The organism is Bacillus sp. FSL M7-0558 (genome assembly GCF_038003245.1).
Lineage (GTDB): Bacteria > Bacillota > Bacilli > Bacillales > Bacillaceae > Bacillus > Bacillus pumilus.
Genome location: NZ_JBBOOU010000001.1, coordinates 173,015 through 230,685, shown reverse-complemented (window position 1 = coordinate 230,685; position 57,671 = coordinate 173,015). Strand labels below are relative to the sequence as shown.

General features: G+C 41.2%; 60 protein-coding genes, 5 tRNA genes, 1 pseudogene and 1 riboswitch (2 of these 67 running past the window's edge). Of the genes and pseudogenes, 17 read left to right on the top strand and 49 right to left on the bottom strand.

Features of this window, described 5'->3' with window-relative positions; all coding sequences use genetic code 11:
* Positions 1-890: the 3' portion of an iron-containing alcohol dehydrogenase family protein gene (locus tag MHB79_RS01325; protein WP_137055281.1), read on the top strand. The gene continues 184 nt to the left of window position 1, outside the view; only the last 890 of its 1,074 coding nucleotides appear in the window; its start codon lies off the left edge, out of view; it ends in the stop codon at positions 888-890.
* Between the two features lie 48 nt (positions 891-938).
* On the opposite strand, the gene MHB79_RS01320 is transcribed toward MHB79_RS01325, so the two are convergent.
* The 5 genes from MHB79_RS01320 to MHB79_RS01300 form a co-directional block, all read right to left on the bottom strand.
* The gene (locus tag MHB79_RS01320; RefSeq protein ID WP_012008778.1) at positions 939-1,766 is read right to left on the bottom strand and encodes an aldo/keto reductase; all 828 of its coding nucleotides are present in this window, start codon (positions 1,764-1,766) and stop codon (positions 939-941) included.
* Positions 1,767-1,847: 81 nt separating this feature from the next.
* Positions 1,848-2,264, bottom strand: coding sequence for a DUF5301 domain-containing protein (locus tag MHB79_RS01315; protein ID WP_050943373.1), 417 nt, complete (start codon positions 2,262-2,264; stop codon positions 1,848-1,850).
* Between the two features lie 29 nt (positions 2,265-2,293).
* Positions 2,294-2,755 (bottom strand): DUF523 domain-containing protein, encoded by a 462-nt coding sequence (locus MHB79_RS01310; protein WP_251191198.1) that lies wholly within the window; start codon positions 2,753-2,755, stop codon positions 2,294-2,296.
* The gene (locus MHB79_RS01305) at positions 2,752-2,982 is read right to left on the bottom strand and encodes a hypothetical protein (protein WP_251191199.1); all 231 of its coding nucleotides are present in this window, start codon (positions 2,980-2,982) and stop codon (positions 2,752-2,754) included. Before MHB79_RS01305 ends, MHB79_RS01310 begins: the two co-directional genes overlap by 4 nt.
* A gap of 111 nt (positions 2,983-3,093) precedes the next feature.
* Positions 3,094-3,552 (bottom strand): MarR family transcriptional regulator, encoded by a 459-nt coding sequence (locus tag MHB79_RS01300; protein ID WP_050943378.1) that lies wholly within the window; start codon positions 3,550-3,552, stop codon positions 3,094-3,096.
* A 216-nt stretch (positions 3,553-3,768) separates the two neighbouring features.
* Between MHB79_RS01300 and MHB79_RS01295 the strand changes: the two genes are divergently transcribed.
* Positions 3,769-4,536, top strand: a complete 768-nt coding sequence (locus MHB79_RS01295; protein ID WP_340988729.1) for a GNAT family N-acetyltransferase — start codon at positions 3,769-3,771, stop codon at positions 4,534-4,536.
* A 240-nt stretch (positions 4,537-4,776) separates the two neighbouring features.
* Here the strand turns inward: MHB79_RS01295 and MHB79_RS01290 are convergent, their stop codons facing one another.
* Positions 4,777-5,949 carry an MFS transporter gene (locus tag MHB79_RS01290; protein ID WP_003217034.1) on the bottom strand — a complete coding sequence of 391 codons (1,173 nt, stop codon included), beginning with the start codon at positions 5,947-5,949 and terminating at the stop codon, positions 4,777-4,779.
* 77 nt (positions 5,950-6,026) lie between these two features.
* Positions 6,027-6,126, bottom strand: a riboswitch (purine riboswitch).
* A 396-nt stretch (positions 6,127-6,522) separates the two neighbouring features.
* Here MHB79_RS01290 and proS point away from each other — a divergent pair.
* Both proS and MHB79_RS01280 read left to right on the top strand, forming a co-directional pair.
* Complete coding sequence (gene proS, locus MHB79_RS01285) at positions 6,523-7,956, top strand: proline--tRNA ligase (protein ID WP_339161061.1); 1,434 nt, start codon at positions 6,523-6,525, stop codon at positions 7,954-7,956.
* Positions 7,957-8,099: 143 nt separating this feature from the next.
* Complete coding sequence (locus tag MHB79_RS01280; protein ID WP_003216908.1) at positions 8,100-8,276, top strand: hypothetical protein; 177 nt, start codon at positions 8,100-8,102, stop codon at positions 8,274-8,276.
* A 30-nt stretch (positions 8,277-8,306) separates the two neighbouring features.
* Here MHB79_RS01280 and MHB79_RS01275 read toward each other — a convergent pair whose 3' ends face one another.
* The 7 genes from MHB79_RS01275 to MHB79_RS01245 form a co-directional block, all read right to left on the bottom strand.
* A complete protein-coding gene (locus MHB79_RS01275) occupies positions 8,307-9,083 on the bottom strand; it encodes a sulfite exporter TauE/SafE family protein (protein WP_310026976.1) in 777 nt (258 codons plus the stop codon).
* A 58-nt stretch (positions 9,084-9,141) separates the two neighbouring features.
* Entirely contained in the window at positions 9,142-9,372 is a 231-nt protein-coding gene (locus MHB79_RS01270) for a sulfurtransferase TusA family protein (protein WP_340988727.1), read from the bottom strand.
* A 33-nt stretch (positions 9,373-9,405) separates the two neighbouring features.
* A complete protein-coding gene (locus MHB79_RS01265; protein WP_340988726.1) occupies positions 9,406-10,533 on the bottom strand; it encodes an MBL fold metallo-hydrolase in 1,128 nt (375 codons plus the stop codon).
* A gap of 14 nt (positions 10,534-10,547) precedes the next feature.
* On the bottom strand, positions 10,548-11,108 hold the full coding sequence (locus tag MHB79_RS01260; protein ID WP_340988724.1) for a sulfurtransferase TusA family protein: 561 nt from the start codon (positions 11,106-11,108) through the stop codon (positions 10,548-10,550).
* A 47-nt stretch (positions 11,109-11,155) separates the two neighbouring features.
* Positions 11,156-11,509: a rhodanese-like domain-containing protein gene (locus MHB79_RS01255; protein WP_340988722.1), complete on the bottom strand. Its 354-nt coding sequence runs from the start codon at positions 11,507-11,509 to the stop codon at positions 11,156-11,158.
* Between the two features lie 14 nt (positions 11,510-11,523).
* A complete protein-coding gene (locus MHB79_RS01250; protein WP_335365081.1) occupies positions 11,524-12,006 on the bottom strand; it encodes a DsrE/DsrF/DrsH-like family protein in 483 nt (160 codons plus the stop codon).
* 123 nt (positions 12,007-12,129) lie between these two features.
* The gene (locus tag MHB79_RS01245) at positions 12,130-12,390 is read right to left on the bottom strand and encodes a metal-sensitive transcriptional regulator (RefSeq protein WP_003217059.1); all 261 of its coding nucleotides are present in this window, start codon (positions 12,388-12,390) and stop codon (positions 12,130-12,132) included.
* Positions 12,391-12,572: 182 nt separating this feature from the next.
* Between MHB79_RS01245 and MHB79_RS01240 the strand changes: the two genes are divergently transcribed.
* Positions 12,573-13,079, top strand: coding sequence for a hypothetical protein (locus MHB79_RS01240; protein ID WP_340988719.1), 507 nt, complete (start codon positions 12,573-12,575; stop codon positions 13,077-13,079).
* 141 nt (positions 13,080-13,220) lie between these two features.
* On the opposite strand, the gene MHB79_RS01235 is transcribed toward MHB79_RS01240, so the two are convergent.
* Positions 13,221-13,430, bottom strand: a complete 210-nt coding sequence (locus MHB79_RS01235) for a hypothetical protein (RefSeq protein ID WP_050943391.1) — start codon at positions 13,428-13,430, stop codon at positions 13,221-13,223.
* Between the two features lie 452 nt (positions 13,431-13,882).
* Here MHB79_RS01235 and MHB79_RS01230 point away from each other — a divergent pair.
* The 5 genes and pseudogenes from MHB79_RS01230 to MHB79_RS01210 form a co-directional block, all read left to right on the top strand.
* Positions 13,883-14,374, top strand: a pseudogene (locus MHB79_RS01230) (thioredoxin domain-containing protein); the annotation flags it as partial.
* A gap of 84 nt (positions 14,375-14,458) precedes the next feature.
* On the top strand, positions 14,459-15,946 hold the full coding sequence (locus MHB79_RS01225; protein ID WP_340990549.1) for a thioredoxin domain-containing protein: 1,488 nt from the start codon (positions 14,459-14,461) through the stop codon (positions 15,944-15,946).
* Between the two features lie 152 nt (positions 15,947-16,098).
* Positions 16,099-16,869, top strand: a complete 771-nt coding sequence (locus tag MHB79_RS01220; RefSeq protein ID WP_061406581.1) for a SurA N-terminal domain-containing protein — start codon at positions 16,099-16,101, stop codon at positions 16,867-16,869.
* A gap of 224 nt (positions 16,870-17,093) precedes the next feature.
* Positions 17,094-18,428, top strand: coding sequence for a glycerol-3-phosphate transporter (gene glpT / locus MHB79_RS01215; protein ID WP_050943401.1), 1,335 nt, complete (start codon positions 17,094-17,096; stop codon positions 18,426-18,428).
* Positions 18,429-18,520: 92 nt separating this feature from the next.
* Positions 18,521-19,402, top strand: a complete 882-nt coding sequence (locus MHB79_RS01210; protein ID WP_340988718.1) for a glycerophosphodiester phosphodiesterase — start codon at positions 18,521-18,523, stop codon at positions 19,400-19,402.
* 40 nt (positions 19,403-19,442) lie between these two features.
* Here MHB79_RS01210 and MHB79_RS01205 read toward each other — a convergent pair whose 3' ends face one another.
* The 12 genes from MHB79_RS01205 to MHB79_RS01150 all read right to left on the bottom strand — a co-directional run bounded on the left by MHB79_RS01205 (position 19,443) and on the right by MHB79_RS01150 (position 28,330).
* On the bottom strand, positions 19,443-20,831 hold the full coding sequence (locus tag MHB79_RS01205) for an amino acid permease (RefSeq protein WP_106032882.1): 1,389 nt from the start codon (positions 20,829-20,831) through the stop codon (positions 19,443-19,445).
* Between the two features lie 218 nt (positions 20,832-21,049).
* Positions 21,050-21,808 (bottom strand): DUF4097 family beta strand repeat-containing protein, encoded by a 759-nt coding sequence (locus tag MHB79_RS01200; protein WP_340988716.1) that lies wholly within the window; start codon positions 21,806-21,808, stop codon positions 21,050-21,052.
* 24 nt (positions 21,809-21,832) lie between these two features.
* Positions 21,833-22,213 (bottom strand): hypothetical protein, encoded by a 381-nt coding sequence (locus tag MHB79_RS01195; RefSeq protein ID WP_340988714.1) that lies wholly within the window; start codon positions 22,211-22,213, stop codon positions 21,833-21,835.
* Positions 22,214-22,347: 134 nt separating this feature from the next.
* Positions 22,348-22,515 carry a hypothetical protein gene (locus MHB79_RS01190; RefSeq protein ID WP_340988712.1) on the bottom strand — a complete coding sequence of 56 codons (168 nt, stop codon included), beginning with the start codon at positions 22,513-22,515 and terminating at the stop codon, positions 22,348-22,350.
* Between the two features lie 50 nt (positions 22,516-22,565).
* Positions 22,566-23,198, bottom strand: a complete 633-nt coding sequence (locus tag MHB79_RS01185; RefSeq protein WP_340990546.1) for a TetR/AcrR family transcriptional regulator — start codon at positions 23,196-23,198, stop codon at positions 22,566-22,568.
* Positions 23,199-23,501: 303 nt separating this feature from the next.
* Positions 23,502-24,446: an alpha/beta fold hydrolase gene (locus MHB79_RS01180; RefSeq protein WP_340988710.1), complete on the bottom strand. Its 945-nt coding sequence runs from the start codon at positions 24,444-24,446 to the stop codon at positions 23,502-23,504.
* Positions 24,447-24,501: 55 nt separating this feature from the next.
* Positions 24,502-24,798, bottom strand: coding sequence for a hypothetical protein (locus MHB79_RS01175; protein WP_223249605.1), 297 nt, complete (start codon positions 24,796-24,798; stop codon positions 24,502-24,504).
* Entirely contained in the window at positions 24,798-25,013 is a 216-nt protein-coding gene (locus MHB79_RS01170; RefSeq protein WP_251191218.1) for a helix-turn-helix transcriptional regulator, read from the bottom strand. Before MHB79_RS01170 ends, MHB79_RS01175 begins: the two co-directional genes overlap by 1 nt.
* A gap of 186 nt (positions 25,014-25,199) precedes the next feature.
* Positions 25,200-25,805, bottom strand: a complete 606-nt coding sequence (locus MHB79_RS01165) for an ABC-2 transporter permease (protein WP_050943417.1) — start codon at positions 25,803-25,805, stop codon at positions 25,200-25,202.
* Complete coding sequence (locus tag MHB79_RS01160; protein WP_340988708.1) at positions 25,789-26,664, bottom strand: ABC transporter ATP-binding protein; 876 nt, start codon at positions 26,662-26,664, stop codon at positions 25,789-25,791. Before MHB79_RS01160 ends, MHB79_RS01165 begins: the two co-directional genes overlap by 17 nt.
* A gap of 5 nt (positions 26,665-26,669) precedes the next feature.
* A complete protein-coding gene (locus tag MHB79_RS01155) occupies positions 26,670-27,041 on the bottom strand; it encodes a GntR family transcriptional regulator (protein WP_137055149.1) in 372 nt (123 codons plus the stop codon).
* Between the two features lie 161 nt (positions 27,042-27,202).
* Positions 27,203-28,330 (bottom strand): DUF418 domain-containing protein, encoded by a 1,128-nt coding sequence (locus MHB79_RS01150; protein ID WP_340988705.1) that lies wholly within the window; start codon positions 28,328-28,330, stop codon positions 27,203-27,205.
* Between the two features lie 367 nt (positions 28,331-28,697).
* On the opposite strand from MHB79_RS01150, the gene MHB79_RS01145 reads away from it, so the two are divergent.
* A complete protein-coding gene (locus MHB79_RS01145; protein ID WP_340988704.1) occupies positions 28,698-31,700 on the top strand; it encodes a non-ribosomal peptide synthetase family protein in 3,003 nt (1,000 codons plus the stop codon).
* 136 nt (positions 31,701-31,836) lie between these two features.
* On the opposite strand, the gene MHB79_RS01140 is transcribed toward MHB79_RS01145, so the two are convergent.
* From MHB79_RS01140 to MHB79_RS01045, 20 genes are all read right to left on the bottom strand, one after another.
* The gene (locus MHB79_RS01140) at positions 31,837-32,025 is read right to left on the bottom strand and encodes a hypothetical protein (protein WP_340988702.1); all 189 of its coding nucleotides are present in this window, start codon (positions 32,023-32,025) and stop codon (positions 31,837-31,839) included.
* Positions 32,026-32,223: 198 nt separating this feature from the next.
* Entirely contained in the window at positions 32,224-32,613 is a 390-nt protein-coding gene (locus MHB79_RS01135; protein ID WP_340988700.1) for a RidA family protein, read from the bottom strand.
* Between the two features lie 170 nt (positions 32,614-32,783).
* Complete coding sequence (locus MHB79_RS01130) at positions 32,784-33,548, bottom strand: ABC transporter permease (RefSeq protein WP_340988698.1); 765 nt, start codon at positions 33,546-33,548, stop codon at positions 32,784-32,786.
* A complete protein-coding gene (locus MHB79_RS01125; protein WP_340988696.1) occupies positions 33,545-34,462 on the bottom strand; it encodes an ABC transporter ATP-binding protein in 918 nt (305 codons plus the stop codon). The genes MHB79_RS01130 and MHB79_RS01125 overlap by 4 nt, the downstream gene beginning before the upstream one ends.
* A 14-nt stretch (positions 34,463-34,476) precedes the next feature.
* Positions 34,477-34,668: a PLD nuclease N-terminal domain-containing protein gene (locus tag MHB79_RS01120; protein ID WP_003217265.1), complete on the bottom strand. Its 192-nt coding sequence runs from the start codon at positions 34,666-34,668 to the stop codon at positions 34,477-34,479.
* A 168-nt stretch (positions 34,669-34,836) separates the two neighbouring features.
* On the bottom strand, positions 34,837-35,199 hold the full coding sequence (locus MHB79_RS01115) for a DUF2200 domain-containing protein (RefSeq protein ID WP_340988694.1): 363 nt from the start codon (positions 35,197-35,199) through the stop codon (positions 34,837-34,839).
* Between the two features lie 124 nt (positions 35,200-35,323).
* A complete protein-coding gene (locus tag MHB79_RS01110) occupies positions 35,324-35,506 on the bottom strand; it encodes a hypothetical protein (protein ID WP_340988693.1) in 183 nt (60 codons plus the stop codon).
* A gap of 340 nt (positions 35,507-35,846) precedes the next feature.
* Entirely contained in the window at positions 35,847-37,787 is a 1,941-nt protein-coding gene (locus MHB79_RS01105; protein WP_340988692.1) for a hypothetical protein, read from the bottom strand.
* 941 nt (positions 37,788-38,728) lie between these two features.
* Positions 38,729-40,531 carry a glutamine--fructose-6-phosphate transaminase (isomerizing) gene (gene glmS / locus MHB79_RS01100; protein ID WP_008360582.1) on the bottom strand — a complete coding sequence of 601 codons (1,803 nt, stop codon included), beginning with the start codon at positions 40,529-40,531 and terminating at the stop codon, positions 38,729-38,731.
* 572 nt (positions 40,532-41,103) lie between these two features.
* The gene (gene glmM / locus MHB79_RS01095) at positions 41,104-42,450 is read right to left on the bottom strand and encodes a phosphoglucosamine mutase (protein ID WP_044139154.1); all 1,347 of its coding nucleotides are present in this window, start codon (positions 42,448-42,450) and stop codon (positions 41,104-41,106) included.
* Between the two features lie 25 nt (positions 42,451-42,475).
* Positions 42,476-43,885, bottom strand: a complete 1,410-nt coding sequence (locus MHB79_RS01090; RefSeq protein WP_137055135.1) for a CdaR family protein — start codon at positions 43,883-43,885, stop codon at positions 42,476-42,478.
* Positions 43,878-44,699, bottom strand: coding sequence for a diadenylate cyclase CdaA (gene cdaA / locus MHB79_RS01085; protein ID WP_003217057.1), 822 nt, complete (start codon positions 44,697-44,699; stop codon positions 43,878-43,880). The genes MHB79_RS01090 and cdaA overlap by 8 nt, the downstream gene beginning before the upstream one ends.
* Positions 44,700-44,915: 216 nt before the next feature.
* Complete coding sequence (rsiW, locus tag MHB79_RS01080) at positions 44,916-45,542, bottom strand: anti-sigma-W factor RsiW (RefSeq protein WP_034664492.1); 627 nt, start codon at positions 45,540-45,542, stop codon at positions 44,916-44,918.
* Between the two features lie 14 nt (positions 45,543-45,556).
* Complete coding sequence (sigW, locus tag MHB79_RS01075) at positions 45,557-46,120, bottom strand: RNA polymerase sigma factor SigW (RefSeq protein ID WP_034664426.1); 564 nt, start codon at positions 46,118-46,120, stop codon at positions 45,557-45,559.
* A gap of 183 nt (positions 46,121-46,303) precedes the next feature.
* Positions 46,304-47,215, bottom strand: coding sequence for an arginase (gene rocF / locus MHB79_RS01070; RefSeq protein WP_050943445.1), 912 nt, complete (start codon positions 47,213-47,215; stop codon positions 46,304-46,306).
* A 136-nt stretch (positions 47,216-47,351) separates the two neighbouring features.
* Positions 47,352-47,423: transfer RNA gene (locus tag MHB79_RS01065), tRNA-Gln, on the bottom strand.
* A 4-nt stretch (positions 47,424-47,427) separates the two neighbouring features.
* Positions 47,428-47,512, bottom strand: a tRNA-Tyr gene (locus tag MHB79_RS01060).
* A gap of 28 nt (positions 47,513-47,540) precedes the next feature.
* A tRNA-Thr gene (locus tag MHB79_RS01055) sits at positions 47,541-47,613 on the bottom strand.
* A gap of 3 nt (positions 47,614-47,616) precedes the next feature.
* Positions 47,617-47,692 (bottom strand) — tRNA-Val (locus MHB79_RS01050).
* Positions 47,693-47,699: 7 nt separating this feature from the next.
* Positions 47,700-47,774: transfer RNA gene (locus tag MHB79_RS01045), tRNA-Glu, on the bottom strand.
* A 221-nt stretch (positions 47,775-47,995) separates the two neighbouring features.
* Between MHB79_RS01045 and murQ the strand changes: the two genes are divergently transcribed.
* The 6 genes from murQ to MHB79_RS01015 are packed head-to-tail and all read left to right on the top strand — an operon-like array spanning position 47,996 to position 55,728.
* On the top strand, positions 47,996-48,907 hold the full coding sequence (gene murQ, locus MHB79_RS01040; protein ID WP_310027036.1) for an N-acetylmuramic acid 6-phosphate etherase: 912 nt from the start codon (positions 47,996-47,998) through the stop codon (positions 48,905-48,907).
* A 14-nt stretch (positions 48,908-48,921) separates the two neighbouring features.
* Positions 48,922-49,791 carry a MurR/RpiR family transcriptional regulator gene (locus MHB79_RS01035; protein WP_050943449.1) on the top strand — a complete coding sequence of 290 codons (870 nt, stop codon included), beginning with the start codon at positions 48,922-48,924 and terminating at the stop codon, positions 49,789-49,791.
* Positions 49,788-51,161 carry a PTS transporter subunit EIIC gene (locus tag MHB79_RS01030; protein WP_050943451.1) on the top strand — a complete coding sequence of 458 codons (1,374 nt, stop codon included), beginning with the start codon at positions 49,788-49,790 and terminating at the stop codon, positions 51,159-51,161. The genes MHB79_RS01035 and MHB79_RS01030 overlap by 4 nt, the downstream gene beginning before the upstream one ends.
* A gap of 19 nt (positions 51,162-51,180) precedes the next feature.
* A complete protein-coding gene (gene pbp4b, locus MHB79_RS01025) occupies positions 51,181-52,536 on the top strand; it encodes a penicillin binding protein PBP4B (protein WP_226804579.1) in 1,356 nt (451 codons plus the stop codon).
* Positions 52,537-52,549: 13 nt separating this feature from the next.
* Positions 52,550-54,469 carry a glycoside hydrolase family 3 protein gene (locus MHB79_RS01020; RefSeq protein WP_268459835.1) on the top strand — a complete coding sequence of 640 codons (1,920 nt, stop codon included), beginning with the start codon at positions 52,550-52,552 and terminating at the stop codon, positions 54,467-54,469.
* 53 nt (positions 54,470-54,522) lie between these two features.
* Positions 54,523-55,728, top strand: a complete 1,206-nt coding sequence (locus tag MHB79_RS01015; RefSeq protein WP_445661259.1) for an exo-beta-N-acetylmuramidase NamZ family protein — start codon at positions 54,523-54,525, stop codon at positions 55,726-55,728.
* 39 nt (positions 55,729-55,767) lie between these two features.
* Here the strand turns inward: MHB79_RS01015 and MHB79_RS01010 are convergent, their stop codons facing one another.
* The 3 genes in view from MHB79_RS01010 to hag are tightly spaced (at most 60 nt apart) and all read right to left on the bottom strand, a layout consistent with a single transcriptional unit that may run on beyond the window.
* On the bottom strand, positions 55,768-56,733 hold the full coding sequence (locus tag MHB79_RS01010) for a bile acid:sodium symporter family protein (protein ID WP_340988687.1): 966 nt from the start codon (positions 56,731-56,733) through the stop codon (positions 55,768-55,770).
* Between the two features lie 60 nt (positions 56,734-56,793).
* On the bottom strand, positions 56,794-56,985 hold the full coding sequence (locus MHB79_RS01005) for a hypothetical protein (protein WP_212046754.1): 192 nt from the start codon (positions 56,983-56,985) through the stop codon (positions 56,794-56,796).
* A 37-nt stretch (positions 56,986-57,022) separates the two neighbouring features.
* A protein-coding gene (gene hag / locus MHB79_RS01000; protein ID WP_212046753.1) for a flagellin Hag crosses the window boundary here: on the bottom strand, positions 57,023-57,671 show its 3' portion. 317 nt of this gene lie beyond the right edge of the window; only the last 649 of its 966 coding nucleotides appear in the window; its start codon lies off the right edge, out of view; it ends in the stop codon at positions 57,023-57,025.

Sequence of the window (57,671 nt, the reverse complement as noted above, 5' to 3'; positions counted from 1 at the left end):
ACAAAGGATACAGTTCACCCAATGCAATCACTCGAATTGCAGAAGAACTGAAAGAGGCAGATGTGGTGATTGGGATTGGAGGCGGCACGATTTTAGACACTGCCAAGTCAGTAGCAGAGGCTCTTCAAATTGAAGTGATCATGGTTCCAACCATCCCGGGGACATGTGCTGCATCTACACCGCTTAGCGTCATTTATGATGACAAGGGGAATTTCATGAGAGTCGATTACCATAAACGGTCCAGCTACCTCACGCTCATTGATCATACATTTTTGCTCTCTTCTCCTCTTTCCTACCTTCAAAGTGGGATTGGAGATACGCTGGCCAAATGGTATGAAGCGGAAGCCATTATTCGAAATGCAAAGGATTCCTTGCCGCTCATGGTGCATGCAGCACTAAAACAGGCGGTATACGTGAGGGATATTCTTGTTTCCCATAGCGAAGAAGCTGTCCACAGCTTGCAAACGGGTCAGCTTTCGCAAGCATTTGCAGATGTAACGGATACCATTATTACATTAGCTGGCACGGTCGGCGGCTACGGAGGACGCTACGGAAGAATGGCAGGAGCCCACGCCATCCATAACGGATTGACGTTTATTGAGGAAACGCACCATATGTTACATGGTCAAAAAGTGGCATACGGCATTCTTGTTCAGCTTGCCACAGAAAATCGAATGGGTGAAGTAGAAGAATTACTTGAGCTTTATGAAACACTCGGATTACCTAGAAATATGCGTGAGCTTGGCATCACAGCTCAGCTAGAAGAAGCCGCAAAAACAGTGGCAAGCCATGCTGCACGTATAGATGAAACTTTTTGCTTGATTGGAGACTATTCCAAAGAGCAAATGGTCGACGCCATTCAAGTCATTGAAACCGTATCAGCCTCGTAAAATCGTTCAATAAAAAGCACAGGCATGCCACCTGTGCTTTTCTTTCGATTAAAAATCAAAGTTATCTGGATCTGGACCTGTGCGCTCATCTTCATTGAGCTGATCGATGACACCCATCTCATGTGCGGACAGCTCGAAATCGAAGACTTGTGTGTTTTCGATGATTCGGCTCTTCGTCACAGATTTTGGAATGGTGATAATGCCATGCTGCAAGTCCCAGCGAAGAATGACTTGAGCCACGGATTTGTCATGTTTTTTCGCAATATCCTGAAGAACAGGATGGTTCAGCAGCTTCCCGCTGCCTAATGGTGACCACGCTTCTACATGAATCCCTTTCTCCTTGCAGTAGTCTCGTAAAGGCTCCTGCGTCAGCTTTGGATGCAGCTCGATTTGATTGACCATTGGCACAACTTCTGCTTCTTCTAATAGATCATCTAGATGGTGCTGATGGAAGTTACACACACCGATGGCTCGAACGCGTCCATCCTTATACAGCTTCTCTAGTGCTTTCCAAGTTTCTTTATATTTGCCTTCAACTGGCCAATGAATTAAATAAAGGTCTAATACATCTAGCCCTAGCTTGTTCATACTTGTTTCAAAGGCTTCAAGTGTTGATTCATAGCCTTGATCACGATTCCACACCTTTGTCGTAATAAACAGATCATCGCGAGAGATGCCTGATTGCTGAATGGCTTTGCCTACCCCTTCTTCATTTTGATAGGCTGCTGCTGTATCGATGCTGCGGTAGCCCGCTTCAAGAGCGTCTGTGACTGCATTTACAGCCTCATCCCCATCTTTTACTTGCCATACACCGAAGCCTAGCTTCGGCATTTTTACTCCGTTTGCTAATGTGACTGTATCTGTTAATCCACTCATCAAACAAACCTCCGCTTCATTTTTGCTTACCAAGCACTATACCCGAATTTTCTATTGATCATGCATGAATTTTCGCTTGTGTTATTTGATATATTGTCCTATATCGACTTGATTGGCGTCAACGATTTGGTATTCGCTTGTTTGATCTTTCTTTTTAGAAAAATCATATGTCTCTAAAAAGCTTTGGTCATAAAAAGTCAGACCATAAGTTTCCTGTTCATTCTCGTACACTCTGATCCAATAAGATTCTTTTGAAGCTTTTTTGGCTTCGTTCATTTTCTTTAATTTCACATCTGAAAGTTCCTTCAACAGCTTTTGAATGTCTTCTTTTTTCTTCAAAACAGCACGTTCATTATCATGCTCAATTTGTATGGATGTCACTTTGTTTCGATCAATCGAGACCACATCATCAAAAGAGTATGTTTTGGCATGGATCATAAAATAAATACCCATTCCGATTAAAATAACGACAACTACACCAATGATCCACTTTTTCAACCTAACTCCTCCTTCTAATCACGCCACGCCTATTGAAACACCGAAGTCCAATCATCCTCCTCAGAGAACACTTGAATCCCGTGCTGTTTTAGCAAGGCGGACGTCACACCATCTCCAGCTTTTGTCTTGCCGTTAAACTCTCCCAAGTAAATCAGCTGGCTACCGCAAGAAGGACTGTACTCTTTTAGCACAACCGCTGTTGCTTTCAGAGACTGAACCTGTTCCAGTGTCGCTTTCGCACCTTTTACATACATCTCTGTTACATCAGTTCCATGAACATCGACAACAGAAGCCTGCCCTCGTAATACATCATGTCCATCTCCGCCAATGATTTCTGCCGGAGGTCTTGGCGTAGAAAAGCCGCCAAGCAGTTCAGGACAAACTGTCACAGCCTTTCCTTCCTGCACAAGCTCTTCGATTCGCTGATCTAATCGATGGCTACCATTATACCGGACCTTCAACCCAGCAAGACAAGCGCTGACCACTATCATGAATGTTCCTCACTATTTTTGCTGACTTTAAAATAAATACATAATGGCAAAAAACATATCGTGTTCACAAAAAAGGGCAGAGCACAATACAAAGCAGCAGCCCAAATCGACCCTTCAACTCCTGTGATACCAAAAAAATAAACAAATAATAGCAAGCTGACAAACAATCCCACGAACGGCATGATGAATACGTACTTTTTAAAATTTTCCATCATTTCTTTCCCCAAAGAAGCTCCCTCCCTTTTAACATGATCACGAATAACGTCAATATATGTTAATTTTACCATATAAAAAACCGAAATCATCTCATTTTCTACGATGGTTTCGGTTTTTTTAATCTATATTTTTTCTTTCCATGCCTTCAAAAAGCGCTCAATCACTTGTAATTCATCTTCATGAAACTGCTGGAGAAATTCTAAGTAGGACGCGACAGCTTTCTCATGTAATTCATCATGCAGTGCCGCCAATTGCGTGCCTTTCTCTGTCAATGAATAGTAGACAGATTTTTTATCCCCTTGCCGGTGGCAATAGCCCACCATGCCTTTATCAATTAGTTTTTTCACAGCCTTTGTAATAGCGGGCTTTGATAGTTTCAGTTGTTGAGAAAGAAATGTATTATTTGATTCGTTTGGATTGGCTTGAATCATCGATAAAATGTGAAGCTGTGTGAGTGTCCAATCTTGCTTGAGTGTATCAGTCGTGGTAATCAGTGGATCTGTTGGATCATTCCTTCTCTTTTCTCTATGAATAATCAGATCTTGAATCGCTTTTAATACAATCTGCTCTTTAGTCTCCATCTGAACCTCCACTCTTAACTGGTTAATAAAATGGTACTAATAATTAAGATAGGAGTCAAAAGAAATGTCAGTGTGATAAAAATAATAGGCCATCAGACCTGAAAATGGTATATGTACTTTTCTACTAGATGATCTATGATGTCACAGCTCCTCTTTCTTTTATTTGCTATAATCCATAGGGGATGACATCCAATTTTTGATGAAAAAGGTGAGCTAATGAAAACCGAACAACACATCGCCATTCGCCAATTAGAAGAAAAGATCCACCTGTTTTCTTCAGCTGTGAACGGAACCTTCCTCGCAACGGACGATTTCGTACTATCCAATACTCACATATCGACAGACACATTCAATTTGCTATTACCGACATCAGCGCAAATTAAAGATCCGCAAAAAGTGAAAGCAACCATCGAATACTTGCAGTCACAGAAACTATTATTTAGCACATGGGTGGATCACCGCTTGCTTCATCCTGATTGGACTGATTTACTAAAGGAATATCAGCTTGAAGAGGTTGAACGCAATACCGTCATGATGCTTGAACAGACAGAAGGCATTGACCCAGCTACATCTTCACCACTTACAATCAAAGAAGTACTTGATGACCAGACACTGCTTGATTACAAAAATATCTTTATAGAGCTATTCAAAGAGTCACCGGAGGCTATCGCCTTAGAGGACTATTTCCAGCGTTTTTCGCTTGAAGCTATACAATCACGCGCTCGCATGTTCGTCGGATATGTAGACCACAAACCGGTCACAACAGGCTTATTACTCGAAGCAACCGATAGCTACGGTATTTATGATGTCATCACAAAGGCAGATCACCGCGGAAAGGGACTTGGCAGTGACATGTTTCATTACCTTCTGACCCAGACAGACAACAAACAGAAGCGCGTCCTGTTACAAGCATCGGCGGACGGCAAAAATATTTACCAACGTGCCGGCTTTCAACCAATCGGCGAAATGGTTGTTTTTGAATAGAGTAAAATAGAACATAAAAAAAAGCTGCCTATCATAGGCAGCTACAGATTGTTGACAAAGGGCTAAAATGATTTTTATTTTAGCCCTTTGTCTTCTTTTCAGCGTGATAGAAAACCTTTGAAGTCTAGGAAGGACGAGTACTGGCGCGGAGCGAATTTGACATTCGTGAGCACCAGCACGCAGGACTGACAACGAATGCGAGGGTTTGTCTACACGCTGAAGCTGCCTATCATTAGGCAGCTATTCAGCACGATGCTGACGATCCATATAAAGTGGTGGTCTCTTCAACGAAATCACCGCACAGCTAAACGCAATCAGCACAAACACTGCACCGAACTTCGCCAGATCAACAGATGAACCGGTCATCGTAAATAGGACACCGCCAACTGCTGATCCAATTGAGATACCAATTTGCAAGGCCGATGTATTTAAGCTTTGCTGAATATCAGACGTCACAGGATCTGTTTGAATCAAATAGCTCTGCAAGGCAGGCGTTAATGCCCAGCTAAGAGCTCCCCATAGGACAACCATGATCATAAAGAGGACAAACACACCCGCTGTATAAGGAATGATAAACAACACAACCGCAAACGCAATTGTCACCAGCAAAATGGCTTTCCCTGAACCCAGCTTGTCACTAAGCCAACCGCCTAACCCATTCCCGCCAATAGATGCAAGCCCGAAGACCAAATAACAAATACTAATCCAGAACGGGGTCATATGCAGAACTTCCATTAGAAACGGAGTGAAATAAGAATAAAGCATATAATGACCTGCAAGCATAAACAAACTGATCAAGTGTGCACTAAAAATTTTCGGATGCCCTAAAGCACGAATTTGCTCTCTAAGAGGTGTCACTTTTTCAACAGGCATTTTCTCTAATAGGAAATAAATTAGCACCATCGATATCGCTGATAAAATACTGATTCCTAAAAACATCACTCTCCAGCCAAAGCTCTCTGTAATAAAAATACCGATCGGTACACCGAGAACAAGTGAAGAACTAATCCCAATAAAAATCAGACCTAATGCCTTCGCACGATGCGCTGGCTCCACCAACTTAGCAGTGATCGTCAATGACAACACCACCACTAGCGCTGTACTCATTGCGATCAATACCCTAGAGATCATGACAAGAGCAAAGGTCGAACTAAAATATGTGAATACATTCCCTATTGTAAACACCAATAACGCGATTAAATAAAGACGCTTTCGTTCAATTTTAGCTGTGGCAGTCAGCAGCACAGGTGCTGAAATGGCATACACAATGGCAAATACGGTGATAAGCTGCCCAGCTGTCGCAAGAGATACATTCAAATCCTCTGCAAGGCTTGGCAAAATGCCTCCGACCACAAGCTCAACTAATCCAACCGCAAAAGTAGAAACGGCTAATAAATATACTCTCCAGTTCATGTCTAACATCCCTTCTCTATATCATCGCTTTCACTTTTGATACAGGGTGAAGACAAACAAAAAAACCCTGATTACAAAAAAGGAAAGCACGCTTTTGTAATCAGGATTTATCGGATCCTGGTAGAAACCCTCAAACCATATTATTGAGGTTATACAAGTCTATTTTTTTCTTCAAATATAGTAGCATATGCTTACATAACTGGCAAGCTATAAAAATAGGAAATGACTGCAAATTCACGATCACACAAAGCACTCAGAACAGCATGAAAAGAAACCCCAGTACAACTTGCTTTCTCCTGCATTTACAGGTAAACTGATGAAAAATCAACGAACATTGATCAACGTAGATCTGGAATAGTAGCTTGAATTGACCTTTAACAGAGAGGGAACGGTGCTGAGAAGTTCCTACTGACATCTTCAAGTGAACCTGCCGATTTAGTTCTGTTTCATACAGCGGTTCATACCGTTATCATGATCGAGTGTAAAGCTGTGCTTTAAATTAGGGTGGTACCACCAGGAATGGTCCCTAACTTAAAGCACAGCTTTTTTGCATTTTAAAAGGAGGAATATGCAATGCCAAAGAAACAATTTGTTGAAAAAATCACAAGCATGGAAGACGATTTTGCCCAGTGGTATACAGATGTTGTCACAAAGGCACGCCTCGTCGATTATTCAAGCGTCAGAGGCAGTATGATCATTCAGCCATACGGCTTTAAAATCTGGGAGAATATTCGCGACGAACTTGACCGCCAAATCAAAGAAACAGGGCATGAGAATGTGTATATGCCGCTCTTTATCCCAGAAAGTCTGCTGCAGCAGGAAAAAGACCATATCGAAGGCTTCGCTCCTGAAGTGGCGTGGGTCACACATGGCGGTGAATCCGAATTACAGGAAAGGCTCTGCGTCAGACCAACCTCTGAAGTACTGTTCGCTGAGCATTACAAAAACATCATTCATTCCTATCGTGATTTACCGAAGCTTTATAACCAATGGGCGAATGTCGTCCGCTGGGAAAAGACCACACGTCCATTCCTTAGAACGCTTGAATTTCTATGGCAGGAAGGACACACATGTCATGAGACGGAGCAAGAAGCGATTGAGGAGACAGAAAGAATGCTTCACATTTACGCTTCTCTTTGCGAAGAGCTCCTTGCCATTCCTGTCATTAAAGGGAGAAAAACAGAGAAGGAAAAATTCGCTGGTGCCCGCTTTACCTATACGGTTGAAAGCTTAATGCATGATGGAAAAGCACTGCAAACGGCCACTTCTCACTTCTTTGGAAACGGATTTGCCAAAGCATTTGGCATTGAATTCTTAAACCGCGAAGGAAAGCTAGAGCATGTCCAGCAAACCTCTTGGGGCTTCACCACAAGAATCATCGGTGCCATGATCATGGTGCACGGCGATGACAGAGGACTCGTCCTTCCGCCAAACATTGCGCCAACCCAAGTGCGGATCGTGCCAATCGCCTCTCATAAAGAAGGTGTACTCGATCATGCCTACGAGTTGAAAGAACGACTCGCCCGCATCGCACGTGCTGACATTGATGCAAGCGATAAACAGCCAGGCTGGAAATTCAACGAATGTGAAATGCAGGGCATTCCTCTACGTGTCGAAGTGGGACCAAAGGACATCGAAAAAGGACAGGTGATGCTCGCAAGACGAGACACTGGTGAAAAGCAAGCTGTCACATTAGATGCACTTGAACAAACCATCACATCCACGCTTGAAGATATTCAACGGACGATGTACGAAAAGGCGAAAGAACGATTACATGAAAAAACATCAAGAGCTCACACCATCGAAGACATTGAGCACATTCTTTCAGAAGAAAACCGATTGATTAAAGCCATGTGGTGTGGTGACGAAGCCTGCGAGAACGACATTAAAGAAAGAACAGGGGCGACCTCACGCTGTATCCCATTTGAACAGGAATCTGTCTCTGATACATGTGTCTGCTGCGGAAAGCCTGCATCTGATATGGTTTTCTGGGCAAAAGCTTATTGAGAATAGAAACGAAAGAGAAGCATCCCTCACGATGCTTCTTTTTTGTTAAAAAGACCCAAACACCCATTGACCTCACCAGCACGATCCCCTATAATTCATATTAATATAATCGGTTTTTAAGACTTTAACTGGAGTGGTGATATATGAAGCGCTGGCCCTCACTGTTTGCCGAACGCTGCCCTAAATGTAAAACAGCATTAGAAGTCTCTAAGTCCAATGCCCTGCAAGGCAAAGTCGTGAAAACATGCCCCAACCTTCATTATCAAAAAGAGTTTCACCCAGCCCTTGAAACATATATCGAGCACGATGATGTCAAATAAAAAAGACCAACACGTTTGCTGGTCCTTTCTTTATAATAAATCCAGCCAAATTTTGATCGCTGTCGCTGTAATCATCACAGCAAGTGCCCATTGCAAGTAGACGGCATTGATTTTCTGACCGATCTTAGCACCAATCGGAGCGGCTATTAAACTTGCCAGCATCAGCACAACCGCAGGAAGAAGCATGACTTGACCCGTCAATATCTTTCCAGTTGATGCACCTATCGCAGATAGAAACGTAATCGCAAGTGAGGACGCAATCGTCATCCGGACAGGAATTTTTAAAATAGACAGCATCACCGGTACCAATATAAATGCTCCGCCCGCGCCTAGCACCCCGGAAACACTGCCAATCACAAAGGCTATACCTGCCGCAAGTCCTTTATGAAAAGTGACTTCTCCCTCTGCATCTGCACGCTGTCCCTTTTTTGGAATCAGCATGAGGACCACAGCCACAATTGCAAGCAATCCATAGACGAGATTCATCCCATTCTCTGGCATAAAGTGAGAGACATAACTGCCTAATAAGCTGCCCGCCAATATACTGCTCCCCATATATAAAATCAAAGTCCGATGTAAAAATCCGCTTTTACGATAGGCCAATACCCCGCCGAGCGTCGAAAAAAGCACTTGAATGGCGCCAATCCCTGATACCTCGTGTGCCGATAGTGCCATCACACCGACCAGTGGCGGGATATAAAGCAGCATAGGATAGTTGATCACAGATCCCCCGATCCCCACCATTCCTGATAAGAAGGAACCAATACATCCGATGATAAAAAGTGTAATCAAAAATGCAAAATCCACGCTGGTCTCCTCCTTTGCAAAAGGAAAAGGGGATCTTCAGCAGATACCCCTACATCCTTTAGGACCCTTTTCTCACCCAGAACTTCAGCACATCTCCTTCATCCGTCTGCATGATCAATTCATGTCCGCTTGACTTCGCCCATGCTGCTAAGTCAGCTTTAGCCCCTTTATCTGTTGCATGTATTTCTAATACTTGACCCTCCGTCAAGTCATTCATTTTTTTCTTCGTCCGAATAATCGGCATTGGGCATGCAAGCCCTGTGACGTCTAATATTTGATCTGATGTCATTTGATTGTTCCTCTCTTCTTATTTTATTGGACATTACCGAATCGCACAACGGTTTGGACCAATTTCCATTTCACGCTGCGCTTCATCATCTGGACTCAGCTTCCCCATATTGGTTTGACGAATGTCTTGATAGGCGTTTGGCTGTGCAGGCAGATTCTTCGTGACCATTTGTCTAAATACGTCATCATCTTCAATATTCAGTCCATGATTTTCTTCAAATAGGACGCCTAGCTCCTTCCAAACGCTTCCGTCTTCATTGACTTCATCCATGACCATGAAATGCGCTGGTAGCACAATCAATTCTTTCGAAAGTGCTCTATACCGGTCATAAAGTGTTTCTCTCAAATCACCTACCCAGTCCTCCGCCATTCCAGCAAGGTCAGGTCTTCCAATCGAATCCACGAACAAAATATCACCTGAAAGAAGATATTGCTGATCCACGATAAAAGATGTTGAACCAATCGTATGCCCCGGCGAGTAAAGGGGGTGAATATCAATGGAAGCCGCTCCAATCGTCATCCGCTTTCCTTCTTCTAGCCGTTTATATTCAAAGATCACTTCTTCTGCATCTTTTGGCGGCAGCCAGTAGTTGGCACCAGTCTGTTCAGCCAGTTTTTTCCCGCCAGAAATATGATCTGCATGAAGATGAGTATCCAACACTTGCGTTATAGAGACATGATGCTTTTTAGAAAAACGGGTATAGACATCCGTCATTCTAGCTGCATCTACAATTGCGGCTTCTCCATTCGACATGATCATATAAGACAAACATCCCTTGCCCATTCGCACAAATTGATACAGCTCTCCACCGCCGCTTAAATCACCGATCTTCACTGGCTCTAGATGCTCACTCCACGCCTTCATGCCACCTTCTAAATAATGGACCGTTCTACCCGCCTCTGACAGCATCTCCGCGATCATAATAGAGGAGCCTTCCTTGGCACAAACCACCAACACTTCACGATCATGAGGAATGTCATGCAAAATGCCCTCTACTCCTTCAAGGAGATCAAAATAAGGCACATTCATATGAACGATTGCTTCCCCTTCGATCTTCCAATCCTGAACATCCGCTTGATTTCGCACATCTAGCAAAAAGAGCGGTTCCTTGCTCACGATCTTTTTTGTTAACTGCTCTGCGTTCATCGCTGTTACCGTCATGTTTCATTCAGCTCCTATTTTTCAATCGCTCCTGTCCAGCTATTCATGCCTGGCACGATATTCATCAATTGATGAAATCCTTTTTCTTTTAACTTTTGCGCAGCTAATTCACTTCTTCTGCCTGAATGACAGATCAGGTAAATGTCCGTCTCCCGGCTCAATTCCTCCACACGTTGTTCAACCTCACCAAGAGGAATATGAACAGCTCCTGGAATATGCCCCGCCTCGTATTCATCCAGCTCTCGCACATCTAAAATAAACAAAGATGGATCTTCTTTTACTTTCTGTTGAAAAGTCTCCAAAGACATTTCCGAAATCATGGACTTCCCTTCTTTCTCTTGTTCTCCGCCTTTACGAATCAAATGATGAAGCACCTGACCTTCTACTTTTGTCCCTAAAAATTCGTGACCGGCACTTTTTGACCATGCCGCTAGATCCGCTGATGATCCTTTATCAGTAGCCTGCACTTCAAGTACGTCTCCTGGTAAAAGCTCATTCATTTGTTTTTTTGTTTTTACAATCGGCATCGGGCATGCCAGTCCTTTTGCATCTAAAATGACAGTTGGTTGCTGCATGTCATATCCTCCTTCATATAGGGGTGGGGGTATATTTTCTTGTGCATTTAATGCCAAGTATTCATGCCACCCTTGATGTTTGTAATCTGAGTAAATCCTTGCTTCTTCAATATTTTCGCCGCCTGCATACTTCTCATTCCGCTTTGACATATCACATAGACCTCTTCATTTTTCTCAAGCTGAGAAGCTCGATCCTTCAAATGAGGCAATGGAATGTTTTGAAAGCCTTTGATATGATTTGTTTGAAATTCACTAGGAGAGCGCACATCAATGAGCTGTTGACCTTTGCTTTTCAGCTTCTTTTTCATATGAGCTGCATCCATTTGCTTCACACCTCGAACCGGCAGAAAGCGGCTCACGAGTAATCCAATTACGATGATGAGTAAAATCGTCTGCACCATCCTGCTTCACCTCACTAGATAAATAAATTCACACGTCCGATTTCAGCCTCTGCTAAATAAGCCGCTACACCAGCATATTGAATGTCATCTAATAATTCTTTCTCCTGTAATCCTAAAAGATCCATCGTCATTGTACATGCCACGAGTTTAATATCCTGCTCCTTCGCCATCTCAATAAGCTGAGGCAATGTCATGGCATTGTGCTTTTTGATCACATGCTTAATCATCTTCGGACCCATTCCTGCAAAATTCATCTTTGACAGCCCCATACGATCAGCACCGCGCGGCATCATTTTGCCGAACATTTTTTCTAAAAATCCTTTTTTCATCGGTACCATCTCATCCTTACGCAAGGCATTCAGCCCCCAAAACGTATGGAAAATGGTCACCTCATGATCATAGGCTGCTGCACCATTGGCAATAATGTAAGCTGCCATCGCTTTATCATAATCTCCACTGAATAACACAATCGTCGTGCGTTTTTTCTGTTCTTCCATTCTGCTCCTCCTTCAACAATTACCTATGGGGGTATATAAAAATAAAAAATATATACATATACCGGTAAGGGTATATTACATCAAGTAAAAAAATCCGTCAACCTCCAAAGGCTGAGGAATTTCTTACCGGCTTTTCACCAATAGCTCAACTGCCTCTTTCACAAGACCTTCCGTATCTTTGCCTTGTTCAAGACTTTCACGAACACATTGCTCAAGGTTTGTACTCACAATCACACCCATTGCCCGATCAATGGCATTACGTGATGCAGACAGCTGCGTGACCACCTCGCGGCAATCCTTGCCTTGCTCCATCATCGCAAGAACCCCTTTAATCTGCCCTTCAATCCGGCGAAGACGATTCTTCATCTGCTGATTATACTCCATGAATAAGGACTCCTTTCTATTCTTTCTATGACAGATAGTATACCCTAAGAGGTATTTAGTCAAACGACTTATCCTTTTCTTTTATAGAAAACGAATGTGAAAAGAATTGCACATTCCACCATTTATTGATAAAAAGTAATTAATCAACGAATAAGAAATCATTGAAGAAAAGAGGGCAACCCATGACTTTACAGCATTATATTGGATCAGGCAAAGAACTGCCGCTTGGTACCTTTGGTCAAAAGTCTACCTATAAACCACTCTCTGAACTCAATATCGAATTGTTTGATAAAATACAAAAAAAGCACAAAACCTATCAAAAAGAAGATCCTTTGATAGAAGTATTCGAAACAGAAGAGGATTTCGAAGGCATTCACATTGATTATTTAGATCCTGTCTATGAAATGGTAAGAAACAAATTCACGCATCCTTTTGTTTATGAATTGGACATCATTCATTCTCTTCGTGCACTTTTTCAATTCATTGAAAAAGAGCTGTCAACAGGAGAAACCATCGAAATCTATTCTTGTCTAAATGAACTCGAAACGAAAGAAAAGGATGATCAATTGGATGTAGAAATTGACCTAAGCAAAAAACGGTTTGGAAAACACATCAATTTTAAAGGGATCGATGAACTGATTGATATGTTTGAATTAGAAAACCTACAATATGTACTGGTGAAGAAGTAGAGGAGAATTGACAAGTTACATCAAAATGCTGTGTTATTAGAGATTGTAGAAGCGTAACCTTGGTTAAGCAAAGATCATTTGAAGTTATTAATAGAAAAGCGAATATAATTGTAACAGGTAGTTGAAGGAACCAAAATCCCCTCAATTACCTCTTTGCAGATCATCGTAAACTTTTTCAAAAATCTCTATTGGTATTGAATACTTCGTTGTTTTATCATTACGGTAATTAACCACTATATCAATGTGATGTTGCTTTTTTTCAAATTCAATAATTGAATTCTCCCATCTATCTCGAACGGATATGACACAATTACCGTTTTTCTTTTCCTTTTTCTGATAAACATAGTCCATTTTATCTCTCCATTCTTATTATTTAGTATTAGATAGGTGAATTGACGTCACGTTTTAAATCAGTGATACCCAAGAAACATGAAGATAAAGAAGCTAAATGTGGTGAGTAAGTTTAAAAACGTATAAAGATAATTTCTACTATAAATACTTAATATAATACCAACTGGACCTAATAGATAATTCAATAACCATAATCCACTTCCATATCCAAATATCAAATTTGGGCTCCATAGTAGAACACCTATTACAAAGCATAGAAGTGATAACCGTCTCATTATTTTTTTAGACATTAGAACTCCTTCGAATTTTAAAATTGTAGGATGTTTATTCAGTTTCCAAATATAAAAATAACCTATATTTTAACAAAATGATACACTTAAATAATGACTTAGTCTCTACTCCTTAAGAAATTTAAGATGAAATTAAACTAATGATGAAAAAGCAGGTGACCCATGCCAAACAACCAAGCACCCAACCCACTCATCACTGAAAAATCACCATACCTCCTTCAGCACGCCCACAACCCAGTTCACTGGTACCCGTGGGGGCAAGAAGCATTCAACAAAGCCAAGCGTGAAAATAAACCAGTGCTTGTCAGCATCGGTTATGCCACTTGTCACTGGTGCCATGTCATGGCACACGAAAGCTTCGAAGATCAACAAGTTGCTGACATCTTAAATGAGCATTTCATTTCAATCAAAGTCGATCGTGAGGAGCGTCCAGATATCGACTCGATGTATATGTCTGTTTGTCAGATGATGACGGGGCAAGGCGGCTGGCCGCTCAACGTGTTTGTCACGCCTGATCAAAAGCCTTTTTATGCGGGGACGTACTTTCCAAAGAGAAGTGCTTACGGGCGTCCTGGCTTCATCGAGGCACTGACACAATTGCTGGATGCGTACCATAACGATCGCGATCATATCGAATCATTGGCAGAGAAGGCGACAAATAATCTGCGGATCAAAGCAGCAGGGCAGACGGAAAATACGCTCACCCAAGAGGCGATCCACAAAGCCTATTATCAGCTCATGAGCAGCTTTGATACGCTGCACGGCGGATTCGGCTCTGCGCCAAAATTTCCTGCACCTCATATGCTTTCATTCTTGATGCGCTATTATGAATGGACTGGGCAGGAGAATGCGCTATATGCAGTCACGAAAACGTTAGATGGAATGGCAAATGGCGGTATATACGACCATGTCGGTTCAGGCTTTTCTCGTTATTCAACAGACGAAAAATGGCTTGTGCCTCATTTTGAAAAAATGCTGTATGATAACGCCTTGCTGATGGAAGCCTACACAGAAGCGTATCAGCTCACTCAACAACCTGAATATAAAAAGCTTGTCCACCGCCTGATCCACTTTATCAAGCGAGATATGATGAATCCGGGCGGCTCCTTTTATTCAGCGATAGATGCAGATTCTGAGGGGAAAGAAGGACAATATTACGTTTGGTCAAAAGATGAGATCATGACTCATTTAGGCGAGGATCTCGGCGCATTATTCTGCGCTGTCTATCACATCACAGAAGAGGGGAACTTTGAAGGGGCGAACATCCCTCATACCATTTCAACCTCTTTTGATGACATTAAAGCCTCTTTTTCGATTGATGACCATACGCTTCAATCTAATCTGCAAGAAGCTCGTCACATTTTACAATCTGTCAGACAGCAGCGACCCGCGCCGCTTGTCGATGACAAGGTACTCACATCATGGAATGCACTGATGACCTCTGCGCTCGCCAAAGCAGGAAGGGTATTTGGTGCAGAGGAAGCGATCCGTATGGCGAAACAGGCGATGTCTTTTCTAGAAACACACCTCGTCCAACATGAGCGGCTCATGGTCCGCTATAGAGAAGGAGACGTAAAGCATTTCGGCTTTATCGAGGATTATGCGCATATGCTAAAAGCGTATATGTCTTTATACGAAGCGACCTTTGAATTAGAATGGCTGGAAAAAGCGACAGCCATTGCTGAGAACATGTTTGAGCTGTTTTGGGACAAGGAAAAAGGGGGCTTTTTCTTCTCAGGATCAGATGCGGAAGCGCTCATCGTTCGAGAAAAAGAAGTATACGACGGCGCCATGCCTTCTGGTAACAGCACCGCACTCAAGCAGCTTCTCATGCTAAGCAGACTGACCGGACGTCAGGATTGGCTGGACACATTAGAGCAAATGTTCAAAGCCTTTTATGTCGATGTCTCTTCCTATCCAAGCGGGCACACAGCGTTTCTGCAAGGGCTCCTCGGTCAATATGCAACGAAAAGAGAAATCATCATTCTCGGGAAAAACGGCGACCCTCAAAAAGAACAGCTTTTACAGGCGCTTCAAAAACGCTTCATGCCCTTTGATATCATATTGACTGCCGAAACAGGGGAGGAATTAGCAAAACTCGCGTCCTTTACAAAAGATTACAAAACGATCGATGGCAAAACCACCGTGTATATTTGTGAAAACTACAGCTGCCGCCAGCCAATCACCAATATCGACGAAGCGATGGAACAATTATTCCGCGATTGAGTCTGTCATAAGATGACTATGAGAAGACAAAATGAGGACAAACAGATAAAAAACATGTCAATCCGCTAACAAATTGTCTGTACGGTTTTATTTTTCATAAAAAACGGTTAGAATGCGCACTAGATGTTCTCATACCGAAGGGAGAGAAAATGATGAAAAAGGTATCATACACACTCATCGCTTGTTTGTTATCTGTTGGGCTTGCAGCCTGCTCGTCAAACGATGCCAAACAAGATAAGCAAAACGACTCAGCCAAAAACAAGGAAACAACACAGGCTGACCAAAAAGAACAGCAAAAGCAAATGGAAGAGATGCAAAAGAAATTAGACGCACAAAAAATCGATGATCAAAAGGTCGTTGCGACCGTCAACCAAGACAAAATCACAGGTAATGAATATAATAGCGCTCTATCAACCATTCAAGGACAGCTTCAGCAATCTGGGCAAGACCCAACATCTAAAGAAGGCGCAAAAGCAGTTAAGAAACAAACCATTGATGCGCTCGTAGGTCAAGAGCTTATCCTGCAAGATGCTGAGAAGAAAGGCATCAAAGCCTCTGACAAGCAGGTAGATAAACAGCTAAAAGAAGAAAAGAAACAATTCAAGGACAACGCTCAATTTGAAGAAGCCCTTAAGAAAAGTGGACTCACAATGGATCAGCTGAAAAGTGACATTGCCGACAGCATCAAATACAGCCAGTATGTCGACAAAGAAATCAAATCAGCCTCCGTCTCTGAAAAGGATGTTAAAGCGTACTATGATCAATACGCAGATGAAATGAAAAAACAAAAGCAAAAAGCACCAGAGTACAAAGAGGTTAAATCACAAATTAAAAAACAGCTAGAATCTCAAGAAAAACAGAAAGAAGTACAAAAAGAAATTGAAAAACTAAAGAAATCTGCGAAAATTAATGTGTCTCTGTAACAGCTAAGAAAAATCCGCCATTGTGCGGATTTTTTTCGTTACTTGATGAACTATTTTTCCAAAATAATGACAAAAGCCTCATCATAAACGTCTCTTCCATCCGATATGATGGGAGTACAAAAGAAAGCGTTATCAATTCTTTTGTCTCTTAAAAAGTACAAGATCAAACGCTGATCTCGTACTTTTGCTTCAGTCAATCGGACAACGACAAGAGGAGGATCTTTATGTTCAAATGGTTTAAACCCGCTCCGCATATCGACAGGCTCGATGATGCCAAGACAGATGAGACGTATAAGCGGCTGCGGCTGCAAGTCTTTTTAGGCATCTTTATCGGGTATGCGGGCTACTATTTGCTACGAAAAAATTTCGCTTTTGCTATTCCTTATCTACAGGAAGAAGGGTTCACGAAAAGTGAATTAGGCTTTGTACTCGCAGCTGTCTCTATCGCCTATGGCTTTAGTAAATTCATCATGGGGATGATCTCAGACCGCTGTAACCCAAGATATTTTTTAGCCACCGGACTCTTTCTATCAGCCCTTATCAATATCCTATTTGTCTCATTTCCATGGGTGACGTCAAGTGTATGGATCATGTTCTTATTCATGTTTTTAAACGGCTGGTTCCAGGGCATGGGGTGGCCGCCATGCGGACGGACGATGGCGCATTGGTTTTCGGTTAGTGAACGTGGAACGAAAATGTCCATTTGGAACGTCGCTCACAATATTGGCGGGGGAATTCTTGCACCGCTCATCACCTTAGGGATCGTGCTGTTTGCGACGTGGAAAAGTATCTTTTTCTTCCCTGCCATCATTGCTATTATCGTCTCCTTCGTGATCATTCTTCTCGTCCGGGATACCCCGCAATCCGCTGGTCTTCCGCCAATTGAGGAATATCGCAATGACTATCCGGCACAGCAGTATGAAGATCAAGAAAAAGAATTAACAGTGAAAGAGATTTTATTTAAGTATGTACTCAACAATAAATTCCTTTGGTATATCGCCATTGCCAACGTCTTTGTGTACTTCGTCCGTTACGGTGTCGTGGACTGGGCGCCGACCTACTTAACAGAAGCAAAGGGCTTTTCACCAGAGCATTCGCGCTGGTCATATTTTCTTTATGAATATGCAGGCATTCCTGGCACATTATTGTGCGGCTGGATCAGTGACCGCTTCTTTAGAAGCCGCCGTGCACCAGCAGGCGTCCTCTTTATGGCTGGGGTGTTAATTGCGGTGCTTGTTTACTGGTTAAACCCTGCTGGCAATCCAATGGTCGATAACATCGCCCTCATCAGCATCGGCTTTTTAATTTACGGACCTGTCATGCTCATTGGACTTCAAGCCATTGACCTCGCCCCGAAAAAAGCGGCTGGCACTGCGGCTGGACTCACAGGCTTCTTCGGCTATATTGGCGGCTCTGCCTTCGCCAATGCGATGATGGGCGTCGTCGTGGATCATTACGACTGGACAGGAGGCTTCATTTTATTGGTTGGTTCTTGTGTGCTTGCGATTGTCTTCCTAGCGATGACATGGAATACAGGGAAGCGCGTAGAGCAAGCTTAATGAAAATCATATAAAAGATTCATATCCACCCAACATGCCCTTTACATCTATTTCTTATGATGAAGACAGTTACCGTTAAAGGAGGATAAAATATGAAGAAAAGTAGATTACTTGCTTTCTTGTTGCTCTCTTTTGCTTTACTGTCTATTGCGTGGGTGCCGGCCACCGTATCGGCACATGAACATCTTTTATCTCCAGATCGTATTCTAACCGTTGCACATCGCGGAGCATCAGGGTATGCACCAGAGCATACCCTGGCTTCTTACAAACTCGCCACAAAGATGAATGCGGATTACCTCGAACTCGACCTTCAAATGACAAAGGATGGACATCTCATCGTCATGCACGATGAAACCGTTGACCGCACCACAAACGGAACAGGCTGGGTCAAAGACCTCACACTTGCCGAAATCAAACAGCTTGATGCCGGTACTTGGTTTAATGAAGTCAATCCCGACAGACAAAATGCCAACTATATCGGACAGCGAGTCCTCACATTAGATGAAGTGCTGCGCTATTTCGGCAAACGAGAAAATTATTATATTGAAACAAAAAAACCAGACATCTATCCGCAAATGGAAGAAAAGCTATTGGCGACCCTAAAAAAACATCACCTCCTCGGGAAACACACAAGAAAAGGGCAGGTCATTATCCAATCCTTTAGTCAAGACAGCCTGCTAAAGCTACAGACATTAGCTCCACGCCTTCCAAAAGTACAGCTTTTAGACAGAACCCAAATGACGTCCGTCACAGATGATCAGCTCGATTTCATCAAATCTTATGCAGTGGGTGTCGGACCGAATTTCAGAGCATTGACACTTGAAAACGTACAACAGGTCAGAAGCCACGGACTCCTCCTCCACCCATATACAGTTAACAACGAAGCAGACATGACCCGTTTACTGCAATACGGCGTCACCGGTCTTTTCACCAACTTTCCAGATGTCTTTAACCGTGTAAAAGCTTCACTCTAAACAAAAAAAGCCTTGCAGTCCCATCCCGCAAGGCCTTTGATTATTTTACCGTTTGATCAGAAGAAGCTGTTTCGATCGGCTTTCGTTTCCCGATCCCAAAAACATAAAAGCTAAGCGCTACTACAATTAAGAACCCAATTGCCACAATCAGAGAAATACGCGTATCCTGATTAATGAGCATAAATACAAGCACCATTAGTAAGAAACCGATTGTAAGATAATTAGAAAACGGCGCTAGCGGCATTTTGAATGGATGCTGATCAAGCGCAGATCCCTTCGCCTTTCTAAAGCCGATATGACTAATCAAAATCACAAACCATGGCACCATACCAGGAAGTACACTCGCACTATACACATAGACGAAAATGTTTGGTGGCGCAACATAATTGAGGACAACTCCTACCGCTAGACCAATCAGCACAGCGAATGTCCCAAAATACGGCACACCATTCTTCGAAATTTTGGTGAAGAAAGCAGGCGCCTGTCCATTCACACCTAATGTATAAAGCATACGTCCCGCACTGAAAATCCCACTATTACAGCCGGACATCGCTGCTGTAATGACGACAAAGTTAATAATACCAGCGGCTGCTGTAATCCCAATTTTCGCAAACGTCGCCACAAATGGACTGCCAAGGGTATTCAGCTGATCCCAAGGATACACTGTCACAATGACAAAGATCGCACCGATATAGAAAATCAAAATACGCCAGATGATACTTTTGATGGCATTGGTCAGCGTCTTTTCTGGATTTTGTGCTTCACCTGCTGTAATCCCAATCAGCTCTACACCCTGATAGGCAGCAATGACGAGCGACAACGCAAACAAGAATCCGGTAAATCCACCTGTAAAGAACCCGCCGTGCGCCCACAGATTAGACAAGCCAATAGGCGTCCCGCCATTTCCAAATCCAAAGAAAATAATGCCTAGACCTGCAATGATCATTAAAATAATCGTCACAATCTTGATCATTGCAAACCAAAATTCGAACTCACCGAACGATTTAACCGAAATCAAGTTGGCCGCTCCCAAAATAATCATCGCAATTAATCCTGGAATCCACGCTGGCAGCTCCGGAAACCAATATTTCATATAAGCGCCTACGGCAATAATTTCCGACATCCCAACAATGACCCACTGGAACCAGTTACTCCAAGCTGTCATATACCCCGCAAGCGGATGAATATATTGATGACCAAATGTAGCAAATGAACCTGTACTCGGTTCAACGTACAACATTTCTCCCATCGCACGCATAATAAAAAAGATAAAGATACCACATACTGCGTACGCGAGAAGAACCGATGGACCTGTCCATTGAATGGCCTTGGCTGACCCCATAAATAAGCCAACACCAATCGTGCCGCCAAGTGCGATCATTTGAATATGGCGGGCACTTAACCCTCTCTTTAATTCCTTTTGAGCCACTTTTCTTCCCCCTCATCAACAAACAACATAAAAAATAAAAATCAGAATGTTCATTCTGATTGAGAAACATCAATCTTTCGATGTATATTATCATAATAAATCTACCCTTAAAAAACAATTGTTTTTTTGAGAGAAACACTATTATCAAAATATTCCGACATAAAGAGATGCTCAAATTGTTTTATATTGATATATTGAATCAAGGGATGAAAGTCATTTCAAAGCTGATGACGTAATAAAAACTGACCGCCTCTTATATCAACCTCAAAGGATCGCAGTCCATTTTTATGCACCATTTTGTCCTTCTCTCGATGACAAGAAAAGTCATTCCGGAAAGCACCGGATCTTTTCTTTACATAACAAGTAAACCCATCATTTTCCGGTATCGTCACTTTAACATTTGCTCCAGTTGAAGTAGATTTAAGTGAATTTAGCATGTTTGTAGAATGAATCTGCATCCTTCTACCTGTTACATGCAGATCAACGTCAGAAAAGGCACCCGACAACTCAACTTTTGACGATGTGGCGTGCAGTAATAATCTTTTTGCGGTCAGTTGCCGACTAGAAATAAGCCCACCTACTGTCTCTAAATGGAGATACTTGATTTCACCTGATAGCATTGCTTTTCCAGACGTTAAATGACAAGAGGCATTTTCCACCTTCAATCTCTCTGCCTGAAGATTTGCTCCTTTACAACGAATGGAAATGGACTGTAATTGTTGTTTAGGGAGAAAAATAGCGACATCAGTTTTATAAAGTTGAAGCCCAAAGCTGAGTATTTTTTTCCGTCTATCTTGAATGAACAATCGTCCATCTTTTACCTGATGATGCATCAAATAACGCTTTGGAAACACTTGATTGGTCGTTTGACGAATGATGAGATAAGGATGATCATGGTGTTGAATACACACCTCTCCGAGCAGCCAATCCAACGATAATTCTACGACCGATTCTTTAATTTGAATCGTATGCTCCATATGTCTCCCTCCTTGTATACTCGCTTATCTCGCTTGAAGCCGGGTCATGCGGCCCCATAACTCCAAGATCACAATGAGGACAGCGAGCATCATGACTCCTGACAAAATGAAATTCATTTGATCATTTCCATAAACAGCGATTAATACGTTTCCTAAAACAGCACATAGAACAATCGCAGTCAGAATGGTCATGAAAGTAGACCTCTTCATTACCCCCACTCTCATCGCAATCATGCCAACACCATTGATACAGCAAGTAAACACTAGGTACGTTTTGATCACAGTGAGCATCACATCCGCTGTCAGCGCATCTTGAACAATAGGGAAGAATGTTTCAGTGACACTAAACACAACAAATGACGGAATGATACTACACAGCATGACAATTGTAGAAAAGCACAGCATCCAAACCATTCTCGAAAGGAGGGATGACTTCATACTTAATGAATGAGATTCATGTTCTTTCAATGCGGTCACTATTACTCGACAATACATCATGGCTGTGACGATCGAAAAAAAGATCATCCATACTATACTCGTCAACAAATAAATATTGGATATTGCTGAAAACCTATTTCCTGTTCAACCTGTGCAACAAACGCGACAAAATAAATAAACACCAGCAGTACAATACTGATAATCATACTAGCTTGAATATAATGTTTCATATGACTTTTTCTTAGCTCAAGTTTTACGAAGTGAAGCATAAGGGATCCTCCTATGAAATGAATTTTCCTTTTGACTCTTTTCTGGCCATTTAGGTTTCAGGCTGATCATATCCACCAATCCCAGCATAATGCGCTGTGACCTTTTGAATAAATAGATCACTCACCACATCCACTCCGAGACCTTTCATCATCTGTTGTAAAAACAGTAAACGCTGACTAGTTTCCTGCTCATCACGAGCAAATAACGTTGGGTTCAGCCATATATTCACGAGAAGCATAAACACTTCTGCCACTTCACCAGGAAATGCAGTTGTCATCGAACCATCATCAATTCCTTCAAGAATCAGCTGTTTGATTTTAAGCGCATCCTGATTGACTCCTGCCTTCATCCCTTCAACCACAAATTGCGGGTTTTTGATCTGGTCAACCAAGATCCCATCAATCGAATGAGATTTTGGATCTGCCACTAGCTGCTCTAAAATACGCTGCAGCTTATCTTTTGCATGCGCTGCTTCTGTATGCTTAATCAGATCTTCAAGCTTCTCTGTCGCATGACGAAATTGCCTCTCCATCACGGCACGTAATATTTCTTCCTTCGATTTGAAATGATGATAAATAGCCCCTTTAGACATGTTCAATTCATGGATAATATCCTGCAAACTCGTCTTTTCGAATCCTTTTTCCTGAAACAGCTTCGTCGACACATCTAAAATTTGCTGGATTGTCTTTTCTGGATATTTATTTCTGGCCAAATAAAACGCCTCCTTTTACATACCGACCGTTGGTATGTACATTTGTATTTTTCATTATAAACTGTTCTTAAAGATTTGTATAGAATAAAAAAGAGACCGCTCACACGGTCTTCTCAAGCTATAAATTCACAGGAACATCCGGCAATGCCAAATCCTCACTTCACCCTCTATCTCAGGCACCCGCCTCATCTGTTCTTAATCATAAAACAAATCAACACGCCTGTTTTGATTCAATAACCTTGGGTAACTATACGATGTGGAGGGGGCATATCACTAACGGTGACTCTCGATGTTAGATAAAAATTCTCTAAAATCAGCTGCAATTTCCTTTGATTTCGTATGATGCAAATAATGGCCGCCTTTGAAAGTAACTACTTTTCCGTGATCTACATTTTTCAGTAGATCTTCATGCATTGGTTTCCAGCTTGGTGTTTCTTTCTCCGTTTGATCCGCTAGATAGAAAACAACGGGGAGATTCTTAGGGAAATGTAATCGTTGAGCGTTTTTAAAATTGTTTCTAAAGTTTTCTGCCTCACTAGCTTGGCTTTCATCCATGAAATTTCGGAAGGTCAGCATTTTAATCTGATCTTTCGTTTGATCATCTACTTTAGGCATCACCAGTTGATCTGGATTCACTTTCAATAACAATCTGTAAAGGCCAGATTGATTGAGCAGTTGCAAACTGGAAACCGGCAATTCATCCGTTTCCTGCTTAGGAACACTATTATCAATTCCAACAAATGCTTTCACTTCTTTTTCATATTGATTCACATATTCTAATCCATAAATGCCAAAAATCGAATGCCCCATCAACGTATACTCATTAATGTTGAGCTTCTGCAAACATTCATGAATCTCATCTACAATGTTTTGACTTGTCCGTGCTCTATCTGTATCGTCACTTAAACCATAGCCAAATGGTTCAATTACTACGACTCTATAATAAGGTGATAATTCATCTACTAGCGGCTTAAAATCTAGCACTGGCGAAGCAGTTCCATAGCCTGGCAGAAGTACAATCGTTTCTTTCCCATCGCCTTGAATGAGCACATTCATTTGCTTCCCATCCACCAAGACCTTTTGCCCATAAGCTTCTATTTTCCCCTTCTCCCGTTCATTACTAATGAGGTTTACAAAATAAACAGTAGCTAGAAAAACAACCATGACCGTGATAATGGTACATATAGATATCAGCATGATTCTCAATATTTTTTTCATTGGTTTTCTCTTCCCTTCATGATGAAGAACTCTAGCCTACATCCATCGATGAAAATTAATATTTTCTTTCACAATAGATGATACCGATTGTATTTGCGCAAACACTTGATACATACATAAATGTAATGGCTATATAAAACCATTCTGTTGGAGATGAAAATTGATGGACTAAAGATTGAATGATAACAACTAATAGATAAGCTAAAGCAACACCTACAATAGAAAAACTTCCGGCTTTCGCTAAAATAAATTGACCCCGTTCATCCTGCTTATATTCACGGCTTTTCTTATATTGAAAGGCCGTACTTAAGATAGAAAGGATAATCAGAGAATAAAGTATGATCGTCGTCATCATCGTTGTTCCTCCTTGTCGACCTCTTGAAATACGTCATATAAATCAACTTCAAATGTTCTCGCAATTTGAAATGCTAGTTTTAAGGACAAAGAATATTTACCATTTTCAATCGCTGCCACAGTTTGACGAGTCACACCTAACTTCTCTGCCAAATCCTTTTGTGTCCAGTCTTTTTCTGCCCGTAATACCTTAATTCTATTTTTAATCTCCATTTCAAATTCCTTTCTTAAAGGAAGATTTTTTTAACAATATGTTAAAAATAATTAACATTATGTTAATTAACAATAACCTCTTTTCTTCTGTATGTCAATTTCACCGGATGCAAAAAAAAGAATCATCCATTTTGAAAGGCCTACCTCAAAATGAATGATTCTCTATAAATGATGTGATCATCTGATTTAAAACACTTTCCTCTGGTAAATCGCAGTAGAAAGCCCCCAAGACAGCAAGTAGATGAGCATAATCAGCACAGTTGACCCCGTATATACAATCGGGATCGATAAATTCATGATAAAATCAGTGATCCCACTGAATTGCTCTGCTAAATAGAGAAAAACAGGCGGTCCCATAGTAGATAATAGGATAAAGCCAATGAGCACTACCGTTGTGATATAACCAGGCTTTAAGATATAAAATAATGGAAACGTACACGCCGCAAACAATAAAAACAACCCGCTGCCAAGAGCAATATCCGTTATCGAAAACAGCTTCCCAAAACTAAAGAAAGCAGCACTTGTCAGCCCGATCGCAATGACCATATAAAAAACGGCACCAAGATAACGGGCTGCAATAATTTCATTCCGTGTATAAGGCAAAGAATTTAAGAGAATATTCGTTTCTGCCATTTCATCATAAGCATATGTGTTAAATGGAATGAAGACACTAGCGACTAGAAACGTTAATACTGGATGGACATCCATGAAAATAAAAAACAAGATAAACGGAATAAAAATAAGTAACTGCTTCTTTTGCAAAATCACATCACGCTTAATTAAATGAAACATGCGCAACCCCGCCTTTCAAATAAAACATGATATCCTCAAGCGACGCCGGTTCAATCACAACAGCATCCCCAAAAATAAGTTTCACCTCATCAATCCGATCTGTTAATGCTTCAAATCCGGCTGCCGTACGCTGAATATGGATAAACGCCTTTTCTGTGTCTCGATCCAACAAATCCAGACTCCCCTTCACAAGCGCATAATTCTCCGCTACCTCGTGAATCGACTGTTGAAAGACCAATCTTCCATTTTGTATAAACGCAATATAATCCGCGATGCGATCTAAATCAATCGTCATATGCGTCGAGAAAAAAATCGTTCGATTTCCATCAATCAGCAATTCTTGTAACGTACCGAGCAGCTCTCTTCTAAAGACCGGATCCAACCCAGCAGTTGGTTCATCCATGATAATCAGCTCTGCATGATGCGACAGCGCAATCGCAAGTGACGCCTTCATCTGCATCCCTTTTGAAAATGTTTTGATCGCTTTATTCAGCGGCAGACCAAACTGTTCAATATATTGATAAAAAAGCTTGTCATCCCAGCGTTTATAGGCAGGTGCCACAATTCGTTTAATGTCCTTTAAATTCAATCCTGGGAAAAAAACGTTAGCATCGTAAACAAAGCCGATTCGTTCCTTAATCTCTTTTTCATGGGTGCGATAATCTAAACCGAAAATTTTAACCTCACCCGAATCTGGTTTTAACAAATTCATGATCATTTTAATCGTCGTCGACTTACCAGCGCCATTTTCTCCAATAAACCCTGTAACAAAGCCTTTTTTGACCTGTAAATCAAGATTCTGAACAGAAAAGTCCTTGAATCGTTTTGATACTCCTTTGAATTCAATCACGTGCTCCACTCATCTCACTCCTCATACAAGAACTTTAATAACTGCTGCAATTCATCAAAAGATAAGCCTAATTCTTTCCCGTTTGTGACAACCGCTCCAAGCTGTTCCTCGATCACCTTCAATTTCTTCTCTCTCATCACTTCTAGGTTTTGCTCCGCAACAAATGATCCCTTACCGACAATCGAATAAATAAATCCTGCCTTCTCTAACTCTTCATATGCTCGCTTTGTTGTAATGACGCTGATTTGTAAATCCTTCGCCAGCTTTCGAATAGACGGCAGCGCCGCGCCTTCCGCCAACTCACTCGTTAAAATCATCGATTTGATTTGATTCGTAATTTGCTCATAGATGGGCTCCTTAGAGTGGTTTGAAATCGTAATTTGCATATAAAAACCTCTTTTTTTCTGTACTGGTGTTTGGAATGAAATATTGTATATATACTATATATACATTATATACACACTGAAAGAATAATCAACCATTTTTGATTGCAACTCAACTAAAAAACCGCACAGCTTTTCAGCTATGCGGCTTTCCCCAACAAAATTTATCTCCAATACACCCATTTTCCCATCATCCACTCCACCGGACCTCTTCTCCATTTTTTCAAATAGAGATAGCTGATGAACAGCTGTGCTGTATACAGTCCGACAGCGAGCAGCAGTCCAAACATTGACCCCATCTGTCCAAATAGACCAAGTCCATAAGAATAGAAAATCGTTGTACAAATGATCGACTGCGCCAAATAATTTGAAAGGGACAAACGGCCAAGCCCTGCAAGCAAACGTTTGAGGCCTTCGGCTGCCTTCGAATAGTAAAAAACAATAAAAGCTTGAATATACCCGATCGCCAGCACATATCCACCGAGAACCATAACGAATTCACTCCAAGGCGCATCAATGAACGTCGCACATTTTAGTGCAAGGCCGACGACAATGACCCAGACCCAGCCTTTGCGATAGGCCCTCCCTCGATCTTCTTCTGTGAGATGCCCTCGTTTACCAATCACCATGCCTAGCAAGGCGAACGGCCCCACCGTCATCGTACCGAAAAGAAACCCTAGTATCGGCATAAGCGTAATGCTCACGATCGCCAAAATAATGGTCACAATCATCATATCGTCTTCAACCGTAATCCGGCTGAGCAAAATATCAGCATAATCACCCTTCGCATACACATCGGTTAATAATTCATCAGTCCCATGAACAAGTTTCATCATGTATGGCGAAACGACTAATGACAATGCACCTAACACACCCGACCAAATCAGCATTGTTTTGATCCGGCTGCTCATAAACATCATCAAGAAAAGCATACAAGCTCCATAATAAAGAAGAATGTCACCATTCCAAATAAAGATGTAATGCAGCATTCCAAGCACAATCAGACCAAAACCACGGCGGACGACAATGGCATTCGTATTTAGTCCCTTAGCTTTCGTAGATTCAATCAGCTTGATAAAAGAATACCCAAACAAAAAGGAGAAAATCGGATAAAACGACCCCTGGAACAAAATTTCCGTTACATAAACGCCCAATTCCTGCCCCCAAAAACTCGAATCAAACATTTTCTCAAAATCATAATCATATTGAAAATTAAGCATATTCACGATCAAAATACCTAATAAACTAAAACCACGTAAACTATCAATTAACTCAACCCTAGATCCCTTCAACACGACAGCTCCTTAAAAATATAACAAATTTAAGATATACCTGTATATTTTACCAAAAAATTATTGAAAGATGTAACTATATTTCTAATAAAAATGTAATATCTCGCCCTATCATTAAACTGGTTTGAACCATATTATCACGTTTCAATTTTCATCTTTATAGTGACAATACTCATTCAAGACTAAAGTCACAAATTCCTTAAATTCATTTCTAATTTCGAAAATAATATCAATTCAACGATTGTATGAATTTAACATTTAATTGAAAACATCTCTGCATTGACAATGGATATTTCTTCATATACACTTTGGGTGGATTTAGGAATAAGGTTCCTAATCTATCAAATTTCAGAGGGGGAATATCATCATGACTGCTCAAAATTTATGTGATATCATGAGACACCACGCCACTCACACGCCACATCATCCAGCTTTAGCGTGCAACCATCAGAACATCACATATGCTGAACTCGAGGAACAAAGTAACCAGTTTGCCAATTATCTGATCAAAATGGGCGTAACGAAAACTTCTCATATCGGCCTAGCCTTAGATAGATCATCACAATTGATTGTCTCTATTCTGGCTATCACCAAAATAGGAGCGGTTTATGTGCCTATAGACATACAATACCCTAGTGAACGTATTCAATTTATGATTGAAGATGCCGAACTATCCTTTTTACTCACAACATCACATGTCTCTCCAAGCCTGACTTCCTTGCCTATTCCTACGATCTGCTTAGATAAAGAAAAAGATCTCATCCTTACGCAATCAACGTCAAACCCGTCCATTGATGTCAAACCTTCTGATGCCGCTTATATCATGTATACCTCTGGCACAACAGGAAAACCAAAAGGTGTTGTCATTTCACATAGATGTATCATGCACCTAACGCATAATCCTTCCTTTCTGCCCGTTGATTCTTCTGATACGTTAGCATTATTATCTACCATCTCTTTTGATTCCTCTACATTTGAAATATGGTCCGCTTTATTAAATGGAGCGACACTCGCTATTCCTCCTTCTGGAAAACTGACTCCTGAACTCGTTAGTCAAACCATTAAAGACTATGATGTTTCTATTCTTTTTTTAACTACTGGATTGTTCAACTTGATGATGGAGTCACACCTAAACGATGTCAAATCAGTTAAATGCATCGTATCTGGTGGAGATGTTATGTCTCCTCAAATCGTTCATCAAGCATTAAAAGAGCTTCCTAATACCACTATTATTAATGGTTATGGCCCCACAGAAAATACAATTTTCACAACAACGTTTCAACTGCCAAACACATGGGATGAGCTAGTCAGTATACCGATTGGCAGACCAGTATCAGGAACCATCATTGACATCACAAATGAACAAGGTGAATCTGTCTCTCAAGGACAAATAGGGGAACTCATTACTTCAGGAGATGGACTAGCATTAGGCTACTGGCGAAGAGAAAGCCTGACAAAGGAACGTTTCATCGAGCGGGATGGAAGAACCTATTACAAAACAGGGGATCTTGTTCGACAACAACCTGATGGCCTAATTGAATATGATGGTAGAAAAGATGACCAAGTCAAAATTAGAGGCTTTCGTATTGAGCTTAGCGAGATTGAACATGTGCTGATCAAGCACCCAAGTGTTAAATCCTGTTTAGTGACAGCCACAGAGGTTACACCTGGAGATAAACGCATCATTGCCTACATCATTCCGTTCAACAAAAAGACATGGGATCTACATACCATTCAATCTTATGCAAAGCAAACATTCCCTGATTTCATGCGCCCTGCACATTATGTTCTATTGAAAAATTTCCCTACGACGACGAATGGGAAAGTTGATCGAAAGGCACTGCCAAGATATCATTTTGATAGACCCAGCCTGCAAACTGAATATGTCGCTCCAACCGATCAAATCGAGGAAGCACTCTGTGAAATATGGACAGACCTATTAAAGGTAGAGCCCATTGGCACAAACGATCACTTCTTCGACTTAGGGGGAAACTCCATCCTTGCTGCCAAAACCTTAATGCGTATGCAGGAAACATTACACGTCGAATTACCTGCCAGCACCCTTTATGAGCACCCCACCATAAAAAAAATGAATTGTTTGCTACAAGAACAAACTCCTCAGACGAAACAAAAGCTCAAATCAGAAGGTTTTTTAGATGGAGACATTCAGCCTACACACCCATTCAAATCTAGTTCATTTAAACAGAATGTCGTGTTATTAACAGGAGCAACAGGCTTTCTAGGCGCTTATCTCATCAAAGAACTAGTTCAGATGCATCCCACCATTCAAATTTATTGTGTTGTCAGAGCAAGAGACAAGCAGCACGCACGACAGAGAATACAAGTAAATATGGAGAAATATCACCTATGGGATGAACATTATCTGAAACACCTAAAGCCGATTGTAGGTTACTTGGACAAGCCCCAACTAGGACTATCAACCGATGAATTTCAACAGCTCGCCCAAACCATCGATGCTATCTATCATAATGGAGCAAAAGTCAATTACGTTCAGCCCTATCACATGCACAAGGATACAAATGTCACCGGCACTGAAAATATCATCAAACTCGCCTGCACAGAACAGGTAAAGCCTGTTCATTTCCTATCGACCATTGCCATATTTGGGCCTGCCGGGTATCTAGATGGGACGACCATTCTTTTTGAAGATACATCCATTGATGCTTATCTTCCTATTGTAGAAAAGGACATTGGGTATTCTCAAAGCAAATGGGTCGCAGAAAAACTCGTGTGGGAAGCAAAAAAACGCGGAGTGCCTATCACAGTTCTTCGCCCCGGCTTCATCATGGGCGACAGTCAAACAGGCGTTAATAATACAGAGGATTACATGGCAAGGCTGATCAAAGGGTGCATCCAGTTAAAGGCTTACGGTGAGCTACCGAATCAACGAAAAGAATTCGTACCCGTCGACTTTGTCTCAAAAGCCATTACAACCATATGCAAAGACCCCGCCAACTTCGGCAAAGCCTATCACCTTGTCCCGCCACAAGAAGAAAGTATGGAATTAGGTGAGTTTTTTCAAAAAACAACAGAAGAAATAGGCTATCCATTAGAAAAGATATCTTATAACGATTGGGTAGAAGCACTCATTAAAGCAAGCGACCAACATGCAGACAACGCCCTTACGCCATTTCTTCCAATGCTCTCTGAAAAGGTAGAACGAGACAAAACAGTCTGGGAACTCTACGAAAACATGGCGCACTTTGACTCAACAAATACACAAACGGTTCTACAAGCACATGGAATGACCTATCCTCCTATGGATGATCATTTAATCAAACGCTATTTCAAATACATGGAAGACATTGGGTTTTTAAAATGTGATTCAAACACTGCTCTGAGGATATAACAACATTCCCTTGTTTTTAAACTCAATACAGGAAGTAATAAAAATGAATAAAAGATTGGATTCAACATCCAATCTTTTATTTATTCCATTTCATCAACTGTACCTTTCTAGATCACCTCGGTAGGAAACTCATGCCTTATGCTTTTTCCTCTTTAAAAAGCACTCTCTTCACATAAAACAAAATCCCCAATCCAAACAAAATCAATGGCAACTCCCAGTCTGCAGAAATCGGCAGCCATTTCAGCATCATGAGAATTAGCAAAACAGCTCCCACACCTGCGAAAAAAATGGCGTTTCTTTTTAATCCTTTATTTGATAAAAACAACACGCTCTCCTCCCTGATACTTACTAACTAATTGGATGTTAATTACGATGACATGTAAATGTAATGAGGTCGGCTCGATATTAACCTTGATATTACCATATAAAGAATATAAAGTTAAAGATAATTTATTCAACAAGAACCCTTAAAATTTCACAAAACAAAAAAAGATTGAGCATCAATCACCCAATCTTTTACCTATTAAATCTCCTGACACGCCCAAGTATCCACCTCTACCTTAAGAGCAGGTGAAGCCAATGCCACCACATAAATCATCGTCATACAAGGCAGATGCTCGCCCAAAAACTGCCCCATGATTCGTTTTCTGCTCTCCGCATCGAACTCTCCTACGAGATAAAATACTAATTTCGTTATGTTTTCTACCGCCATGTCTGCCGCTTCTATGTTTCGCTTCACATTCTCTAATGCTAGTTGGAGCTGCTCTAATGGACTCTCTGGAATTGTTCCATCCGTCTCCATCCCTACTTGACCTGATAGGGTTAACCACCGCTGTGGTCCTGTTGTTTCTATTTGATGAGTGTAGGGTGCAACTGGCGGGTGAATGGTCTCCGGATTACGTGATGTTCTCATTGATAAAAACCCCTTTTCTGAAAATACAATCAATTTATATCCATCATATCAAACTTTCTTTCTCACTCAGATTGATATGCTTCTAGTGACGCTAACAAAAAAGCCTTCCAAATAAAAAGTCTCCTATAAAATAGACCCTTTAGATCTTCATATCCAAAGGGTCCACCAACCTATAATTCTTGTTTTCTAAAAAGAAACCATCCGATGAGAAAAAAGAAACCAATCAATACCGATACACCTAGAAATCTTGTAAGTGCCTGATCCGAATAAGTCCCTCTATGAATTATCTCCTCGGCCGCACTTGTCACGCCTTTAGGCGCAAACTTCCCTAATGTATCCTCATAAAATGAAGGAACGGTAAATAGAATAAGGTTGATCAAAAGCGATACACCGCCAGCTGTGACGGAACGTGTAAAGAATGCCGAAGCACAAATGGTCGATACCACAATCAGCAATAAGTTTGGATAATAAAGAAGTGTTCCTTTTACGACATTGACCCAATCCAGATGCCCAAATTGGATGTCCACATAATAAACGGAAGCAAGCACCGCCACTACCAAACTAAACAAAGTTAAACAGGCATAGGCACATATTTTTGAGACATAATAACTCATTCGACTAATCGGTTTCACCATAATCATCGCCGTCACCCCAGAGGCACGCTCTCCAGCAATCGTCCCCATCACGATCATAATGAGAATAAAAACGCCAAGCGAATCAAATTTACTCAATGCACTGGCTAAAGCCTCACCAGCGCTAGGCTCTGGTATATAAAATGTGGACCCTTCAGGTAGATTCGCTGATTTCGACAAAAGATCCGGCAGCATTTTGAGCGTAATAGGCTGTGTAATCATTAAAATCGTAAAAATGATCGGTACAAATAAGATTTTATAACTAGTGAATAACTCCCTAAATTCCTTTTTCAACATCATCATGCCGTCACAACCTTCATGAAAATATCTTCAAGCGTCAGCTTAGATAGTCGATATTGGAGGAGAACACCGCCAGATTCAGCGATGAGACGAGGCAGCTCCTTCAATGCCCTCTGTTGATTGCTCACTCGCACCTGATAACCGTCCCCTGTCTCAATGCAATCCTCCACCCAATCCCGTTCTTTTAACAAAGCCACTAATTTCGTATTCTGTTGTTCTAATTGAAATTCAATCACTGGCTGGATATAGTCTTCATTGATCTGTTTCATCGAAGAGGACATCTCAATTTTTCCGCTGTTGATCATGATAATATGATCGGCCACCCTTTCAATGTCATCTAAAATATGGGTCGACATAAAAATCAGCATCTCATGCTTAAGACGCTCAATCAAAGTCAGGACGTCCTTTCTCCCCATAGGATCAAGTGCAGACACAGGCTCATCCAGGATGAGAACCTTCGGGCTGTTGATCAATGCCTGCGCAATGGCAAGCCTTTGCTTCATCCCTCCGCTATAGCTGCCAATGGCACGATCCTTCGCCTCGTATATGCGGCAAAGCTTCAACAATTCATCTGTTTTGGATCGAATGATGTTTTTCTCTAAATGAAATAACCCGCCAACCCAATGCATCCACTCCTGCCCCGTCATATCTTGATAAAATGCAGGATGCTGCGGACAGTACCCAATCACCTGACTGATTTGATCCATGTCCTTTGTCACATCCATACCCGCCACCTTCACGACGCCAGACGTAGGACGAGCAAGCCCCGTCAGAATCCGAATCGTCGTTGTCTTCCCCGCTCCATTGGCTCCTAAAAAGCCAACACATCCAACCTCCCCAACAGAAAACGAAACGTTTTTTAAAATTTCATGCCGACCATACGATTTCGTCAGCCCATGACACTCCAACATATTCAACTGAATTCCCCCTTTTAAGATTGTTTACGGCCAAAAATGAAATACGCAATAGGACCGGCACTCGCCACAAACACAATCACCAAAGCCCAAACCCACTTCACTTCTCCCCTGATTCTCGATGGATCTCTTTTCAGCAAATCGAACAAACCAATCACCATCAAAATCGCTTGCAGTAAAATAAGAGGTAATATCATCTTCATATCCATTCAGGCCACTCCTTTTTCAAACACCAATTTGTTTTGGTATTACTTCTTTTGACGACATCAAGAATGAATTCGTTCAAATGAGTTTTATTTTTATTGGTCGAACGATCTATAAGAGGGTGTAAATGATATAAAAAAGCCCAGTGAACGCACCTTCACTGGGCTTACTAGTTATTTACATGATGAACCTCGCAAAATCTTTTCCATCGCCTTTCCTTTCGCTAACTCATCAATCAGCTTATCCATATACCGAATGTTTTTCATGATTTCTTCCTCAATGTCCTCTACCCGAACACCACAGATGACTCCTTTGATTAAGCTGCGGGAAGGGTGAAGCTCAGGAGCCTCAACGAAAAAGGTTTCAACATCTGCCTGTTTATCCACCTGTTCCTGCAACTCTTCTTGACTGTACCCTGTCAACCAACAAATGATCCTATCAACTTCAGCCTTCGTTCGTCCTTTTCTCTCTGCTTTTGCGATATAGAGAGGATAGACTTTTGCAAAACTCATTGTGTAGATTTTAGGTTTGAGCATGTGTTCTTCTCTCTTTCTTTGTTAAATATTTAACCTGTATTACCAGCGCAAGGTGCGTTTGGTATTCTATTTTTATGTAATTAGCGCATTATCACCCATGTGAAATTATGGATGTAAATATAACTTATAAACGATAATATAAACCTTGACCATTTCCCTTTTTATTCTTTTCATCTTTTTTGAAAGCTCTATATTTTAAAAATTGAACAATACAAAATCCAAGAAATACACCAATCGGCCCTCCACTTGAGGCAGGACCGCCAATCAACAAATAAGAGCTAACAAACAATGCGACATAACCAATCAAGAAAAAAGCAATTCCCCATTTTTCCTTTTTTAAGTATCGAATAAAAATAACATCTCCCTCTTGATAAAGATGTATATTATTTCAAGAAAGCAAGCGTCAGTATTCTACCCTTAATCAAAGTTAACCGCACTTATAAATTTCTATTTTTTTCATAAAAATCTCCCTTTAGACAATTATATCTAAAGGGGTATCAAATATAGCTTTAGAATGAAATTGGATCAAAGCCAGTCTACCAAGGTTGTTTTTGAATAGAGTAAACCCATATATTGAATGAAGTAGATCAAAGTGCATATATTTATGTTTTTTTAGAGTATATGTATTTTTCGGAAAATTGATTAAATTAATGCTTTGTAACAATATGCAATACATCTCGCTTATGCTCATCCACAAAATAATTTTCAAGTATAATAAAACTATCAAATATATTAAAATCTACATGACTGAATCCAGGTAAATTCTTACCTACTTCTTCAAACATCATCATATTTCTACATCTACTAGTATTTCGATGTATTGTTCCAATTACACACTCATTTTCTTTCAATAAAGTCTTAAAGTTATTAAAAACTTTTTTTATATCCAATTCATAATTATCAATCAAAGAAATACATTTATCATATGCACTAGCAGCAATCGCCATTTTCCTTATATTATCAGTGTAGTCGTCTTTTAAGCTATCTATAATAGCATTAGGCTTATCTTTACAAACGGCAGGTAATGACAATAAATCTTCCGCTATTGTAAAAAAAGAATACTTCTTAGGTATAGACGAAATCATTGCATTTAAAAAAGGTTTTCTATTCGTATTAGCTGAACTTATAATCAACAAGTTTTTATTGGAATAAACTAAATTTTTTATTTCCTCAATTACTTCAAATGGTATAGAATTTATAATTTGGTATTCTTCTAAAGAAGCCTTCATTTCTAGTTTATCTATTTTTATAAACGGAGTCGCACAATAATCAGATATAGATTCCAAAAAGGAACATTTTCCTAATTCTATATATCTATAAAATTCATTTTCAGATTGTTTATTAGCACCTATAAATTTAGAAACCTTTTCATAATCATAATAACCATGATTTTGTATACTTAAGAATTCTCCATCTGTGCCTTTCAGAAACACTCTATCTTCTCTAACAACTATTTGTTTAATTTTTAAACTCATTAAATACCCTAATAATCCAAACCCTCTATTATAGAATTCAAACCTATTTACAAACGCATTTCTTTCATGTTCAGTTTTAAATTTCATCTCAATATCTCGGAAATATTGTTTAATCGTTGCTGTATTATAAACATCTAATTTCTCCTTAGAAAACAAATACTCTTGATACTCTTGATTAAATTTAATTAATATTTTTTGTTCATCTAAATTAGATTTTTCTACTATGTCAAATATTTTTAATTCAAGCATGTCTTCTTTGTATTCCTTTAAAAATGTTTGATAAGTAGAAATAAAACCTATAACATCTGATTTAGCAACCTTTTTATGTGTTTTATAATCAATCTTAGGATTTTTAATAAGTGAATTAACTACGGTAGAATCAAAAAAACTAATTGCTATTTTGTGAATTATTGCTTCTAAAATAAGTTCATTAAAACCTGAAACTAAAGCTTTATAGTTTTCTCTTAATAAACTTTTTAATTCTCTTTTTAATCTAGTTATTGATTGATCCTTTGGCTTATCTTCAAATATAAAACGTAATTTATCCACAAACTGATTCAGCTGTACTACTGGATTAATCTCAATTATTTCAACAAAATGCTCAGGATATGTATTTTTAAATCGCTCAACAAATTTAGAAATACATATATCGCAAGTGTCTTTTTTACATTTATCACATATAATTCCAACTCTTGTGAAATATTCTCTAATAGTATTTTTTCGGTTTTTATTAGACTCATTTTTTATCAATAAATGAAGGATATATGAAATACCTTCTTTTTTATTTAAAGAAAACGTATTCCCGCATTCTTTAAAAATATGTACGCTAGGTACTTTCGTATTTGTATTAAAATACAGCCTATGATCATCAGCTGGTTGCATATAGAAATTATAAATAGTTTTTGAAATTTCTCGTGAATATAAACCTATACTTTTTTTATAGAATTTCACCTCAATTGATTCATTTCTATTATTAGTATTAAAGACTCGAATATCTGCACCACACTCTATGCCTACACTTGAATTATCATTTTTTAACTTGAGTAATTCTTTAACAGCAAGGTATATTTGCTTGTAGTATCCATTTATAGATCCAGCAACGTCTGTTATCATAGAATCCCCCTCTTCTACTAGTTCAAAGTCTTTCTTATTAGTGACATTATGTAAGTTTAGAAATGGTGTTTGATGAGATATAATAAAATCTTTTTACCATGACCTATGTTTTTTGTTATTGTATTATGAGATATTAAGCTTAAGCCTTAATTGCCCTCGTAAATCCAACAAATTTAATTCTTGTAGATAATCTTCTTAACATATCCGATTACCTTTAGGAGGTAATATCCATGTATATAAATTCAATAGAAATACACATTTCATTCTAAATTTTCAGACTTTTAAAACATCATACTATTTATTTTATTTCCCATTGCATATTTGAAGCCTTGTGCCATCTCATTAGGTATTTCTAGCTAGCCAGTTCAATGCCTCAATCAATCCGCCTTCTTTCCCAAAAACACGTTCACTCTCAAACTTCTCGATACACTCCTTTTGAAAAAGCATCCTTATGTCGCTCTAGTCAACTCCAATAAGCCTTCACCTTTATCTCCAGTAATAAAAAACCCGTTGTCATCACAACTGGCTCGTGAAGCGGCTCATGCATTTTCAGATCTTTAGGATGTTTAAAAAATTACTCTTCTGTAATGACAATCGTTTTTTCCAACGGTCGTAAAGGAAAATGCTTTCAAATATCAACAATAAAATCGTAATGTTCACTTAAATAAAAGTAGTTTCGATTCTAAACCTAATAAAATTCATGCTTTCTCTTTTTAAACCTTTTTAAACGAGTAAATCTTCCGCATGAGGAAACATCTTGGATGTTTAACCATCGTCTATCTATGAACCAAATCCAGAACCTCGACCTTCTTTAATCCAATTTTCAATTTTAGATTTTCCTGAACATATAAAAAAGCACCCCTCTAGACAAATATAATCTAAAGGGATGTTTCATAACAACTCTATTTCAAATCATATCAAAAATCCGATTTTATTTAAACCTACTCCACCGTCACACTCTTCGCAAGGTTACGTGGTTTATCCACATCACACCCGCGGTGAAGGGCTGCGTAGTAAGCGATTAGCTGTAATGGAACAACAGATGCAAGTGGTGCAAGTGCTGGGTGTACAGCTGGAAGGACGAAACGGTCGCCTTCGTCTTCTAAGCCTTTTAGTGAGATGACACATGGGTTTGCGCCGCGTGCAACGACTTCTTTGACGTTACCGCGAATGCTGAGGTTTACGTGCTCTTGCGTTGCAAGGGCAATAACCGGTGTGCCTTCTTCAATTAAAGCAATCGTGCCATGTTTGAGTTCTCCACCAGCAAATCCTTCTGCTTGGATGTAAGAGATCTCTTTTAGTTTGAGTGAACCTTCAAGGCACACATAGTAATCAAGTCCTCTTCCGATAAAGAATGCGTTACGTGTCACTGTGAAGAAGTCACGAGCGATTTGTTCCATTTCATCCTTTTGATCGACAAGGGCTTCCATTGCATTTGCCACAATCCCAAGCTCTTTCACAAGATCGAAGTCAAGAGATTGACCATTTAATTCAGCTGCAACGGATGCAAGGATCGCCAGAACAGCGATTTGAGCTGTGTAAGCTTTTGTTGAAGCCACTGCGATTTCTGGTCCTGCATGAAGAAGCAATGTGAAGTCCGCTTCACGAGAAAGCGTAGATCCTGGTACGTTTGTGATTGTTAATGCTTTATGACCAAGCTCTTTGACTTGAACAAGTACAGCACGGCTGTCCGCAGTCTCCCCAGATTGAGAAAGGAAGATGAACAACGGCTTTTTCGATAGAAGCGGCATGTTGTAAGAGAATTCACTTGCTACATGGACTTCTACAGGTACTTTCGCCCAGTCTTCAATGTATTGTTTACCGACAAGTCCTGCATGGTAGCTCGTTCCACAAGCCACAATGTAAATGCGGTCTGCTTCTGCTACTGCGCTTGCGATATCGCCAGCGACTGACAGCTTACCGTTTTCATCTTGATATTCTTGGATGATTTTGCGCATGACAAGCGGCTGCTCATCCGTTTCTTTTAACATGTAGTGAGGATATGTGCCTTTCTCGATGTCGCTTGCATCTAGCTCAGCGATATAAGAAGGACGTGTCATGATATCACCGTCAAGGTTTTTGATGATCACCTCGTCTTTTGTGACAATGACCATTTCTTTATCCATTAATTCCGCATATTCGTTTGTTACTTGAAGCATCGCCATTGCGTCAGAAGCGACAACGTTGAAATCTTCTCCGAAACCAACCAATAATGGGCTTTTGTTTTTCGCCACATAGATTGTTTCTTTGTTTTCGTTATCGAAAAGGGCAATTGCGTAAGAGCCTTTTAGTTGAAGAAGCGTTTGACGGAAAGCTTCCTCTGTATCAAGACCTCTGTTCACAAATTGTTCGATGACTTGAACAACAACCTCTGTATCTGTGTCGCTTTTTAGTGTGACGTCTTGTAAATATTCACGTGTCAATTGTACATAGTTCTCGATGACACCGTTATGAACAAGCGTAAAACGGCCAGAAGCACTTTGATGCGGATGCGCATTTAGATGGCTTGGTACACCGTGTGTTGCCCAGCGTGTATGTCCGATTCCAGCTGAAGATGCTACGTTTGCATCAACAACTTCACGAAGCTCAGCGATACGTCCTTTTTCTTTGAACACATGCACGCCTTCTTCGTTTGCCACAGCGATACCTGCAGAGTCATACCCACGGTACTCAAGCTTCTCTAAACCTTTTAATAAGATTTCCTTCGCATCATTCTGACCAATATAACCTACAATTCCACACATAAATATTCTTCCTCCCGATCATGTGAAAGGGACAAAGAAAGCCTACTACAATAGAAGGGACATTTCTTCGTCCCTCTCTACATGTTTAATTTGGGAGATCATGTGTATTCCCTTTGTACAAAGAGTCACCTCTTTGCTTTAAAGAAACACTTACGGCTGTGATCTCTTTTTTGATCAGCCGGGAGGCATCCGCCGAAAATTCGATAACCTCCATCCTCGTCAACTAAGCATCTTTCGTCCGATCGCTTAGTTCGGGCGCTATAATTATAAGAGAGTTTCTGAACATCTACCCTGCCTTTCCTGATAGAATAAAAATCCAGTAACACAAGGATGATTGTACTATAAGGTCTGACCTCCGTCAATCACAATTTAGCCGGTGATCCCTTTCAAGAAAGTGAGACCTCCATACACTATATGCGATGAGGCTTGTCACGTTCTACCTTTGATGTGCTCTCCTATGTATGAAGACAACAGGAAATTACCCTCGCCTATAAGATTCGTACAAAACCATCCATTTATGACGTTTATTCGAAAAAAAGCAAACCGCTGCTAGCGATTTGCTTTGATATCTATTACTCAATACCCATTTCTTCCTTCACAACAGCCGTAATTCGAGTCACATATTCATCACATAGCTCTTTTGTTTTCGCCTCTGCCATGACACGTACAAGCGGCTCTGTTCCAGATGGACGAACAAGAATACGGCCGTCACCGTTCATCTCTTTTTCAACCTCTTGAATCACTGCTTTTACTTTTTCATTTTCTTCTACTTTATATTTATCAGACACTTTCACATTCACTAGAAGCTGCGGGAATTTCTCCATTTCAGCCGCAAGCTCTGACAATGTTTTTCCTGTTGCTTTGAGTGTGTTGACAAGCATGATTGCAGAAAGCATGCCATCACCTGTCGTATTGTAATCAAGGAAAATCAAGTGGCCTGATTGCTCACCGCCGACATTATACCCATCCTTTTTCATCGCTTCAACCACATAGCGGTCACCAACAGCGGTTTGGATGCTCTTAATGCCTTGTTTCTCGAGCGCTTTATAGAAACCTAGGTTACTCATGACCGTGGATACGACCGTGTCATCCTTTAATCGACCTTCGCCCTTCAAATAACGTGCACATATGTACATAATTTGATCGCCGTCTACAATATCACCTTTTTCATCGACAGCAATCAGACGGTCACCGTCACCATCAAACGCAAGACCAATATCTGCACCCTTCTCCTTCATAAAAGCAGAAAGCGCCTCTGGATGAGTTGAGCCTACACCATCATTGATATTCAATCCGTTTGGTGATGTTCCCATTGTGGACACATCCGCATCTAAATCCGCAAATAAATGTGTCGCTAGAGAAGAGGTTGCACCGTGTGCACAGTCAAGCGCCACGTGAATACCTGTGAAATCCTCGTCTGCTGTTTGCTTCAAGAATTGCAAGTATTTCTGACCGCCTTCAAAGTAGTCATTTACTGTTCCAAGATCCGCTCCAACTGGGCGTGGCAATTGATCGACCGGCTGATCCATTAGCTGCTCAATTTCATTCTCCTGTTCATCAGACAGCTTAAAGCCGTCACCGCCAAAGAATTTAATTCCGTTATCTTGAACTGGGTTGTGAGAAGCAGAGATCATGACACCCGCTTCTGCGTCCATTGCTTTCGTTAAATAAGACACTCCAGGTGTTGAGATCACACCCAGACGCATTACTTCAGCCCCAATTGAAAGTAAACCTGCAACGAGCGCTCCTTCTAACATATGACCGGATACACGTGTGTCTCGCCCAACGAGTACCTTTGGACGTTCTTTATCCTTCGTGAGCACATAGCCGCCAAATCTCCCAATTTTAAATGCGAGCTCTGGCGTTAATTCGCTATTCGCCACACCCCTTACACCATCAGTTCCAAAGTACTTGCCCATGTTTCAATCGCTCCTTTTTTACCATTCAAGAGGACGCTTCGTCCTCTTTTTTATCTTCTTTGATCCGCTGTCTTTGACTTGATTCTTTCTTTGCTTTATCTTGCGTGGATTCTTCTTTGCTTTTCTCTTCCTGATCATCGTCATCAGAAGATGGCTTCTTCTGATCATTTGTAGACGCTGGCTGATCTTCTGTCTCAGTAGAAGTCAATTTCACTTTGACCTTTGATCTCGATAATGTCCACGTCACATTTTGAGGACCGTTCACTTGAATTGTGACCTCATGTGTTCCTTCGTTCAAGTCCCCGACATTGATATAGGCTTCAACATCTGAAGCCTTTAGTTTATCAATCGCACTCTTTGATCCCTTTGCTGTTAACGTAAGCCGTCCAGAAGATGGGCTCACAAAATCAGAGGTGAGATCCTTGCTCAGACCTACGACAGAAATTGGTACATTATCGATCTTTTTTTCTTGAGCTGTAGCAACCTTCACTTTGATCTTTACCGTTTCGGGTGATACCTTTTTCACACCATCTGGCAGGGGAATATCGGCATCAATCTCCGTATCATCTTTGATCTTGCTTAGGTCCAGCTTGACGCCATCAATAAAATCAAGCGAATCCAGCACTTTTTGAGAGCCGTACACTGTGACCTCACTCGGGCTTGTCTCAATACTTGAGATACTGATCCCATCCGGCAAACTGCCAGTCCGCTCTATTTTAAACGGAACCTTTTTGCTTGGACTTGAGATGGGAACTGTAATATTCACAACAGACGGACTCAATTCGACTGGCAGCTCATTCCCGCTGCTATCATACACAGTGAGCTTCGCTTCCTTTTCAATTTGCTGATCGACATCCTCTAGGTTCACAAATGCTTTAATGACAGAAATTTTGTCGATCACGTCTTTTGAACCTGTAACTGTGACTTTTTTCGGATTCACAATAGGCTGTTCAGGTGAATAGCCGTCTTTGATTTTATTTTGATTATAAAATTCGGTTTCAACAGGAAATTCTGCTGTTGTTTTTTCTTGTATCGTCACCGTCGTCACAGATGGGTTGATCGATAGCGTGAGTCCCTTTGATACATCTCTTGCCTTCAGCTCCACTTTATGAGTACCTGTGGATAAATTCTGCATATCTGCATATATTTCAAAGTTCTTTGTTTGTCTTGCTGTTTTCACAGCACTCGTTGACCCTTTAATCGTCACATTGACTGTTTGCGGCACACCAGTGACGACGTACTTCTCGTCATCATAATACGCTTTAACAGGAATATCGGTTAAGGTCGCTTCATCTGTCGTCGATGTTGGGAAAAAGGATTCACCGATTTTTTTCGGCGTGGGCGCTTGCGCTGAATTGACTGCACCATACAGCAATAAAGCGAAGACCAATGCAAAAAGCTTTACGGCCCAGCGATTATTCAAAATCTTATCCATTTTTCTTGCCCCTCCAATACCATTTGGTCGAGGAAGCATCTTTGCTGTTCTTACTAAATTCAGCAATCAGCATTTCTTCAAGCGCTTCTTCTGTCAATTCTCGGTGGAGATCACCATTTCTCGCGACAGAAATGCCGCCTGTCTCCTCAGAAACGATGACGGTCAAGCTGTCTGTCACTTCGCTAATTCCGACTGCCGCCCGGTGACGCGTCCCTAGTTCCTTAGAGATAAAAGGACTTTCTGACAGCGGTAAATAACAAGCGGCAGCTGCAATCTCATCACGCTTCATAATGACAGCACCGTCATGAAGCGGTGTATTTGGAATGAAAATATTAATGAGCAGCTCTGAACTCACCTTTGCATTCAAAGGAATTCCAGTCTCTATGTAATCATTCATCCCAGTATCACGCTCAATTGTCAGCAGCGCGCCAATTCTGCGTTTTGCCATATAGTTAATTGCTTTTGTAATTGCCTCGATCGTTTTCTGCTGCTGTTCCTCTACAGGTGTCCCGCTTCTTGAGAAGAAACGGCCGCGCCCAAGCTGCTCAAGCGCTCTCCTTAGCTCTGGCTGAAAAATAATAATGATCGCAAGGAATCCCCACGTAATCGCTTGATCCATCAGCCATTGAAGTGTGTTAAGACCGAGATACGCACTTCCCATCCTGACGAGAACAATGACCACAATTCCCTTTAAAAGCTGAACCGCTTTTGTTCCGCGGATGACCATCATTAATTTATATATCACATACCAAACAACGAGAATATCAACAGCATTACCGAGGTACTGCAAAATAGGAATATCCCCTAAAGCCATTTCCTCGTCCTCCAGAATTTTCAGTTATTCTTCGTTTGATGCATTTTTGATAAAAAAAGAGCCTATGTGTAAATACATAGCGTGGCTATTATATCACATTTTGTTTCAGCAAGGAAAACAGTTGCCATATATGGCTGGCCTGCTAGCTCGCATACATTCTGACCTATAATATAGAAAAAGAGCAGCTCCTAAAGAGACTGCTCTCGACCCGTATAATTACTTTTGCTCCTCTGGTCCAATGACCCGCATCACATTTTGTGCTGTAGATTTCATTTTGTACCAAATCCAATCAAACACTTCATTAATTTCATTAATTTGACCAGTGACTTGTCCGGCAGAAGCAGTCAGCTGTTCCCCATTGACGACGGTGACATTTCCATCAACCTTGCCTTCTACAATCAACTTGCCATTTTTGACAGTGACATCACCTTTTACGGTTTCCCCTTTAGGTACGGTCACTGTATCATTTACAACGACGAGATTCGGCTGCTTCGACACACTGAAATTATGATCCGTATTCCAGCTTGTAAACAGACTGCCTCCCATCAAAATGAGAAAGAGGGCAGCGGCCACCATCAGCGGATGAGCTTTGATCCATCTTTGAACCGACACACGCTTTTTTTCCTTTGGAAGACCTGCCATCACCTTTGCAGTGAAATCAGTCGGTGCTTCTATATGAGATGTACTCTGCACAAGCGCGATGGATTTCTCAATTTGTTGAAAATGAGTACGGCACTCCTCACACGATTGCAGATGGCTCTTTAATTCTTTTTCGTCTTGGGGCTCAATGTCCCCGTCTAAATACTGATGCATAAGCAGGACGATTTTTTCCTGACAGCTCATCAAAATCACCTCACTCAAAGGTCTCTCAACTGTTTCCGAAGAGCCTCTCTACCCCTGTGTATTCTCGTTTTCACCGTACCAACAGGTATATTTAGAATCTCACTAATTTCTTTTAACGAGAGTTCATCAATATACTTTAATACGATGACCGAACGATATTTATCGGGTAATCTTAGAATTTTTTGCTGAATGGTACTCGATAATTCAAGAGACACCACCTCTTCCTCTGGCAAAATGCCATCAGCAGCAATTTGAGAATACATATTCAATCCTTCTGTTCCTGCCACCTCTGCATCTAAATAATAATCCGGCTTTTTTTTGCGAATACGATCGATGGTCAGGTTGGTTGCAATGCGGTACAGCCACGTAGAAAACTTACGATTCACATCAAAGCTTTCAATATTCACATAGGCACGAATAAACGCCTCCTGTGCAATATCCTCTGCTTCGTGTGCATTCCCAAGCATACGGTAGCACAGCTGATAAATTTTGTCTTTATACAGGTCTACGATGTCTGCAAATGCGTTCTGGTCGCCTTTTTTCACTTGCTTAATTCTCTTTTTAATCATTGTGTCCATAGTATATTCAACCTCTGCCTTCACCGGTCTTTATGTATACGAACCTCTTTCCAAAAGGTTTCATTCTCCTCTAAAAAATAGTGTAACAAATTTTTGACAACGTGTTACGCATATCCACTGGTAAAAACCTTAATATATCCTTAAATTTTCCGAAAATAAAAAAGAACGGGAACAAATCCCGCTCTACAATAGCTTTTCGCCCATTAACGATCCAATTAATGCAACAGCTGCTTCGGCTGTTTTATTTTTTTCATCCAAAACCGGGTTCACCTCAACAAATTCAGCTGAAGTCAAAATACCGGCTTCTTCTAAAAGCTCCATAGCAAGATGACTCTCCCGGTAGCTAATGCCGCCTGCCACAGGAGTTCCTACACCAGGACACTCGGCTGGATCTAATCCATCTAAATCAAGAGACAGGTGGACACCATCTGTTCTTTCCTTTAAATATGCAATCGCTTCCTCCATCACCCTTGTCATCCCTAAACGATCTATTTCATGCATCGTATACACTTTAATGCCTTTATCTCTAATCAACGCCCGCTCTCCTTCATCTAAGGATCGAGCACCAATTAAAACAACATTCTCAGGCTTCAATTTTGGAGAATAGCCGCCAATATTCGTTAAATCCGCATGGCCAAGGCCAAGACTGACTGCAAGCGGCATACCATGTATATTTCCAGAAGGAGAGGTTTCCTCTGTATTTAAATCACCGTGTGCATCATACCAAATGACACCTAAGTTTTCATAGTGCTTCGATACCCCCGCAAGTGTGCCAATGGCAATGCTGTGATCACCGCCTAAAATGAGCGGGAATGAGCCTGATTGCACAATACTGTCAACCTTCTCAGCCAGCAGCTGATTCGCACCAGCATTCTCCGTTAAATTCTTTAGCTTTTCACTTGTATATAAACCTTTTTCATCATCTCTTTGTTCAACCGGGATATCCCCGAGATCCTCCACATCAAATGAAAGCGATTCCAATTTTTCTTTTACGCCTGCACACCGAATCGCACTTGGTCCCATATCGACGCCCCTTCTCATTTGACCCAAATCCATCGGAACCCCGACAAGCGTGACCTTCTTTTGATCTCCCATATGTACATCCCCTTTCCGTTCATGCTTATATTTTACTTTCTCGGTGCCTTCTGACTCAACTCAACAATATTTTGAATAGTTATACATTCCGCCTGCCAACATAAAAAAAGACACCTTTTTGAAAAAGGTGTCTTAACTGGGCTAGCTGGATTCGAACCAACGCATGACGGAGTCAAAGTCCGTTGCCTTACCGCTTGGCTATAGCCCAAGAATGGTGGAGGGGGGCGGATTCGAACCGCCGAACCCGGAGGGAGCGGATTTACAGTCCGCCGCGTTTAGCCACTTCGCTACCCCTCCACATATGAAATTGATAAAGAAAAAACAGTGCCGGCAAGAGGACTTGAACCCCCAACCTACTGATTACAAGTCAGTTGCTCTACCAGTTGAGCTACACCGGCATATGGTGGAGGATGACGGGCTCGAACCGCCGACCCTCTGCTTGTAAGGCAGATGCTCTCCCAGCTGAGCTAATCCTCCACATCAATGGTGACCCGTACGGGATTCGAACCCGTGTTACCGCCGTGAAAGGGCGGTGTCTTAACCGCTTGACCAACGGGCCAATTTGTCAAGTTTGACTGTTTCCGTGAAGCTGACAAAAGTTATTATATACAGGTTGTCCCCCTTTTGTAAAGGGGATTTTTATTTTTTTTATTTTCTAACTATTTACCTTTGATTAGCACCACTTTTTCACTGAAATATAATTTCAGTATTTAAATATAATGTTGAAATTTCATATCATACTGAATATACTGAAAATGAAGAAATAAGGAGGAATGTCGCATGCAGCCATCTCAATTGCGTTCTTTGACAACAGAATCAAGAAATCCTAACACAATGGGAATATCACAAGCAGATCCACTCGAAATGCTCCAAATGATTAATGAAGAAGATATGAAGGTCGCTCAAGCAGTCAACCGTGTCCTACCACATATCAAAACAGCAAGTGACTTCGCCTATGAATCCATCTCAAATGGGGGCAGACTCGTTTATTTAGGAGCCGGGACAAGCGGCAGACTAGGCGTGATGGATGCTGTCGAATGTCCCCCTACCTATAGCGTCTCACCTGATGTGATTGTCGGCATCATGGCAGGCGGAGACTCTGCTTTTTCACATGCTGCCGAAGATGTGGAAGACAGTGAAGAAGCCGGCAAACAGGATTTAGTACACATTCGCCTGACATCAAAAGATACAGTCGTCGGTATCGCCGCCAGCGGTAGGACACCCTACATCATCGGCGCTTTAAACTACGCTAAATCCATCGGCGCAAAAACAGTAGCCCTCAGCTGTAATGAACAAGCAAAAATTAGCGAACTGGCAGACTGCGCCATTGAAGTCATTGTAGGACCTGAAGCCATCACCGGGTCAACACGAATGAAAGCCGCATCCGCTCATAAAATGATTTTAAATATGCTTTCCACCTCTGTCATGATCAGACAAGGAAAAGTATATGAAAACCTGATGGTTGATGTAAAAGTCAGCAATCATAAATTAAAAGAACGCGCCATCACCATCATTCAACATGTGACAAACGCTCCCTACGAACAAGCCGTGAAAACGCTTGAAGCGGCAGACTTAGAAGTCAAAACTGCCATCGTCATGCTCCAAACAAACACAGATAAGAAAACAGCCAAGGATTTGCTCAACAAAACGAATGGTCATATCGACAAAGCCATCTCACACCATCAATCCTAAAGGAGGCAGAGCTCATGTCAGCAGGTGGACTCACCCTACTACACACAATGAAAGCAAAGCTCCCCCAATCTGAAAAAATCATTGCAGACTATATCCTTGCCCATCCTGACAAAGTCATTAAAAGCACAGTACATGAGATCAGTCAGGCAGCCGGTGCAAGCAGCTCTGCAGTCATCCGCCTTTGTAAATCTCTCGGTCTAGATGGCTATCACGATTTAAAAATGCGAATCGCTGGAGACTTGATGCATAACGATAAACAAGGCTACCGTGATATCGAACAAGATGAACCAATTCAGTCCATTATTCAAAAAACAGCAGGAAACTCCATTCAATCGATTAAGGATACTGCTTCTATTTTAAATGCAGATGCGTTAGAAAAGGCTGTTCAATTACTGCTGCATGCAAACCAAATCCATTTTATCGGCGTCGGTGCATCTGGCATCGTCGCAGCGGATGCCCAGCAGAAATTTCTCAGAATCAATTATGCAGCGACTGCCTTCACTGACATGCACATCGCATCAACAGTTATCGCAAATGCAGGAAAGAATGACATCGTGTTCGGTATATCCTTTTCAGGAGAAACGTTAGACATCATTCAAGCACTTCAGCTCGCAAAAGACAATCAAGTCAAAACCATTGCCTTGACGCATCCAGGTCAAACAAGCGTTTCTGCCTTATGTGACGTTCACCTATCGACGTCCGGTTCCAATGAAGCACCTTTTCGCAGTGCAGCGACTTCCTCTAGAATGGCACAGCTCTACTTAATTGATGTCTTGTTCCTCAGCTTAGCTTCCCGTCAATATGAAGAGACAGCGCAATATATTGACAAAACAAGACATGCCATCCGCTCCATGAAACGAAAAACAAAGGGGGATTCAACATGAGTCATCAAACGAAATATCAGCAGTTGGCGAAAGACATTCTTTCTCTCTGTGGTGGTTCTGAAAACATTTCTTCCCATACACATTGTATGACGCGTCTCCGAATTACACCGATTGACAATGAACAAGTTCAGATCAATGCAATCAAAGAACTCGATGGCGTCATTGGAGTCGTCGAGGCAGAAACGCTGCAAATTATCTTAGGTACTGGTGTTGTCAACCAAGTATCAAGTGCATTTGAACAACTGCTAAATGCCTCTGGCTCCTATGATTTAAACAACGAAGCACAAAAAAACAAGCAAGCCATTTCACAAAAGAACCGCACACCGTTCAAGCTGTTCTTACGACGAATTGCCAGCATTTTTATTCCTATCATTCCAGCACTCGTTGCATCAGGTCTTATTACAGGGATTACAAAAGCAATCGTGCAAGCGGGCTGGCTTGATGGAAAGTCTCAAGCAGCGATCATTTTAACCGTTATTGGTTCAGGCTTGTTCGCATATCTCGGTATATTAGTCGGAACAAATGCCGCAAAGGAGTTTGGGGGCTCTCCTGCATTAGGCGCATTAGCTGGTATCCTCATTATTAATCCAGCCTCCGCAGATATTATGCTATTTGGCACAAATATTCTACCAGGCAGAGGCGGTCTCATCGGTGTTCTTCTAGCTGCCATCTTTATGGCGCTTGTGGAAACAAGAATCAGACGCTTCGTCCCGCAATCACTTGATATCATCGTCACACCAACCATCACACTACTCATTACAGGCATTTTTACGTACGTTGTCTTCATGCCAGTCGGCGGATTTATATCTGATGCCATTACCTCAGGATTAACTTATCTATTAAATATGGGCGGAATCTTCGCTGGATTTATTCTTGGTGCGACCTTCCTTCCACTTGTTGTAACAGGACTTCACCAAGGACTGACACCGATTCATATGGAACTCATCAATTCCATAGGAGATGACCCGCTTTTGCCGATTCTCGCTATGGGCGGTGCAGGACAGGTAGGTGCCGCATTCGCCATTTATATGAAAACAAAAAAGAAAAAACTCAAAAGAGCTATCGCCGGTGGACTTCCTTCAGGGATGCTCGGCATTGGTGAACCACTCATTTTCGGTGTCACACTCCCACTAGGACGACCATTTCTCACCGCTTGTCTTGGCGCTGGAATCGGCGGAGCATTTCAAGCCTACTTCCAAATTGCAACGAAGGCGATTGGTGTATCAGGTCTCCCATTAACCTTTATTGTTCACGCACATCAAATGCTTCTTTACTTAATCGGACTCTTTATTGCATATGTCGCTGGATTTATTTTCACATACTTATTTGGTTTTCATGATGATATGGCTGTTGAATTTGAGGAAAAATAAGCAATAGGAGGTCTAACTCTTGAAGAAATACTTTCTCTTAATGACAAGTCTGCTCATGCTCCTTGGATTACCAGCACAAACATTTGCAACTAGCTCCCATCCTGTATCGTCTTTGTCTAAAACAGCACCTGAAGAATATCCCGTCTTAAAAAAGGCAAAACGACCGGAACAAGTTGGTTTTTCTTCTAGGCAGCTTAGGAAGGTTGATCACATGATTCAAAACGATATCAAAGCAGGGTTTCCAGGAGCCGCACTCATCATTATCAAAGACGGAAAAATCGTCCATCAAAAAGCCTATGGCTACAGGCAAAAATACGAAGGCACAACGGAACTCAAATCCTATAAGAAAATGAAAAAGAACACTCTGTTCGACTTAGCATCCAACACCAAAATGTATGCGACCAACTATGCCCTGCAAAAGCTTGTCTACGAGAAAAAACTGAATGTGAATGAAAAAATACAAGCCATCCTGCCAGATTTTAAAGATGAACCAGATGCAAAGGTAACCGGCAAAGATCAGCTCCGTGTAAAAGATCTTCTGACCCATTCTGCCGGACTCCCTTCCAGTGTTTTATTTTATAGCAAAGAAGCAGCCGGCACCTTTTTCTCTCAAGATAGAAAGACAACGATGAAATGGCTGCCGAAGGTGCCTCTGCAATACAAACCAGGCACCCAGCACATTTATAGTGACATTGATTACATGCTGTTAGGCATGATCATTGAGAAAAAAACAGGCATGCCTCTTGATCAATATGTAGAGTCGACAATCTATCGGCCGCTAGGTCTCAAACACACAATGTTCAATCCACTACAAAAAGGATTCAAACCGAAGCATTTTGCAGCAACCGAACGTTTAGGTAATTCGCGAGATGGTGTCATTGATTTTGAAAACATTCGCAGATACACCCTGCTAGGCGAAGTCCATGATGAAAAAGCATATTACTCAATGGCAGGAATTTCTGGTCATGCTGGACTTTTCTCTAACATATCAGACATGGCCGTGCTGCTCCAGCTCATGCTGAACAAAGGAGGCTATGGAAAAACAACCATCTTTGATCAAGCTTCTATCGATCTCTTTACAGCCTCTTCTGATACAAACCCAACATACGGGCTAGGCTGGCGAAAAAACGGTCATACTGACATGGAATGGATGTTTGGAAAATATGCAAGTAACGAAGCCTATGGACATACTGGCTGGACCGGAACGATGACATTGATTGATCCAAAACATAATCTAGGTATCGTCTTGCTGACAAATAAGAAACATTCGCCTGTCGTTTCACCTGAAACCAACCCAAATCAATTTGAAGGTGACCTTTTCCCAACTGGCACTTATGGAAGCATCATGACCGCCATCTACGAATCTTTTAAGTAAAAGGAGGAATTCGATGTTAAAAGCACTTTTCCCCGCTGCTTTGGTTTTAGCTCTGCTAACCTCTTCCATTCCAACGGAAAAGGTTAGCTCTGCCCCTCTTTCAACCGCAAAACAAATGGTACAAAACATGTCTTTGGATGAAAAGATAGGTCAAATGCTTATGCCAGACTTTCGTAATTGGCAAACAAAAGATGAATCCGCACCTACAGGCTTAACAAAGATGAATAAAGAAGTATCCCATCTTGTAGAAAAATATCATCTAGGCGGTGTCATCTTATTTGCGGAGAATGTCGTTGATACGAAACAAACCGTCAAACTCACCCATGAATTTCAAAAAGCATCACCAAAGATTCCATTACTCATTTCAATTGATCAAGAAGGTGGAATCGTCACAAGATTACAAAAGGGAACACATTTCCCAGGAAATATGTCGATTGGTGCCTCTAGAAGCACGAAAAATGCATACGACACAGGGAAAATCATCGGTAAGGAATTAAACGCACTAGGGATCAATACAAACTTCTCTCCTGTGCTAGATGTGAATAATAACCCAAACAACCCCGTCATTGGTGTCCGTTCCTTTAGCTCTGACCCTGCCCTTGTCACAAGGCTTGGCCTTCAAACCATGAAGGGACTTCAAAAGGAGAAGACGATTTCGACACTCAAGCATTTCCCAGGACATGGTGATACAGCCGTCGATAGTCACTACGGCTTGCCGCTCGTAGAACATGATCTAGATCGTTTAAAAAAAGTTGAACTCTATCCATTTCAACAAGCCATCAACGCTGGTGCGGATATGGTCATGACCGCTCATGTTCAATTTCCCGCCATTGATGATACAACATATAAAAGCAAAAAAGATGGCGAGGACATTATGGTTCCAGCAACCTTATCGAAAAAAGTCATCACACACTTATTAAAAGAAGAGATGGGCTTTCAAGGTGTTGTCGTAACAGACGCCCTAAATATGAAAGCGATTGCAGATAACTTCGGACAGGAAGAAGCCGTAGTGATGGCCATTAAGGCTGGCGTCGACATCGCCCTCATGCCAGCACCAGTCACCTCTCTTAAAACTGAGAAAAACCTTGAGAATGTGTTCAATGCTGTAAAACAGGCAATTGTAAAGAAAGAAATTCCGATGTCTCAAATCAACGAATCTGTTGAAAAAATTCTTCAATTGAAGATCAAACGAGGCATCATTTCTTCCAAAAAACCTATCACCCTTGAGAAAAAAATCAAAAAAGCCACTCAAGTCGTTGGGAAAAAATCGCACCGGAAAGCAGAACAAAAAATGGCGCGTGAAGGGATCACCCTGCTTAAAAACAACGATAAGACCCTACCCTTCAAGCCTAAAAAGAATGATAAAATCTTGGTCATGGCACCTTACGAAGATCAAACAAAAGCCATGTCTGTCACAATTGACTCTCTGATCAAACAAAAAAAGATCAAACCTGTACGTATCCAATCATATGCTTTTGCGGATAAGACCTTCAACAAAGAAACAGCCAGACTCATACAAGATGCTGACTATGTGATTACCGGCTCATACGTTGTCCAAAATGATCCAGCTGTGAATGATGGTGTGATTGATGACAATGTACAGGACCCGAAAAAATGGGCTACTGCTTTCCCGCGTGCTGTCATGAAAGAAGCTGCAGCACAAAACAAAAAAATGGTCATCATGAGCCTAAGAAACCCTTACGATGCTGCAAATTTTGAGGAGGCGGATGCCTTACTAGCTGTTTACGGTTTTAAGGGCTACTCAAACGGACAATTCAACCAGCCAAATATTCCTGCTGGGTTAGAAGTTATATTTGGCACTGCATCACCTAAAGGCAAACTGCCTGTAGATATCCCATCTGTCACTCATCAAAATCAAACCCTATATCCATTCGGCTATGGACTCAACTTGAAAGGGAAACAGATCAAATAGGAGGGATTCTCTTGAAAAAAACAGCAAGCTTCATACTCGCAAGCATTCTCATTATGAGCACATTGACCGCCGCCTCCCCCGCAAGCCAAGAACGAACAGATACAAAAGGAAAAAAGGCAGCAGTCAAAACAGGGATTGAAACACTACTCTCAGGCAACCTTTCATGGTTAAAAGGGAAAAGGGTCGGCCTCATTACGAACCCAACTGGTATTGATGCAAATATGAAAAGCAGTGTCGATCTCCTATTTGAGCATCCAAATATTAAGCTTACTGCTCTATATGGACCTGAACATGGTGTGCGCGGCGATGCACAAGCAGGAGAAGGCGTCGAATCCTATACCGATGAAAAAACAGGTCTTCCTGTTTACTCCCTCTATGGAAAAACAAGAAAACCAACGCCTGACATGCTCAAAAATGTAGATGTCTTGCTGTTTGATATCCAAGATGTTGGCACTCGTTATTACACCTATATTTACACGATGGCCTATGCGATGGAGGCCGCTAAAGAAAACAACATTCCCTTTGTTGTCCTAGACCGTCCAAACCCTATTGGCGGACTAAAAGTAGAAGGCCCTGTATTAGAACCTGAGCACGCTTCATTTGTAGGGCTCTATCCAATACCATTAAGACATGGGATGACCACTGGTGAACTAGCAACATTCTTTAACAAAGAGTTTCATATCAATGCTGATGTCACAGTCATCAAAATGAAAAATTGGAAGCGTTCCATGACGTTTGATGACACGAAGCTACCGTTCGTCCTTCCTTCACCTAACATGCCGACAGTGGATAGTACCTTTGTATATCCCGCCACAGGATTAATTGAAGGCACAAATGTCTCTGAAGGCAGAGGAACAACAAAACCGTTCGAGCTCATTGGCGCTCCGTATATCAATAGCAATGAGCTAGCAGATCATCTAAATCAATTAAAACTAAAGGGTGTGAAATTTAGACCCGTATCATTCACCCCCACTTTTTCTAAACATGCAGGGAAGCTATCACACGGTGTGCAGCTATACGTCACAGACCGCTCTTCATTCGAAGCGGTAAAAACAGGGTTATCCATCATTAAAGCCATACATGATTTATATCCAAAAGACTTTGAGTTCCTTCAAACAGGCAGCTTTGATAAACTCATCGGGAATGATTGGATCAAAGAAGAAATCAACCAAGGTACTTCTGTCAAACACATCATGAAGCGCTATCATCACGACCTCAAATCGTTCGAAAAGAAACGGAAGAAATATCTCATCTATTAATTCGCAAAAAGACCTCCATCTCATAGGATGGAGGTCTTTTCATGATAAAAATTTAGTCACAGCAGGTGCCTTCAGCTCAAATCGATTGAGTAAAAAACCAAACAAGGCAGCAAGTACTTGCTGAAACAGCATGCCAATCACAACAGGGACAGCAACAGCAGGCGGGAAAAAGCTAATAGCAAGCACAGCCCCAGCACTAATATTTCTCATGCCGCCTGTATACACAATGGCCACAATTTCCCCTTGAGTACATTTCATCACCTTTCCAATCAACCACGCAAAAGCATACCCACTCATCGCAATGAAAAAGACAGTCGCTGCTTTGCTAAAAAATGCAGCATCCAGTTCACGCAAATATGGGGCGACAACAGAACTGTTAATCGATACGACAACAAACAAGCCTAATTTTGAAAAAGGAGCCAGGGTCTGACTCATTGTTTTCGTCACCGATGGCTTTGCATACTGACGAACAAGCATCCCTAAAATAGAGGGCAGCACCACCATACCGAACAGCCCTTTCATGATCGCCACCATGTCCATATGGACCTGTGTACCGACGAAAAGTGACAAGCTTACTGGAACAATCAATGGCGAAAGCAATGTATCAATTAAAATGATAGATAGCGTTAACCCGACATTCCCTTTATACATCGCCGCCCATATTAAACTAGACACACCTGTTGGAATCACCATCGCAAGAGTCAAACCGGTGATCGTCATAGAATCGCCCGCAAATATCAAATGCCCCGCTGACCAAGCATAAAGAGGCATCAGCACATGCAAAATCATAAACGATAAAATCAAAGGCAATGGGTGCATTACCGTATGCTTTAAAGCCGAAAAAGTAGAAGACAAACTCCCTGCAAAGGTCATAACAGCAAATACCCATGGCACCAAAAACGTAAAATCCCTTAAATAGGCCGCCAATAAAACACCGAATAACACACTAATAGGCGTAATAAGCGGCATCATCCGGCCGAGCACTTGGTTCAAACGCACAAGCATGCCGGCCACCTCCATCCTTCACTTTCTACCCTTTCTATTGTAACAAACAGAAAGAACTTATTAAGAACTATTCACCTGTTTCACAAGATTTCGACTTTGTATATCCATTCCAACTACGTCTACTTGTACGCCAGCTGCTTGAAACTTTTCCTTTACACGTTCTATCGCTGGAGATCTTTCCCTGATGAACACTTGGATGAAGCGTCTTTTAGAACGATCAATAAAATGAAACATCGAACTGAATAAAGACAAACAAAAAAAACCCCTATATAAAGGGGCTTTTGGTTTATTAACGTAATAATTGAAGTACGTTTTGTGGCTGTTGATTCGCTTGTGCAAGCATAGCTTGAGAAGCTTGAGAAAGAATGTTGTTCTTAGTGAATTCACTCATTTCTTTAGCCATGTCAACGTCACGAATACGAGACTCAGCAGCAGTTAAGTTTTCAGCAGATGCACCCAAGTTGTTAATAGTGTGCTCTAGACGGTTTTGTACTGCACCAAGTTTTCCACGTTGAGCAGATACTTGGTTAATAGCTGCATCAACAATACTTAGTTGAGTATCAAAACCAACATCAGTAGCATCTGCTGCATTATCAGCAAACTTTCTTACATCGATGTCTTTAATAGCTTGATTCGCTACAATCCCATTAGCATCTTTAACTCCCAATGCATCTGTACTCATTTTATCAATATGAACTGAAATTTGTTGAGTTGCGTTAGCACCGATTTGGAACACTAAAGCATTACCACTTGCTGGGACTGCAGGTGTACCGTTATCATCTGGATCATCTGGATCTCCCGGAATTGCCGGTGTTCCTGGGGTTCCTTTAAACGTACCATCTAATAATTTTTTACCATTAAACTCTGTACGATTTGAGATACCATCTACTTCTTCTTGTAAAGCTTCAATTTCATCTTGGATAGATTGAAGGTCAGAC

What these genes read in the sequence shown, in the direction of transcription:
- MHB79_RS01320 (WP_012008778.1), bottom strand. Translation starts at nt 1,766, where the DNA reads ATGAGTGGATTAACAGATACAGTCACATTAGCAAACGGAGTAAAAATG.
- MHB79_RS01310 (WP_251191198.1), bottom strand. Translation starts at nt 2,755, where the DNA reads ATGATAGTGGTCAGCGCTTGTCTTGCTGGGTTGAAGGTCCGGTATAAT.
- MHB79_RS01300 (WP_050943378.1), bottom strand. Translation starts at nt 3,552, where the DNA reads ATGGAGACTAAAGAGCAGATTGTATTAAAAGCGATTCAAGATCTGATT.
- MHB79_RS01295 (WP_340988729.1), top strand. Translation starts at nt 3,769, where the DNA reads ATGAAAACCGAACAACACATCGCCATTCGCCAATTAGAAGAAAAGATC.
- MHB79_RS01290 (WP_003217034.1), bottom strand. Translation starts at nt 5,949, where the DNA reads ATGAACTGGAGAGTATATTTATTAGCCGTTTCTACTTTTGCGGTTGGA.
- proS (WP_339161061.1), top strand. Translation starts at nt 6,523, where the DNA reads ATGCCAAAGAAACAATTTGTTGAAAAAATCACAAGCATGGAAGACGAT.
- MHB79_RS01280 (WP_003216908.1), top strand. Translation starts at nt 8,100, where the DNA reads ATGAAGCGCTGGCCCTCACTGTTTGCCGAACGCTGCCCTAAATGTAAA.
- MHB79_RS01270 (WP_340988727.1), bottom strand. Translation starts at nt 9,372, where the DNA reads ATGACATCAGATCAAATATTAGACGTCACAGGGCTTGCATGCCCAATG.
- MHB79_RS01265 (WP_340988726.1), bottom strand. Translation starts at nt 10,533, where the DNA reads ATGACGGTAACAGCGATGAACGCAGAGCAGTTAACAAAAAAGATCGTG.
- MHB79_RS01260 (WP_340988724.1), bottom strand. Translation starts at nt 11,108, where the DNA reads ATGCAGCAACCAACTGTCATTTTAGATGCAAAAGGACTGGCATGCCCG.
- MHB79_RS01255 (WP_340988722.1), bottom strand. Translation starts at nt 11,509, where the DNA reads ATGGTGCAGACGATTTTACTCATCATCGTAATTGGATTACTCGTGAGC.
- MHB79_RS01250 (WP_335365081.1), bottom strand. Translation starts at nt 12,006, where the DNA reads ATGGAAGAACAGAAAAAACGCACGACGATTGTGTTATTCAGTGGAGAT.
- MHB79_RS01245 (WP_003217059.1), bottom strand. Translation starts at nt 12,390, where the DNA reads ATGGAGTATAATCAGCAGATGAAGAATCGTCTTCGCCGGATTGAAGGG.
- MHB79_RS01240 (WP_340988719.1), top strand. Translation starts at nt 12,573, where the DNA reads ATGACTTTACAGCATTATATTGGATCAGGCAAAGAACTGCCGCTTGGT.
- MHB79_RS01235 (WP_050943391.1), bottom strand. Translation starts at nt 13,430, where the DNA reads ATGGACTATGTTTATCAGAAAAAGGAAAAGAAAAACGGTAATTGTGTC.
- MHB79_RS01225 (WP_340990549.1), top strand. Translation starts at nt 14,459, where the DNA reads ATGAGCAGCTTTGATACGCTGCACGGCGGATTCGGCTCTGCGCCAAAA.
- MHB79_RS01220 (WP_061406581.1), top strand. Translation starts at nt 16,099, where the DNA reads ATGAAAAAGGTATCATACACACTCATCGCTTGTTTGTTATCTGTTGGG.
- glpT (WP_050943401.1), top strand. Translation starts at nt 17,094, where the DNA reads ATGTTCAAATGGTTTAAACCCGCTCCGCATATCGACAGGCTCGATGAT.
- MHB79_RS01210 (WP_340988718.1), top strand. Translation starts at nt 18,521, where the DNA reads ATGAAGAAAAGTAGATTACTTGCTTTCTTGTTGCTCTCTTTTGCTTTA.
- MHB79_RS01200 (WP_340988716.1), bottom strand. Translation starts at nt 21,808, where the DNA reads ATGGAGCATACGATTCAAATTAAAGAATCGGTCGTAGAATTATCGTTG.
- MHB79_RS01195 (WP_340988714.1), bottom strand. Translation starts at nt 22,213, where the DNA reads ATGCTGTGCTTTTCTACAATTGTCATGCTGTGTAGTATCATTCCGTCA.
- MHB79_RS01190 (WP_340988712.1), bottom strand. Translation starts at nt 22,515, where the DNA reads ATGCTTCACTTCGTAAAACTTGAGCTAAGAAAAAGTCATATGAAACAT.
- MHB79_RS01180 (WP_340988710.1), bottom strand. Translation starts at nt 24,446, where the DNA reads ATGAAAAAAATATTGAGAATCATGCTGATATCTATATGTACCATTATC.
- MHB79_RS01175 (WP_223249605.1), bottom strand. Translation starts at nt 24,798, where the DNA reads ATGACGACGATCATACTTTATTCTCTGATTATCCTTTCTATCTTAAGT.
- MHB79_RS01170 (WP_251191218.1), bottom strand. Translation starts at nt 25,013, where the DNA reads ATGGAGATTAAAAATAGAATTAAGGTATTACGGGCAGAAAAAGACTGG.
- MHB79_RS01165 (WP_050943417.1), bottom strand. Translation starts at nt 25,805, where the DNA reads ATGTTTCATTTAATTAAGCGTGATGTGATTTTGCAAAAGAAGCAGTTA.
- MHB79_RS01155 (WP_137055149.1), bottom strand. Translation starts at nt 27,041, where the DNA reads ATGCAAATTACGATTTCAAACCACTCTAAGGAGCCCATCTATGAGCAA.
- MHB79_RS01145 (WP_340988704.1), top strand. Translation starts at nt 28,698, where the DNA reads ATGACTGCTCAAAATTTATGTGATATCATGAGACACCACGCCACTCAC.
- MHB79_RS01135 (WP_340988700.1), bottom strand. Translation starts at nt 32,613, where the DNA reads ATGAGAACATCACGTAATCCGGAGACCATTCACCCGCCAGTTGCACCC.
- MHB79_RS01130 (WP_340988698.1), bottom strand. Translation starts at nt 33,548, where the DNA reads ATGATGATGTTGAAAAAGGAATTTAGGGAGTTATTCACTAGTTATAAA.
- MHB79_RS01120 (WP_003217265.1), bottom strand. Translation starts at nt 34,668, where the DNA reads ATGGATATGAAGATGATATTACCTCTTATTTTACTGCAAGCGATTTTG.
- MHB79_RS01115 (WP_340988694.1), bottom strand. Translation starts at nt 35,199, where the DNA reads ATGCTCAAACCTAAAATCTACACAATGAGTTTTGCAAAAGTCTATCCT.
- MHB79_RS01105 (WP_340988692.1), bottom strand. Translation starts at nt 37,787, where the DNA reads ATGATAACAGACGTTGCTGGATCTATAAATGGATACTACAAGCAAATA.
- glmS (WP_008360582.1), bottom strand. Translation starts at nt 40,531, where the DNA reads ATGTGTGGAATTGTAGGTTATATTGGTCAGAATGATGCGAAGGAAATC.
- glmM (WP_044139154.1), bottom strand. Translation starts at nt 42,450, where the DNA reads ATGGGCAAGTACTTTGGAACTGATGGTGTAAGGGGTGTGGCGAATAGC.
- MHB79_RS01090 (WP_137055135.1), bottom strand. Translation starts at nt 43,885, where the DNA reads ATGGATAAGATTTTGAATAATCGCTGGGCCGTAAAGCTTTTTGCATTG.
- cdaA (WP_003217057.1), bottom strand. Translation starts at nt 44,699, where the DNA reads ATGGCTTTAGGGGATATTCCTATTTTGCAGTACCTCGGTAATGCTGTT.
- rsiW (WP_034664492.1), bottom strand. Translation starts at nt 45,542, where the DNA reads ATGAGCTGTCAGGAAAAAATCGTCCTGCTTATGCATCAGTATTTAGAC.
- sigW (WP_034664426.1), bottom strand. Translation starts at nt 46,120, where the DNA reads ATGGACACAATGATTAAAAAGAGAATTAAGCAAGTGAAAAAAGGCGAC.
- rocF (WP_050943445.1), bottom strand. Translation starts at nt 47,215, where the DNA reads ATGGGAGATCAAAAGAAGGTCACGCTTGTCGGGGTTCCGATGGATTTG.
- murQ (WP_310027036.1), top strand. Translation starts at nt 47,996, where the DNA reads ATGCAGCCATCTCAATTGCGTTCTTTGACAACAGAATCAAGAAATCCT.
- MHB79_RS01035 (WP_050943449.1), top strand. Translation starts at nt 48,922, where the DNA reads ATGTCAGCAGGTGGACTCACCCTACTACACACAATGAAAGCAAAGCTC.
- MHB79_RS01030 (WP_050943451.1), top strand. Translation starts at nt 49,788, where the DNA reads ATGAGTCATCAAACGAAATATCAGCAGTTGGCGAAAGACATTCTTTCT.
- MHB79_RS01020 (WP_268459835.1), top strand. Translation starts at nt 52,550, where the DNA reads ATGTTAAAAGCACTTTTCCCCGCTGCTTTGGTTTTAGCTCTGCTAACC.
- MHB79_RS01015 (WP_445661259.1), top strand. Translation starts at nt 54,523, where the DNA reads ATGAGCACATTGACCGCCGCCTCCCCCGCAAGCCAAGAACGAACAGAT.
- MHB79_RS01010 (WP_340988687.1), bottom strand. Translation starts at nt 56,733, where the DNA reads ATGCTTGTGCGTTTGAACCAAGTGCTCGGCCGGATGATGCCGCTTATT.